Source organism: Rhodococcus sp. UYP9 (assembly GCF_040547235.1).
In the GTDB taxonomy this organism is placed as follows: Bacteria; Actinomycetota; Actinomycetes; order Mycobacteriales; family Mycobacteriaceae; genus Rhodococcoides.
Genome location: NZ_JBEPPH010000008.1, coordinates 114,860 through 172,530, shown reverse-complemented (window position 1 = coordinate 172,530; position 57,671 = coordinate 114,860). Strand labels below are relative to the sequence as shown.

Here is a 57,671-nt window from a genome sequence, read left to right as displayed (position 1 = left end):
CGTACCAACCGATTTGGGTGCCACCGAGCAACAACGAGGCCAGCTTGGACCCGCGAGAGCCGAAGCTATAGCGCGCCATGACGACGGTCGTCAGGCCGGTGCGAGCACCGGCGTACCCCATCATGGCGACGTACGCGCCCAAGATCGCCGATCCGGCCGCGATCACCATCATCAACTTCCAGAACGAGAATGCGGTGCCGAGTGCAGCACCGGCGAGCATCGTCGGTGTGAAGATGGTGAACCCCAGCAGCACCACTGCGAGCGAGAAGAACGGCTTACGGGCACTGAGCGGCACCGGTGTGACGGGATAATCCAGGTCGATGGGGGTGCCAGTGTCCGTGCAGTCGGCTTCGACCGGCACGGGTTCAGCTGTGCTGCTCATGCTTGCTCGCCAATGTCTTCGAGCCACAGGCTCGGTCGCTCGGCCAGCATGCGTTCCATCAGCGTCATGCACTCGGCGTCGTCGACCACGTCGACCTGCACCCCGTGCTCACGCAACCAGGATTCCGACGACTCGAACGAGCTGTTTTCACCGACTACGATTCTTGGAATCTCGTACAGCACAGCAGTACCCGCGCACATGAAGCATGGCGACAAAGTTGTATAGAGGACACACTTACGGTAAACCGAAGCCTGGAGCCGCCCCGCTTGTTCGATGCAATCGGTTTCTCCGTGGCGGATGGCGCTGTTCATTTGAACTCTGCGGTTGCGGCCCACAGCGAGAACTTCGCCCTCGTGAACCAACGCCGCACCGATCGGCACGCCACCTTCCTCCCAGCCGATCCTCGCCTGTTCGATGGCGAGTCCGAGAAAGTACTCATCTGTGCGGACTGAATTGTTCAAGTGTCCTCCTTGACGAAGATGAAGCGTCCTTGTGGCGCGTATCACAATTCGACCAGGCTTGAAATGGGTTGCCAAGGGACAAGGTGTCAATTGGGCAGAAGGCACTCTATGACGAACTGTCCCTGTGGCCGAGTATTGACCGATGCTGCCCACTCTGCGAGAAGTTCTCGCTCTGCCTTCGTTCAAGGCTGCCGCCGTCGAGGTGCTCGCGGGCTCTCCTGATACTGCGGTGATCCGCTGGGTCCATTCGTCCGAGGTGTACGAGATGGGCGGACTGCTCGCCGGCGGAGAGCTTCTTCTCACAACGGGACTCGGTCTCCAGGGGCGGTCCGCCGAGCAGCTGACCGCCTACCTTGACCAGGTGGCGGACGCCGGTTGCGTTGCACTCGCGATAGAGGTCGGACGCTCGTTCCTCACCGCCCCGCCCGAGCTCATCGAGGCTTCTCGACGTCGGGGCGTGGCGTTCCTTACCCTGCATGCGGTGGTTCCGTTCGAGCGGATGGTCGAAGACTTTCACGACCTGATAGTCCGTCGCAGGCTCGGTTCGCCGCGGGCCGGTGATCCTGTCTGGCAGGAACTTCTGGATCTCGTCGTGGCGGGGCAGGGGATGACCGCGCTGCTCAACGGGATCGCGCGCCTCGCCGGGTGCGGGGTCGATCTTGTCGACGCGGAGGGCCGAGTCGTCGAACGCAACGCCACCGCCGCGGAGCGGTCGGAGAGTGAGCGGACGATCCTCGATGTGCGCGGTCCAACCGGCTCGCTCGGGCGACTCGTCCTGAGCGGACGGGCGACCGCGCGGCGTTCCGCTGTCGCAAAGTGCGCGGCTGTCGCGGTGGCCCTGGAAATGGGTCGCCACCCTGACCTCAGCCCCCGTCAATCGCTCGCTCAGTCGGTGATCACCGACCTGGTGGGAGGCGTGCTCACCTCCCACGGTGACCTGTCCGAGCGATTGAGTACTGCAGGCTGGACACCACTGGACGGTCAGCATGTACTCGTTGTTGCCGTTGATGTCGATCATCGAACACCGGTTCGCGAGCTCGCCGCCCCTGTCCGGGAGGCGGTCGAGGCAGTACTCGGTCGATGCCTGATCGGGGTGACCGCGAACCACATAGTCGTGCTCGCTCAGGGATGGTTACACGCCTCGCCGGCGCGCGTTCGGGCCGCCTTCATCGAAGTCGACGCGCTACTGCGCCGGGGACCCGGCGGATCGGCGATACGCACGCTGGGGGTGGCAGCGCCGGTCCAGCAACTATCCGACATCTCGACGGCGCTCGGTCAGGCACGAGAGATCGTCCAGATCGCCCGGCGTTTCGGAACCCGAACCGGGGTTATCCTCGCGAGGGATGTCGGTATCCAACGGTTGCTCGCCGCCGGGGTACCGGCGACCATGCTCAACGCATTCATCGCCGAGCAGCTCGGCCCCGTGATCGCCTACGACACACAGCATTCCGCAGACCTTGTCAGGACTCTAGATGCGTTCATCGCAAACCGGGGCAGCAAGGCCCAGACCGCTGTCCTTCTGGGGATTCGACGTCAGTCTCTCTATGGCCGCTTGGCCCGTCTCGAGAAGCTGCTGGGCGCACCCCTCGATGATCCGATGCAGTTGGTGTGCTTGGGTCTGGCACTGACCGCATGGCGCATGAAGACCGGTCTCGACCCGCAGGCCGCTTTCGCGCGTTCCTCGAACGGCCAGCCGTAATCCGCTGCATCTGTTTCGGCGGATGGGGTGCGGCGCCCACTTCCTCGTTTCGGTGGTTGTGTCACTCACTGCTCGCCGTTGGACTCGGTTCTGGTCGAATCCGTGCACCGGAAGCTTGGCCGATATCACCCGTCGTGTGGCTGGAATCGACCGCTCCTTACCGCCCCGACTCGTCCAGCCTCGACGAGTGGCGAACGAAAACTCTGGAGAGCGAATTACGGTTTCGGGACCATCGGTCTGCCTATCCCGAAAGCAGGCTGTCCGGTGAATGGTGGTCCACACCGGTCTCCGGTAACACGCTCACCACCACCCGAACTCGAAACGGGATCGGCGCACTGGAACTGCTGATGGAAGAAGACTCGGACGGTGGCGGAGAAGCAAGAGTCCGGCCCGTCCACGTCCGCAACTCACCCCGCGTGTACGAGATTTCCACGCCGCAGGAATGGGCCAATCTGGTCGAAAGATACCCATTGGCCGTGCCGGAGTCGAGGCGCTCCGACTGGTTCGAGACCACCGGGAAGTACCGTAACTGGTTCATCCCCGACTGGGCCGCAGTAGCTGAAGATTACGACCCGGCGCACCTCGGTTTGCACGGTTATTTGACTACACTCGGTATCGCAATCTCCTTGTCCGACAACAAACGATCGACGTTGCTCGGTGGGTGGGATCCTGACGCGACCTTTTGGCTCGATCCCAATGTCATCGAGATCGATGACGAACCGACGCTGTGGCGTCACACCGACGAGCGTTGGGAACGAACATGACAATCCATTTTTCATGGTCGCAGTTTCTATGGATCACCTTCATCTTCGTTGGCGTGCCTTCGATGTTCGGTGCACTTCTCCTATGGAGTAGGTCCTCGAAGCGTAACGAAAGTATGGGCACCGGCTGTCTGGGGTTGTGGGCCACCGGACTCCTCGCGTTCGTCTTCGGATTCGCCTCGTGCGCAGGTTGGCTGAGCTGGTCTGCCGAGCAGAGAGGTGAGTTCCGAGGGCCCGGACTTCCCGCGCCGATTCAGTTCAATACCTCTGGTGTGGCGTCGACTGCGGAATCGGGCTTACCTATGTTCTCGACAAGGTCGACGGACACTGGACGGTCACCGGAACGACCGGGCAGATCAGCATTTCCTGATCTGCTTAGATTCGTCGCGCTTATTGTGTGCACTGCGGCGGATAGACTTCGATGATGCCCCGCTCCGTTCCTGCGGTCTCACATCCGATCGGATTGTGGGGCGTTGTAGCCATCGGCGTCGGAGGCATGGTCGGCGGCGGGATCTTCGCCGTCCTCGGACTATCGGTGCAGATCACCAAAGGCGCCGCACCGATCGCGTTTCTCCTGGCCGGGCTGGTAGCGTTGCTGACTGCGAGATCGTATGCGCTGCTCTCGAAGTCGTATCCGAGCCGCGGAGGCACGGTGACGTTCGTCAATCGTGCGTTCGGCACGGGATTGTTTTCCGGTGGCATCAATGTGCTGCTGTGGATGAGCTACATCGTTATGTTGGCGCTGTATTCACAGGCGTTCGGGAGCTACGCGTCCAGTTTCCTGCCACCGGAGTTTCGCAGCCTTGGCAAGCATCTCCTTCTCACAGCGGCGATCGTCCTCATCACCGTTCTCAACATCGCCGGTGCATCTACGATCGCTCGCACCGAGCGCTATGTCGTGGCGATCAAGATCGCTATCTTGGTGTTGTTCGTGGTGGTCGGGCTGGCTGGGGTCTCCGCAGAACGGCTCGAACCGTCACAGTGGAGCTCCCCGATCTCCATCGTGGCAGGCGGCATGATCATCTTCTTGGCCTACGAAGGATTCGAACTGATCGCCAACACCGCCGAGGACGTCGACGATCCCGGCCGCACCCTCACGAGGGCCTACTACATTTCGGTGCTCTTCGTGATCGTGTTGTACGTGCTCGTCGCTGTTGTCTCCGTGGGGGCCGTGCCGTTAGCGAGCCTGATCGACGCGCGTGACTACGCGCTGGCCGAGGCCGCCCGCCCCGCCCTCGGAGCAGTCGGGTTCACGATGATCGGTATTGCGGCGATGCTCTCGACTGCGTCGGCGATCAACGCCACTTTGTACGGATCGGCTCGGATGATCTACGTCATCTCCAAGTCGCGAGAACTACCTGCCCAGCTCCAACGTCCAATCTGGAACCACCCGATCGAAGGGCTGCTGATCACCTCCGGATCGACCATCGTGCTCGCGAATGCACTGGACCTGAACAGCATCTCCACCATGGGTAGCGCGGGCTTTCTCATCATCTTCGCCGTGGTGAACGCCGCTGAAGCTCGCACAGCGCGCCAGCGTGGATCGACGCCGTGGATCGCTGTCCTGTCAGCTACGGCGTGTGCCGGCGCGCTGGCAGCTCTACTTGCCGAGAGCACCGTCGGCCCCGCGACCGTCCTGGCAGTTATGGTGGCGCTGTCCTTCGGTATCGAAGCAGCCTTTCGGCACTTTCGTGGCCCGGCACCAAAGTTGTAGGACCTCATGGCCGTTCAGTCCCCGTCCCGGCCAGCGTCGCGGCAAGATGGCTGTCGGGGGCGGGTTGGGGCCGAGCTGTTCTGGAATAGTTCCTACGCATGGAATCAGTTGTGACCTTGTCGGCGAAGGACGCGGGTGAGCTATTCACGCTCCAGCGTGCCGCTTACGTGACCGAGGCCCAGGCCCACGAGGATCTGAACCTTCCTCCGTTGGTCGAATCGCTGACCGAGGTGACGAATGAACTCGACAAGCCTGAAGTGGATTCGTTCGGGTTGCGTGATGGCGCACAACGCCTCGTCGGGGCGGTACGTGTGCGTGTCCTTCCTTCAAATGCGCGGTGTGCAGAGGTGGGCAGGCTGGTCGTAGCCCCTGATGTACAGGGTCGTGGATTGGGAAGTCGGTTGCTCGAACTCGTGGAAGAGCGAGTTTCTGAGGACATCACCGAGCTGAAGCTGTTCACCGGCGAACGCAGTGTCGGTAATCTGCGGCTCTACTCGAGGTTCGGGTACCAGGAAACACATCGTGTACCGACTTCGAGCGGCTATGCACTTGTCTATCTGAGCAAGCGACTGCGATAGAAATAGTCCTCGATATGGCCGGTACGATTCCGGCTCCGCATCTGCACCGCCAAAAACTCTGGTCTGCTCTTTTTCCTGTTGCACGGTTCACAAGAACCGAACTCGGTTGATAATCATACAAAGCAAGCTCGCGACCTGACCGCAGTTCACCCGCTCAGGTGACCTGCGGGGCGCGGATCGCGGGTTGGTGTCATGCCTCAGCACCCCGATCCGTCTACCGCCGCAACCGGAGCAGTCTCCGCTCACTCGTACCGACTGAGCGGAGACTGGCGGCAAGTGGATTCAGCCGGGGTTGTCGAGAACGAGCAGCCCAGGGGGAGTCCTATGTTGCGGGAACGACTGGAGGCATCGTGAAGGTGCCGGCCAGCACGTCTGCACCGGGGATGTAGGACCTGGCGAAGAGGATGAACTTCTTTCCGTCGGCCGGGCTGGGTAGCCAGTTCGCGGCCGCTTCGGCCGAGGGCGCTGTTGGTTGAATGTGGAGATCGATGCTGCCATCAGGGTTGGAGATCAACCCTTCGGTCTCACTGCTGATGACATAACGGTCGATCGGGTTCGGCGATGGGTATTGGCCATTCTCCCGAACCTCGTACAGCGTGACCGACCAGAATGCCTCTGCGGGAATTCCACCCTCGGGTAGGCGAAGCACGTAGCCCTCGGTGCCGAGCAGCGGGGCATTGTCGGCGTCGGTGAAGGTGATCCAGTAGTTCGCCTCCTTGCGGTCCATCCCCAACATGCCGCCGCCGGCCGACAATGCAAAGGCCCGTCGGGTGTAGTCCCTTTGCTCCGTGGTGCCGAGAACCGATCCGGGCGGGTTGTAGTTGGTCCAGCCCTGCGATGGGCGGTTCGCGAACTCTTGCATGTAGCGACCGAACTCGGGATATTTCGCGTTCCACGCTGCCTTGATGTCATCGGGCAGGGGTCCCCAGCCGCAGTCGGCCCCACAGATGCCGACCTCACGGAACCGGTCGACAGCCGACTGGTCATGCGCTGGCGGTGGGTTCAGCTCGAGCATCTGATTGACGACATCGAGGTAGTTCTCGGGGTCATCGTCGGTGGGCTGAACCCGCTTCGTCGAGCTTTCCGACACAGGTTGAGTGGGGGTGAAGCGGAATCCATCCTGTACAGCATTCGCCGCAACTTGGTCGGCGGTCCCGGTCGTCTGAACGCGCAGGTTGACATAGACGTCGTTCGTGGGCGCTCTGACCACAGTGGCGTCGGCGGGGGCCTCACCCTGCCAGTCCGGCCCCACGACCAGATGCTTCTGCGCTTGCGTGCCGGTGGTGCGCTCGCCGGCGTAGAAGAAGCTGTTGGAGTAGAAGTCGATCAAGACCAGCGAGTAGTAGCGTGACTGCACTTCCGGAATATCAAGGTAGACAGGTCCGTCCGCCAAATTCAACCAGGCAGTGGAGTAGAGAACGTCCTGGCTCGGCCCGTTCGCCCAAGTGTCGTCGGGCCCTGCCAGTGACCGTGAGTGCACGAAGTTGTTCAGCGTGGTGCTCGTCCGTGAGTCGGTCGTCTCCAACGCCGTCCATCGATAACGTGAAAGGTCGTAGAGCGGAAACGCGAAACTGTAGGCTTCCTTGATTGTTGCGTCGAGATCCGTCGCCGTCACTGCTGGTTCCGATTCTGGTTCCGATTCCGTGGCGCCCGATGAGCAGCTCGACGCGGCGAATACAGCCAAGCAAAGTCCTGCTATGAGCGCGGCCTTTCGGGTCCCTACGCGGCATATTTTCTGATGCATCGTCAAATTCCTTTTCTTGTCTACCAAGTACCGTCGCCGCGAAGGACAGCGTCGGCGCCGCCGTCCAGGAATACGACTTGGCCGGTGATATGAGAGTTTTCTTTGGACACCAGCCAGGAAATCAATTGCGCCACCTGTTGTGGCTGGGCATGACCGTTCAACGGCATCGGCACGCTGCCATCGATAGCCTTTAGACCTGCATCGGTGTCGAGCATGGCCTGGATCATCGGTGTGACGATGGTGCCGGGGGCGATGGCGTTGAGCGGAATGCCCATGCCTGCCCACTCAGCCGTGATGGCGTTGCGACGCACCCAGCGTGCGATCGCAGCTTTCGACGACGAATAGATCTGTGCACCGTGGCCGCCTTCCACGGCGGACCGGGCTGCTGCTGTTGCCGCGGCTTCGTCGCCGGCAAGTGCGGCTTCGACGATGGAAGGATCAGTGGGGTGTAGTGACGCTACAGACGAGATCACCACGGCCCTCGGATCGGTGCCTTCGACGAGTAGAGGCCGCAGGCCTTCGAGGGTAGCCACAGCACCGAAGTAGTTGACACCAATGGTGATCGGGTCGAACAGTGCGACGCCCGCGCAGGCTACAACCCCGTCCAACCTTCCGCCTGTCAACTGGCGAGCCCGTTCGACGAGCTCGCGTCGTCCGTCTGCCGTCGCGAGGTCAACGGTGATATCGCTGTCTCGCAGATCTGCGCCGACGACGTGAGCACCCTGGTTGCGCAGATGCGCGGCAGCGGCAGCACCGATACCGGAAGCACTACCGGTCACTAAGTACGTTCTGGGCATGTCCCGCCTTGTCATGGTTCGAGGAAGCGTGATCGCAATGTGCGCATATGAGACAAGGTGCCAATCTATGCCATCATGCTAATGTGTGTCAAAGGCCTCCGGAGGAACTATGACTCGACCGCAGCAGTCGTTGATGGACCGTCGTCGGGCGGCAGTGCGGATGGACATCGCCGCGAGTGCTGCACGACTCTTTGCTGAGCGCGGATTCGACGCGACCTCGGTGGAGGACATTGCGCGCGGAGCCGGGATGTCGGTTCGAACCTTCTACCGGCACTGCGATGCGAAAGAAGACACCTTGACCCCAGTGGTTGTGTCAGGGATTCGCCACTTCGTCGAATGCCTGCGCACCAGACCAGAACAAGAATTGGTGTCCACATCCGTACAGCAAGCATTTCTGCAGGTATTCGAACGTTACAAGAACGCAGAAGGTATTTCGTCGAGCGAACTTTTCGTCATCCTCACTTCAGTGCCCGGTATTCACGCACGATGGATGGTTGCGGCACATGGACTAGCAGAGGAAATGCGACCGCTTCTCGCGCGGCGTGCCGGATTGGAACCTGATGGTCTCGAGGCGCGCATGTTGTCGCATACGCTTATCGGCGCGCTCACAGTCACTTTGGAGTACTGGGCAGCCCAGGAACAGGGCGATCCCAACGAGATCGGACGACTCGCAGCATCAGCGCTATCAGTGCTCCGGATCATTACCGTCGAACAAGAACACTGAACTCACTCCAGATTCGACAGATTAGGAAAAATGATGATTCGATCTATCACACGTAACGTGATTGTTCCCGTGCTACCGGATCTCGCGTGGGAGTACGTGGGGGACTTCGATGCTCTTGCGTCTTGGCATCCCGGTGTTCCTCCCGTAGAGATGGAAAACAATGCAGACCCGAAAGAGATAGGTTCTGTCCGAACCTTTTCAGTAGACGGACGAGTAGTGGCCCGTGAGCAATTACGCGCCCGCGATGCTGAGAAGCGCAGCTACAGTTATGAAGTACTCGACCCGATGCTGCCCGTCCGTGACTACGTCGCGACGATCGCGGTCGTCCCCCACGATCAGGGCTCACAAATCCAATGGAGCGCTACCTATCGATCCGGCGACGAGACTGTAGCCATGATCGAGCAGGCATATGGCGACAACGTCTACCGCACTGGACTCAAAGCTTTTGGAGAACATTTTGGCGCATAGCGGCTCGCAGATCGGTTGCATACTGCACGAACATCTGCCCGCATGACTCGTTCACAATAGCTGCGCTGACACAACGTCGGCATCTGAACTTTCAAACCTCGATGCAACGGTCGGTGGTGTCACGCGCTGTCGAGTTCCTGCGGGGTTTCGAGTGAGGCCATCCCCCCCGCTCACCTCTGCCAAACATGCCGATCGTGATGCGGCGACGGCGAGGTGGCGTCTTGCCGTGATTGTGCGCAAGGGTAGAGGATAACCCTCACGCCTGTTCGGGCCTGTACTGGAGGTTGCTGTGAAGAAAGTTGTTCGTACGCTGCTTGTCTGCGCATCCGTCGTCATAGGTTCGACGCTGGCGACGGTGGGCACTGCGTCCGCGGCTGTGACCGTTCCGTTCCAAGTCGACCCGGCACCGTTCGGAAATCCGAACGGCAGTTTCGACGCTCCCGCTGTGCGCTGTGTGGCGGTGCTCGGCGAACAGCCTGGCACGGTGACCATTACCGGTGGCAAGGAAGGCAGGTGGGGGTGCTTGATCTCGTCCGACGTGCATTGGTTGAATCTGTCGACCGGAGCGTCTGGCTCCGCGCGAATGTCTGACGGACTCTATGGATTTCCGTCCGAAGCGACGCTGATGAGTGGGTCTGGGCATGTTGTGGTCACCATCGTTTCCACCCTTGGGACGATCACTCCAGGAATCGCAAGCTTCTTCGTTCCATAGAAGCCGTGGTACGAAAATCGGCGTGGGGTCATTCGGACAGTTGAATTTTTGGACCGAAATCTGCATTTCAGCTGTTCAGGGCCAATCGGTTGAGTCTTTGATTCCGCTGGAGTTCGGAGCAGGTGGTATCAATTTGAAGTACATAACCCTTCTGCGACCCAATGAGACGGCGCAGAAGAAGATCTGTGCTGATGGTCTCGAAGAATTCTGATGTGACAGTGCAGCCGTGGAGGATACATGCGCGGACGCAAACTCAGCGGATCTGAATGACAAGCAGTAACGGGCGACCACCCGACGAGTAAGGAACAACCATGACGACACCTCCTGGATGGCACGCGGACCCGGAAGGCTCGGCACAGCTACGGTGGTGGGACGGCCAACAGTGGACGACCGCTCTTCAGCCAGATCCAATGAAACCGACTGCTTCAGAACACTTGTCAGGCCTCCCTGCTGATCCGGCTTCCGGTGGATCCAGCCGTAAGAAGTGGCCATGGTTCGTGGCCGCCGGCGTGGTGCTTCTCGTCGTTATCGGTGCGGTCAATTCAGCCAACAAGACATCGGACGACGTAGCGGACGCGCAGGCGGCCACAACGACACAATCGAGTGCGGTCGAAAAGGCTCCCATCATTCCGAAAGCCACGATCACTACTGTCCTTCCGCCCCCGCCCCCGCCACCGGCTCCGGTCGTGCCGATGGCAACTACCGAACCTGTGACGCCAAGACCTACCGCGCCTGCCGCACCGAAGACGACTGAGCGGGCCAGCGGGCAGACGGGGATGACCGGCGGACAGCGCAATGCTGTGCGTGCGGCCAACAGCTATCTCGACGTGACCGCCTTTTCGCGAGAGGGTCTTATCGAGCAGTTGGAGTTCGAGGACTATTCGAGCGAGGATGCGGCATTCGCTGTGGACTATATAGCGCCTGACTGGAACGAACAGGCTTCGCTTGCCGCGGAAGACTATCTCGACGTGATGGCATTTTCGAGACAGGGACTAATCGACCAACTGGTATTCGGAGGGTTCACCCCTGAACAGGCTCAGTACGGAGTGGATCAGACAGGGCTCTAGCCTCCCGGCTGACCAAGAGTGGCAGACCCCCAAGGAAGTTGTTTCACCGCCTCTCGACGGATGGCGGATCCGGTCCAGCAACTTCCCAGCGTTTCGGAACCCGGGTTGGGCGAGGGATGTCGAAATTTGACCTCAGCTGTCTGATCGCGTAACTCGACTCTCGATCGAGCTCCGGGCCGAATCCGATCGACCATTAGAGTCGAGCGATGACTCCCGTGAGCTGGACACTCGACGCATCAGGTGGAGGCCACCTGACGATCAAGACGGACGTCACCGGCAAGGCGTCCAAACTGGGCCACCGCCTCACCATTGCAATGAAGTCGTGGACGGCCGCCATCGACTGGTCTGGGCACACTCCCACCTCGGTCACCTTCACCGCCGAAGTCGATTCACTCGACGTGGTAGGCGGTGAAGGTGGTGTCACGCCGCTGATCGGTCCGGAGAAGATGCTCGCAAAATCCAACGCGCTGAAGACCTTCGACGCAAAACGGTACCCCCAGATTCGCTTCCGCTCAGACGATATCGCCGCGAAAGAGAACGGATTCGCCCTGCGCGGCACGATGGAGATCCATGGTGTCACCCGTGAGATGACTGTGATCGTAATCGTCGCCGACGACGGTACGAAATGGCACTGTGCATCCGAAAGTACAGTGCGCCAGTCAGATTACGGAATCAAGCCGTACTCACAGATGCTGGGTGCTATGAAGGTGGTCGATGAGGTGACCGTGTCCTTCGAGGCCGAGCGCACGAAGCCAAGCTTGAATCCACCGAAACGGTAATCGACGAAGGATCTCAGGTGCGACGGTAGGCGTTGTGAAGTGCGACCGGGTACTTCGCGTTCGCTGCGTGGATAACCGCGACTTGACACTTGAGGTCTTTCGAGTTCGACCGAAACCGTGCACACTACGTCGATGACTCGAAAACGAGGGGTAGAGAAAGCAATCGGTTCAGCAGTACTAGTCGCGGCACTCGCTATGACCGCGGGGTGCGGGAGCGATACATCGTCTGCCGATGGACCGCCCGGTGTCAGCGTCAACGGCGTCGGTGAAGTCGAAGGCACACCTGACACCCTGACGGCGCAGATCGGCGTCGAGACAATAGCCGACGACGTCACCACCGCCATCGATCAGGCGAACACCGCGGTCGGCACAGTGACCGATGCGGTAGCCGCCGCAGGCGTCGATCGAGAAGACATTCAGACTCAACAGGTGTCGATCAACCCCCAGTACTCGGGTGGGATGCCCGGCGGAACCCCAGAGATTTCCGGCTACCAGGCAACCAACACCTTGCGAGTCACGGTTCGGGACCTGTCGAAGGCGTCGACGGTCCTCGGCGACGCCACGTCCGCCGGTGGCAACGCAACCCGGATCTCCGGAGTGTCATTCCGCATCGACGACGATTCGGAACTGATATCCGACGCGCGGGCCCGGGCATTCGCCGACGCCCGCGATCGCGCTGAACAGTACGCGACGCTCTCGGGTAGCGACCTCGGGCAAGTTCTGTCCATTACCGAGAACATCACCGGGCAGGACCAACTGTCGAGATTCCCAGATGGCGCGAGTATGGCCGACTCATCGGTCCCCATCGAACCCGGGCAGCAGACTGTCAGCGTGTCCGTGGCCGTCAAATGGGCTTTGGACTGATCCGCACCAATTTCCTCGGTGTCTAGACCAACTTGTTGTCTCGGTTCTCCCAGTATGGTTTGCGGAGGTCGCGTTTGAGGATCTTTCCGGTGGGGTTGCGGGGGAGGACTTCGACGACGTCGATACTCGTGGGGCATTTGAACTTTGCGAGACGGCCGCGGGTATAGGTGATCAATTCGGATTCATCGACGATCGCGTCGGGCACGAGAACGACAACGGCTTTGATCGTTTCACCCCAACGGTCGTCGGGGACGCCGATGACCGCGACCTCGGCTATTGCGGGATGCTCCACGAGGATCCGTTCGATCTCAGGTGAGTAGACGTTCTCACCACCGGTAATGATCATGTCCTTGAGGCGGTCTTCGATGAATACGAAGCCGCCATCATCGGCTCGACCCATGTCCCCGCTGCGTAACCACCCTTCGGCGGTGATGGTTTCGGCTGTAGCCTCGGGTTTACCCAGATAGCCCGGGGTGCATTGTTCCGACCGCCACCACAGCTCACCAGTAATGCCGGTTGGTGCATCCTCGAGTGTCACGGGATCGACGATCCGGACTTCCATACCGGGGATCGGCGTCCCAGCCGAGGCCATGCGTTCGGTCTGGGCTTCATCGCGATGAACGTCGGACATCAACGCGGTAACCACCCCCGCCAACTCCGTCATGCCGTAGACCTGTACGAACTCGGTGTCCGGCCAGGCAGCAAGCGCAGCGCGTAACAGTGGCAGCGGCATCGGTGCAGCGCCGTAGATGATGCGCTTGAATGCCTTGAACGCGTTGATCGCTTGTTCTCCCGCAGCCAACACCCCGGAGATCACCGGGGGAACGAGGAAGGCGATGTTGGCGCCGGCCGCGAGTCCGGCAAAGATAGACGGGCCGTCAGCTTCCCGGGTGAAGTAGCAGTGCTTACCAGCATGAATTCCCATAATGGCGTAGCAGGTTCCACCGACGTGGAACATAGGCATGGCGATCAAGAATCGGTGGTCTTCCTCCGCCGGCATGATTTCGAGCATGCTGTCGCTGTGTGCGAAGAGGTTTCGATGTGTCAGCCGAATACCTTTGGGACGACCGGTAGTCCCCGAGCTGTAGAGAATCAGTGCAGTTGCATCCGGGCTTACATGTGGGCGGGGGTATAAAGGCGAGACTCCGTCGATCCAAGGCTCGAACTCATCGTGTTCACCGCCTACCGATAAGATCCTTTCGACGGCGGTCAGACGGTCGCGGATCGCAAGAATCTGTGGATGGAGTTCGCTGCCGACGAACAGGATGCGGGCACCTGAGTCGGCGAGCACGTAATCGAGTTCTTCACCTGCAAGCCGCCAGTTCGGAACGACGTTCGCCGCACCGAGAAGCGAAGCGGCATAGGTGACTTCGATACATGACAAATGATTTTTGTCGACAAAGGCGACCGTATCGCCGGCTACGATACCCGCGTCGGCGAGTGCGGACGCGACGCGAAGGATGCGGTCATACCACTGTGACCAGGTGTATTCCGACCCTTGGAAGGCCATCGCAAGCTCGTCCGGTTTGACCGTCGACCAATGCTCGACGCGATCGGAGATGATTGCTGCGGTGGAATCGGACATCGAACCATCCTTATATCGGTTTGGCGTACGGATTACGTAAGTCCGGTTGCCTCGCAATCGTGAATCGAACATTAACTTGGGCCTCGGTTCGGCGGACGACTTCCATCCAAATCGAAGTCTCCGAGTTCGCGACGGCGAGAGTGCAATACCTGCCGTCAGCGAAGGGGCCCGAGGTCCCGCGTGAGGATCTAGGTCGGTCATCGACTCCATCGGCGAAATGTAGGTGTCGCATGGGCTCATCAGTAGACACCGGCGCCCCTGGTCATCGAGCCGCCGCACCCACGCACAGGGCGGGATTCGTTCGATCGACGCGCTGTTCGCACGTTGGAGACGCTACGGATGGCGTGGAATCTCCGGGGGTTGTCAAGGCGATGACCGACTGCGCGACGATCCGAGGTCGACCGAGGTGTTCGACGCGAGTTCGTCACGGAGTGCTGTGATCTGGATGGTGAGTTCGGCGATCTGCTTCTCGGTTGCAGCTTGGTTGACGTCGTCCTGTTCGGCCACTTTCTGCACAAGCCAGGACGCCAAAGTCGCTGTCACCACTCCCAACAGGGCGATGCCGGCGATCATCAGCGCAACCGCGATGCACCGACCTGTTGCAGTGCTGGGGCTGTAATCCCCATATCCGACAGTTGTCACCGTCGCAACGGACCACCAGAGGGCGTCTGGAAACGTTTTTATGTTCCCGGTCGGTGCGGCTCGCTCGACGTCGAGCATCGCCAGTGAGGCCACGAAGACCAGCAGGACTGTTCCGGTGACTGCGTAGGTAACGACGCGCCCTCGCAACGCACCTCCGATCGAACGTTGCAGAAAGCTCACCAAGGTGAGCAGTCGAAGCAATCGGAGTGGTCGCAGTACCGGAAGGACGACAATCGCTAGTTCATGCAGGTGCAGCGCGAACCATCGAGTTCGCTGATCGGCGAGCGTGAGCCGTACGAGATAGTCGACGCCGAACAAAACCCAAATCACCAGTACGGCGTTTTCTGCGACTCGTTGGCCGAAACCAGCCGGCTGGGTCAGCACCGTCCAGGCGTAGATCGCAAGGAATGTCAAAGCTGCACCTGCCAGAGGCCATTCAGTTGACCGTTCCCATCGCTCGTAGTCCATGGGGTGGCACTGTACCGATCAGCTGAGTCGAACGAAGATCCGCTTCGCTCCCGTTTCGGCATCCATGATGTCCAACAAGCAAAGACGCATCCAGAATGAGCATGGGACCGTTGTTCACATAATTTTTCGAAGTGGATTCGGTGCGTTGGGTGCGTTGGATACTCTGACAGGTCGAGATTATTTTCTTCCGATAGGAGCGTGCTTCGAGTGACTTCACCATTCCTGACCAAGGGCCAGAATGTTGCCCTACCGGACGGAGTGACCGAATTGGATGTGATCGTCTCTTGGGTCGATCCGGACCGAGATCTCGATGCGTCTGCTTTGCTGGTGGATTCGAACTCTCGTGTCCGATCGGACGCAGACTTCGTCTTCTACAATCAACCAGAGTCCGCTGAAGCAGCTGTGAGATATCTCGGCAGCAGCAGCACCGACGAGGGTAAGCAGGAGAGAATCTCGATTCATCTGGCGACACTTCCTTTGGATGTGGCAAAGGTCGTCATCGCAGGCAGTGCCGATGACCACGTGTTGGGTGATTTCGGGAAGCTGTCCCTGCAGGTACGCGATCAGTCGGGTTCAGTTATAGGTGAATTCTTCACGGCCGACGCCACATCCGAGCGTGCGTTCGTCTTCGGTGAGGTGTACCGGCGAGATGGCTCGTGGAAGCTGCGCGCAGTCGGGCAAGGATGGGAGTCGGGTCTTGCCGGTCTGGCAAAGGATTTCGGCGTCGACGTCGATGACAGCGATATCGAGTCGGTAGTCGACGACGTCGTGATCGAGGTCCCCGACTCGCACACTCAGAGCGCTGCATCCACGGGCGAGGTCGTCGAGATATCCGTTATCGATGTCGAACGCCCGAAACGTGGTGTGCGAACCAAGAAGCCGGCGCCCAAGAGGGTAGCAGTACCTCAGTTCACCCTCGCGGGAGGGGAGAGTTGGCATACTGCTCGATTGTTCTCGGTCGCCGGTGTCGGGTCCGGTGAGGAGCAAGAGAAGAGAGCAACATCTGCCCTTATCGCGACGATGCAGGCTGTGCGTCCGTTCGCACGAGTGATCTGCTCTCGCGCTGGGGCACCGGCTGGACCATTCGAGGGCTACCTGGAAGTGCCCTTCGTCAAAGGCGAGGGAAAGGTAATCCCAGATGGGGTATTCCGGGTCTCGCGGGCCGGGCACATCTGGACCGCCTTGCTCGAAGTCAAGACCGGCGCAGGCAAGTTGTACAAGGAACAGGTGGAAAACTACCTCGACGTCGCCAGGCGTCACAAGTACGAGGTAGTGCTGACACTGTCGAACGACATACCAGCTTCGGTGGGTGAGCTCCCGGTCGAAGTGAACAAGACCAAACTCAGCAAGGTGTCGTTGCGTCATATTTCGTGGTCCGAGGTGATCCATGAAGCTCGAATGTTGTTGTCGCACGGTGACCTCACTGATTCCTTGCAGGTGTGGATTCTGAGTGAGTTCGTCAGGTATCTGACTCACCCGAAATCAGGTGCGACGGAATTCGTGGACATGGGTCGTCACTGGGTAGCCGTGCGTGATTCGGTTACCGATGGCACGCTCCGCAGTAGTGATGTCAAGGCGCTTGCGGTCGCGAATACTTGGGCATCCTTGTCGAGGCATCTCGCGTTGCGGATGACCGCTGACCTCGGGGTACTAGTGAAGCACCATCTCCCCAGAAAGCTCAATGGCGACCCGCAGGCTCGGAACGAATATCTGGTCGATCAACTTGCGACTTCTGGATACCTGTCTGCCACGTTGCGAATCCCGGACGCTGCCGGCGATCTCACGGTCCAAGCAGATCTGCGTACGAACAAGATTCAGTGCAGCACGACTCTCGACGCACCGACGGAGGGGACGGCGCTTCGGCGGACGTCGTGGTTGCTCAAGCAACTCAAGAACGCCCCGGCAGACATTCTCGTCGAAGCGGTGTTCGCCGATGTCGGCGAAACTTCGTGTGAGAACTTGGCGACTGTGCGAGCCGACGCAAAGTCGTTGACATCCGGGCGGGTCAGCGAGCTGCAGCGTTTTACACTTACGTCACCGTTGAAGATGGGCAGCAAGCGCTCTGGATCCGCAGCGAGTTTCATCGGCAGCGTCACCGATGGGGTCGATGGCTTCTACCGCGATGTGGTGCAACCACTCAAGCAGTGGGTACCGTCTGCGCCCGAGTCGTCTCCGGCCGAAGCGTCCGGTGTATAGCTCCATACCGATATCGAGTAGCTTACGACCCGGTTGTCCGCGGATCCGGTGCCCATTTCAGCGGGCACCGGATCCGCGGGCGGTTGTGACCGCTCCTCAGCCAGTGGCGTACATCGAGTCACCGGCGGAACGGGTCGATTCGAGTACCGATACCAGCGTGCGACTCGACTGGGCCGGTCGAGTCACATGAAGTACTCGGCGCGGCTGACGTAGGTTTCGGACACGAAAAGCACTCCTGGTGAGGCGTCGAGAAATGGTCTGAGACCGGCGAGGAGCGCTTCGACCTTGGCTTCTGGAACTACAGTGATCAGTAACTCCAGTGCTGCCTGCTGATTGAAGAGCAATCGGCCCTGGCGATAGCCATGATGGCCGAGGCCGGAAACCCCGGACACGGCGGTGAAGCCGGTGACGTCGGCACTGCGAAAGAGTTCGCGTACTGCAGGTGCGTCGTCTCCGGTGACGACGATTTCGATCTTGGTCATTTTTGTCAGGCCTGTGTATGTCATCTGGTTGTCTCCTGCTCGTGGGGGATAGGTGTTGTCGAATGTTCGTCCCAGCGTCGCCACCCCGTGCGGGTGTGGCGTTGCCAGGGTTGTCGAGTGTGTTCGCGTGCGGCCAGTGCTATCCACTCGTTGTCGACGAGATCCTGGAGCATGGGGTTTCGAGCGATGATCGTGGTGATGTTTGCCAGGGGTGCCTCGACTATGGCCATCAGTCGCATAGGTTCATGAACGAGCAGGCCTTCGTGGGTGAGGGATTGTTGCGGCAGTCCGAGTTGCAGATCTCCGCCATGTCCGGCAAGTACTCCAACACCGGCAATGACATTGTGGATGGTCTTCGTACCGGCGCCGAATGCGCGGGGCGCGACAGTTGAAAAATAGTATTGGGAGTTGATCCACTGCGCTACGACAAGGGGAGCGGTGAGGATCGTCTCGAGGGCTGTGCCGTCGGGATCGGTTGCAGCATCGTAGGAGTGGAGGAATGCGCGACGGTGGAGGTCGATACCCCTGGTGCTCGTGCGTGGCCCGATGATGAAGGCGGCATTGGATGCGAGGCCCCATTCGGGGTAGACCTGTGCCCAGTCGGCGGCTCTGGTTCGGACGTGGCGGGCCGCTTCGGTTGGCGACGGAGTCTTCGGTGCGCCGGGCAGGGCCGTGCACCGCTCGACGGCTAGTGCACTACTGACGATGTCGAGGTCCGCGGTCAGCCGTGCAAGGTCGTCCCTGTGACTGTTGGGCACCAAGTGGGTGTCGAGAACCACGACGCGGTCGGTGGTGGTGTTGTGCTGTGCTGCAATGAAATAGGTGTCATCACCGATGTCGATTCCGTAGTTGTGCAATTCGTTTCGGACGGCATGCGAGTTGAGAATGGCTGCAGCAGTGCGGGCTGTCGGAGCACCGGGTTGTCCTCCGCAGGCGCCGCAGTCGAGTGCCGCTTGGTAGGGGTTGTTCTCGGTCTGGCTGCCGTGTGCGCACATCACGACGAGACGCGCAAACCCTGTCGTGAAGCCCATTGTGGCCAACGCTGCGTGCGCGATACCTACTTGCTGATCCAACGCGATCGTATCGTCGACACTGATCACAGTGGATGCCCTTGGTGCAATGAGGTGGCGCACTCGCCGCCTGACCGCGGCGCTGGCAGTGGGTGCCAGCGTCTTGGTCGCGGCCCAGGGACCCGCCACCCATCCGGCTATTTCTGCGAGGGTGAACGGTGCGACTGCAGAGTCTTTCGCACTATGGAACGATGCGTCGGCGGCCGTGAGCGTCGAGAGCCCCGCGACACGGCGGGCGGCCGCGGGAAGCGCGTGCGTCGCGGGATGTTCGCCGACATCGTGGTTCGGAGAAATCAGCACCGGGCAGAGGTCTCTACTGGCTCCACCAGCGAGATCGGTGAAACGGATTGCGGCGGCGAAGAATCCCGCGAAACCGAGAGTTCGATACCCATCGAGTTCTTCGAGGTGGCGACGCAGGCCTTCGGATCGGGTGTCGATGCAGCACACCATCTGGACGTGTACAGGATCGGACGCAGGAGCTTCGGGAGTGTTCTGCAAGTCGTCGAGGAGCGCGTCGCGGTAATGCGCTTCGTAGGCGTCTTGCCATATGGCGGTACGCGCGGTGAGCGGCAGGACAGTGAGAATTCGACCTGCGGCAGCTAACTGAGCGTCCGTAACGTTGGCGATGCCCCAGGCCTGCACGAGAGTTTCCGACCGTTGCCGGGCTGACGGAGTCTCCGATTCCGTGGCGATCGTCGAGTCGTGTGTGACCCCCTGTCCGCTACCGCCAAGCAGTATTGCCTCGTAGGACAGTCTCATAGCTAGATAGTCGACTACGTCGATTCCAACTCCGCGCTCCGAGCACCACCGCACGTGGGCAGCCCACCCAGGCAGACGAGTCAAGTGTGCTTGCATATAAAGGGCCCGAGAATCGTCATCGACACCAAGCATGTCCAGTGCTGACAGCGCAGCGTCGTCGGCTCGGAAAGGCAGCTTGCGCAACGTAGCCCTGACGTGGCGGGGCAGAGTGTGGTCGCGGTGTGCGAGCTCATGCCAGGCTGCGAAGAATCCATTCTCACGTCCCGGCATCGGCCAACCAGCTGTGGTCGAACCCAGGAAGGCCGAGCACCATTTTGCCGTTTGAGTGTCGACGGTGTCAGCGACGGCGGGCTTATGCATCTCACTGCGAGTCCGGTTACTGCGCAATGGATCTGGGGATGGAATACCGTAAAGTAGGTCGTCCCTCAGGAGCTGTCCCGGTGTCGGGAACTCAGGGCCGAGTTGCACCCGGGGGCCGTCCATCACGCCGGGAAAGCGTCGTTGCAAGACCCCCTCGATGTCGGCATCGGTGATTCGACCGTCCCGATACAGCACCCGAAATGTCTGCTCGGGCAGGGTTGCCTGCGCACCGTAGAGATCACCGGCGCGGTGAGTGGCTTGTTCGAACGGCATCTTCGCGAGGCCTGCCAAGGGATTGACTGCGATGAAGGTTTCGACGGGGTAGTGCGTCGGCAGTACCCGGGCAGCCAAGGCCACCTCCGCACGCAACTTGGCTCGACGGATTCGGCTCGATGAGTGATCGACTGCTGCGGTCATCGGTGTGCTCCTGTCATAGGTGAAGTCGAGGCTGGTTTTGCGCGATTCGACAGCGGGTCAGGCATGCTGACGTGCCCTGCACTGAGCGCTCGCACGTAGAGCGTGCGATGCAGAAACTTCCAAGGTCCTGCGGCATCCGCATACCGCACCACCGTGACGCCAACGAGGACGCCGGCGATCGCTGTGAGGAGCCAACTAGCCGCAACAGGGGGCGCGTAATCGGGCAAGTCCGTGGTCATCCATCCGGCGACGGCACCGACGAGCCATACATAGCCCGCCGACGCCACTGCGAGCGTCGACACTGCTGTCAAAGCGCGGCCGACGTCGAATCCTCGTTCGAGCCACCCCATGGTGGCCGCGGTTGCAGTGGCCCACGCAAAGATCAACAGTGCGTACCCGGACTGGTGTTCGCCCGCGGGGAGAGGGAACAGCAGCACTGCGATACCCAACGTCATGGCCGTTACCGCTATCGAAGCGAGTGCAACTATCGCGTGCCGAGTCCGAGTGCTCCGCATCTTGGGCGGTGCGAAGGCAATTCGACGGTGGTGATCGACAGCCGACCCGGAGGAGAGGAACAAAGTCGCTTTGTACAGACCGTGGGCCACCAGATGGAATACCGCCGCAGCGTAGAGACCAAGACCACAGGTCAAGGTCATGAAACCCATCTGCGCCATGGTCGAATGGGTCAGGGCACCCTTGATGTCGGGTTTGGTCAGCATCAGTAGCGTTCCGTAGACCATGGTGACTGCACCCGCGAGCACCACCAGCCCCATTGCGACGGCAGAGTCGTTGACCAGGGATCCCAATCGGATCAGTAGTATTCCGCCGGCATTGACCACCCCTGCGTGCAGCAACGCAGACACAGGTGTCGGCGCAGTCAGTGTGGTGGGTAGCCAGCGATGAAACGGAATCTGTGCGGACCGCGACAGTGCCGCCAGGGCGAAGAGGCAGGCGATCGCTCCTGCGCTCAGGGTCGAAGCGTCGAAGTCCATTCCGTTCGTCGTCGCCAGTTCGAGGTTGCCCGCGTGGACGGTCACCAATACGACCGCCAGCCAGAGTGCGAGGTCCCCGATCAAAAAAGTGAGTGTCGTTCGTCTTATCCCGTCTCGTGCCGCGCTCAGGTGGGAGTAGGTAGCGAGCAGGAGACATAAGGCGATCCCTGCCATCGTCCAGAACACTGCGAGGCCTATCAGAGTCGCGGAGACCATCAAGCCGATCGAAGCGGTGGTGAGCAGACCTGCCGAGGCCGAGAACCACCGTGCACGAGAATCACCCGCCAGATAACGAACAGCAAAGCTCTGCGCGACGGCGCTCACTCCGAATACCAACAGCATCAAGAGCACGCCCAGCCGATTTGCCGCCACCCCGGCAAGAACGTTCCCGTCGTCACCTCTGATCAACATCGACACATCGCGGTGCGCGATGACGGCTATGCCCAATCCTCCCGTGGCGAGGAAACACCCGGACGCGACCCAGCCTCCCAGTTGTCGGGTTACGCAGGGGTAACGAGTATCCAGGGCTAACGCTGCCGCAGAGGCGAGTAGAGGCAGCACCACCACGCCGACCAGCACAGCAGCGAACACATTCTCTATTCTCATAGGTAGATAGATACATGTATTACAATTCAGGTGTCAAATCACCTGCATTGAGGTTGATGTTTTAGCTCGATTGATCAACGAGGATGGGAAGCTGAGGTGCGTTTCCGGTGACAGAGTTCCTGTGAGCCGCGGACCCGTCTAGGCTTGGGATATGGCGGAATGGACGTTTTTCACCAACCACGCCCACGCGCTGTTCTGTATCGCCCGCGACCCGGACATCCGAGTACGCGATGTGGCCCAGAACGTCGGCATCACCGAGCGCGCAGCCCAGGGCATAGTGAGTGATTTGGTGGATGCCGGCTACCTTGACCGGATCCGGGACGGTAGGCGCAACTCCTACCGTGTCCGTGATGATCGTCCGATGCGACATCCCGTCGAACGCGGACACAACATCGGAGAGATATTGAACGTGCTCCTCAGCCCTTCGGGAACCGATGTGCCTGCCCCATCAGAGTCCCCGTCTTCATGACACGCAGCGGGGTGCCACCGCGAGGTCAGCGCGCGTAGTACTCCCGCATCGGTTCTTCCGCCAGCACTTCGCCGCCGGAGACGATGGTCAGCGAGGATCGGTCGAGTCGATACTGGGTTCCGTCGGCGGGGTTGATGGCGAGGAATCCGCCGGCGGAGGGCCGAGGGTCGTCGAGTTCGATCCCGGCAGCGTCGGTGATTCGAACGCCTTTGTAGTAGTAGCGTCCGACACCGGTTTCGCACACCACGATTTTGGAATCGGTGGTGCGTCCGATGGCGACGGCGAGGTTGTCGGCGTTGCAACGGGGGCCGGAAGAACCGAGGAAGCCTTGGCTGTCCGCGCCGGAGACAGGAATCGACCGAGCGCGGGTGGGTACAACCGGAGTGGGCGTCAGGGCAAGCGTTGTCGGCGTCTCTGCCTCCACGTTCGGTGCGCTTTGGGAAGGCGGAGCAACAGCCGAAGGTAGTGCAGCCGTTGTGGATTCGGTGTCCGGCGCGAATGTCAGCCATGCAACAGCCCCGCCGAGTCCGAGTACCAGGACGACGAGAAGGGTGATCGCAACTGGAAGGAACGTCGAGCGGTGCGGGACTGCATTCGGTGGAGGTGGCGGGGGAGGAGATGCTGCTGTCGCCCAGGCCTGGGGTCGGGGATGGACAGTATCGCTAATTTTGGTTTGTCGATACTCTCCGACGTTGTCGACCGTCGTACCTTCCGGTGTGCGATCGACGATCGCAGTGGCCTCGGCACGGTCTGGCAGAGTAAGGGCAAGATGGGCGGCCCGCGCGAAATCGCCTGTACTGGCGAATCGTTCACCAGGATCCTTGGCCAGTCCGCGGACGATGACCGCATCGAGTGCGCGGGGAAGCCCCGGCCGCGTGAGGCTGGCTTCGGGTGGCGCGGTCATGAGATGCGCTTTGATCAGTTGACTGACGCTTCTCGAGGGATAGGGCGCTGTTCCGGTGAGGCATTCGTACAGCACGCAGGCCAGCGAATACGTGTCGGCGCGATCGGTGACCACACCGGCGTCGAATCGTTCGGGTGCCATATACGAGTACGATCCGATAGCGGAGCCCTGGGTGGTGAGCTGTACGTCCGAACTCGACCGGGCAATGCCGAAGTCCACCAGATATGCGAAGTCGTCCCGCGTGAGGAGGATATTCTCCGGTTTGATGTCGCGGTGAATCAGATTATCGGCATGCGCGGCGTCCAACGCTGAGGCGATCTGAGCAACGATCGCGACGGCGCGGCTCGGCGACATCGGACCCTGAACCCTGAGCGTGGTTCGAAGATCATCACCTGCGACCAATCGCATATCGATGAAGAGGACCCCGTCGATCTCGCCCCAGTCGTGAATGGGAATGATGTGTGGCTCTCGAAGACGCGCGGCAGCTCGCGATTCGCGACGGAATCGTTCCTGGTACGTCGGATCGTGCGCAAGGTCGGGTGAAAGCAGTTTGAGCGCGACAGTGCGGTCCTTGACCGTGTCGTACGCCTCGTACACCTCACCCATACCGCCCTTGCCGAGCAGAGATCTGAGCTCGTATGGGCCGAACCGGCTTCCCTCGCGGGAGACTGTCGGGATCTGATTCATCGAACCTGCTTCGTGTGTGCCGAGAAGAATACAAAACGATGATCCAGTCAGGTTTCGCTGAATACTGTAACTTCGTTACGTCGTGCTGCCTCGATCGTGCCCGACTCCATCGGGTCCGAAGGAGCGAACACCATGTCGGACATTTTGTTGATATCGGGTAGCTTGCGCGCAAAGTCGAGCAATTCGGCGTTGCTTCGCACCGCCGCCACTTTGACTCCTGACGGTTTCCGCGGCGTGACATACGACGGGATGGGCGAGCTGCCGCACTTCAATCCCGATGCCGATCACGATCCTCTCCCGCAAGCGGTGCTCGATCTACGGCAACAGATCGACACCGCAGCGGCCTTGCTGATCTGCACTCCCGAGTATGCGGGGGCACTGCCAGGTTCGTTCAAGAACCTGCTGGACTGGACTGTGGGTGGCGTCGAGATCGGCGACAAGCCCACGGCGTGGATCAACGTCTCTGCCAACGCAACGAACGCGGCCAACGCCCATGCGTCGCTGCGCCTCGTGCTCGACTACACCGATGCGGCGATCGTCGACGAGGCATGTGCGCACTTCCCGGTGACTCCGGCAATGATCGACGAGAACGGCTTCATTACCGATGGTGTGGTTCGTGAGGGGATTCTTACTTCGCTTGTGGCACTGTCTAATCGGGCGCAGGCTGTACGCTGACAGAGGCTCAGCATCCCAACCGTCAGCCGACAAGGTCGCGTCGGAGATAGGCGGGGAACGCGCAGGCGCACAACACGATCGCGGCAGCAAGAAGAATTGTCAAATCAGTGTAGTTGGCCCCGTTGATCAGCGGGTTGCTACCTGCGAAGTAGTACCAGGGACTGACCTTCGTGAAGCCGACGAGTGAGTCCGACAACGGTAGGAAAGCGTCGATCGCGAATGCCAGTACGGCAAGTGCGGCCGGGATGGTCGAGGCGAGCCGGCCGTCGCCGGTAAGTGCGGCGATCAGTACCGCGACCGCGCCGAATACCATCGCCAACAGTGCGCTGTGGGCGCACGTGCCGAACACGCCGGATGCGTCGATTCCGAGTCCGCCGATCACATTCCCGATTAGTAAGCCGGCTGCGACGCCGAGTGTCGCAAGCAGTACGTGCACGATCATGGCGGCGGTCTTAGCGGCAAGAAAAGCGCTGCGGCTCAATGGAAGCGACATAAGTACACCTACGGTTTTTGTCTGCTCCTCCCCACAAATCGCCTTGGATGCGGAGAGAATCGCAACCGCGATCAATCCTCCAGGCACGACAAGCGAAACCATTTCGGCATTCATCCACCCCGCCGGAGTCGTCATGTCCGCACCGGTGAGTACCTTGCCGATCGCGTCCGTGAAATCAGCGGGCAGGCCTACCAGTGCGTCCTGCAGCGGTGGCCATAGCGCCCCCGTCAGAGCACCCATCGCGACCATCGCCGTAGCCACGATACCCACCAAGGTCAACCGGTCGTGCAGAGCCAGCGCGGTCACCGCTCGGATCTGGCGGAGACCGCTGGAGCGTGCCGATCCGACGGCAGCGTGGTCTGAGATCGTTGTCATCGCGTTCATCCCTTCAGATCACGGCGGTCGAATGCAACGGCAGCGATTGTCAACGCGGCGAGGGTGAGTACGGCGAGGACGATGACGTGCGGCAGGTCGACGCCATGACTCAGAGGCTCGCTGGAAACGTAGTAGTACCACGGGCTGATCCGAGCCCACGCATCCAGATGTGCGATCGGAAGCATCGAGTTCGACACCCACGCCGCCACCGCGAGACCGCCTCCGACGCCGGCGGCTACACCGGGATCGCCGGCCACTGCGCCCGCGGCCAGCGTGATCGCCCCGAACAGCAATGCGAGCAGAAACAGATGCAGACACGCCGCCGCAATGTGACGGGGAGTGAGCTCGTCGACGCCGAACAGTATTGCCGACAGAACCGTAGCGGCGCCGAACACGACCGTTACCGCAGCGAGCGCCGCGCCCACTCCCAGAGCTTTCTGTGCCAGGATCGACCGTCTGGCGACCGGCTGGGCTGAGAGCAACGCCATCGTCCCGACTTTCTCCTCCCCGGCGGTTGCCGCCGCCGCGGTGATCGCCGCGTACGCGATCAGGGCCAGCGGGGCGATCAGGTTGAACAGCTCTCCGATCGCATAGCCACCCGGTCCGGCCGGGATGAACGCAGTGACTGCCTTGGGCATCGCGTCCGTCAGATCGGTCATCACGTTCTCGAGCCCGGAGCTGATTCCGGTCACGAAGAATGCGAAGAGTGCCAGCACGACGCCCAGTGCGGCGACGGGCATCCGGCGGTCGGTCAGTTCGCGAGTGAAGATGTCAGCGGACATCTGATGGATCCTTCTTCGCACCGTCTTCTGAGTCTCCGTCTTCGGAACTGCCGCGGTAGTAGGCCAGGAAAATCTCCTCGAGGTCGGCATCACGGGTATGTAGATCGACCAGCTCGTGCGCCATCGCCGCCGCCAATATGCCGTTGATCGGGCCGTCGAACGCCACGGTGGCGTGGGTGCCATCTACGGTGACCTCACGGACGGTGTCCACTTGCGCGAACAGTCCCGGCGACACTGGCTCTGCGAACTCGATGTCGAGACGACGGATCGCTTTCGCTTGCAGGTCTGCAATACGCTCGACAGCGACAAGCCGGCCTTCCCGGATGATGCCGACCCGTCCGGCGACGCGTTCGACCTCGGACAGGGTGTGCGAGGACAGGAACACGGTGCGTCCCTCCTCGCGTACCTCGTGCAGCATCGTGTTGAACTCGCGCTGCACCAGGGGGTCCAGACCCGCGGTTGGCTCGTCGAGGATCAGTAGATCCGGTTTGTGCATGAACGCCTGAATCAACCCGATTTTCTGCCGATTGCCGGTGGAGTAGTCACCGACCTTCTTCGACAGGTCTGCTTGCAGCCGCTCCGCGAGCTGATCGACATACTTCTGGTCGACCCCGCCGCGAAGTCGGGCGAAGTACCGCAGCGTTTCCGCCCCGGTCAGTTTGGGGTACAGGGCCAGGTCCCCAGGCACGTACCCGATCGCGGACCGGATTTTCAACGAGTCCTTGTGCGAGTCCATCCCGAGGATCCGTGCGCGGCCCGAGGTGGGCCGGATCTGGTCCAGGAGTGTGCGGATCGTGGTCGACTTGCCAGCACCGTTGGGGCCGAGGAAGCCGAAGACCTCACCGCGGTCGACCTCCAGGTCGAGATCGCGCACCGCAGTGAAGGCACCGAACTGCTTCGTAAGTCGATCGGTCTTTATCGCAGGCTGCTCAGGCATCCTCGGCATCGTGTCCCTCGCAGTAGCGGTGGGTGATCGTTGTTGCGGCCGTTCCGTCGGATAGTCAGTGTACGAAGAATCCGGTACCGGATTCTTCGATTCCGATCACACTCGTACTCGACGCGGCGCGGGTGTTTCCGCCTCGATCCGCGACGCATGTAGCCTGAAACTACTCACCATGTAGTAGTTCGGTGCTGATGCGGGAGGACTCCGTGCTCGAAGACTCATTACCCTTGAGTTCGACTCAAGCTGATATTTGGTATGCCCAACAGCTCATGCCGGATATTCCGTTCACCATCGCCTACTACGTGGATATCACCGGAAATGTCGACGTGGATGCGCTACTCGACAGTGGATCGAGAGCGCACCTCGAATTCTCGTCGTCGAGCATGCGCATCATCGACATCGAGGGACGGCCTGCTCAGATATTCACGACACAGATCCATGACGTCGCGGAGATTGTCGACCTCCGCGCTCACGAGAGCGCACTGAGCTCGGCGCTCCAATGGATGGACAATGATTGTCGATCCCCACTATCGATGGATGGACCACTTGTCCGGTTGCGACTCTTCCGTCTCGCCGATGACCATGTGCTCTGGTACACCCGTGCCCACCACATCGCGCTCGACGGGTTCGCATCGATGAAAGTACTCGAGCGGGCCGCCGCGATCTACTCGGCCTCCCGGGCGGGGAAGGAACCGGAACCTCTCCACCTGTCTTCCCCGGCCGCCCTGGTCGAGGAGGACGAACGATATCGAATATCTTCCCGATTCGAGCGTGATGGACGGTTTTGGGAAACCGCGAATGCTGATGCACCCGAATCGATTCCGGTCACTCTGCGTCGGGCGATGCAGCCTGAACCGATATCCATCACGGTCGGGGCGGACACCGACGCGCACCGGACGTCTTCGGCCGTTTCGTGGTCGGTCGGCGATCGCGCCACATCGAGTGTGGTGATCGCTGCGTTCGCCGCTTTCCTGGCGCGCATGACCGGTTTCGATGACGTCCACCTGTCGTTGCCGGTGTCGGCGAGGCCGACCGCATTGCTACGCCGTGCTGGATCCTCGGTGTCGAATGTGGTCCCTCTGCGATTGTCCGGGGTCGGATCGGCCACGGTCGACAGCGTCGTCAAATCGACCGAAGTAGCGTTGAGCGGAGTGTTGCGCCATCAGCGCAGCAGGCCCACCGCATCCGTGAGCGGATCTCCACTTCGCGTCGGCCAATTCGGCCCCACCATCAACGTGATGATGTTCACCAACAACATCGCGGTCGGTGATTTGGACGGACAGATCCACATCGTGACGACGGGTCCGGTCGCTGATCTCGCGGTCAACATCTACCCGAGTAGGACGGCCACGCAACCGCGCATCGATTTCGAGGCGAACCCGGGTGTGTACACACCCGGTGATCTATCCCGATATCACCGCCGCTTCTTGCACTTTCTCGACGGCTTCACCGAACCTGGCTGCGGAGACACCGCTGTGACGGATCTCGAGCTCTTCCTTCCCGACGAAACACGAACCTCGCCCGCGTCCGTCGGCGCCGTTGCCGAGGGCTCGACTTCGCTGATCGAAGTATTCGACGAGGCGGTCCGTCGCTACGGTGATCGGATTGCTGTCCGCGACAGCGGTGTCGTCACGTATGCCGAATTGTCCATTCAGGTCGATCGCCTTGCCCGCGCATTGATCGACCACCGGGTCGGCCCCGAGGACATGGTTGTGGTGCGCGCGTCTCGATCGATCGCCGCAGTGGCGGCGTTCTGGGCAGTAGCGCGAGTGGGTGCGGTGTACGTCCCCATCGACCCGAACTACCCGCGGCAACGAGCGGATTTCATCCTCGGTGACTGCGCAGCAAAGGTCGGCCTGAGTACATTCGAGCACCTCGAATCCGAACTGGGGGAGGTGCAGTGGATCGACATCGACAATCCTCCCGAACCGACACAATCCGCCGCTGCTGTCGTATCGGCCGAGTACAGGGCACATAGCGCCGCATACGTCATCTACACCTCTGGCTCGACCGGCAAGCCGAAGGGAGTGATCGTCACTCATGACGGGATCGGGGCACTCACACAACACATTCGAGCCAGTTACCACCTCGACTCCTCCTCGCGCGTCTGTCATCTCGCCTCACCGGGGTTCGATACCGCAGTCGTCGAACTGCTGGCCGCCGCGATCTCCGGCGTCACGGTCGTGATCGCGCCACCCGGTGTGTACGGCGGACTCGAACTCGCTGAACTACTTTCCCGCGAATCGATCACCCATCTGTTGATCACACCTTCGGCTCTGGCCACTCTCGATCCATCGGAGTCGAACGGCATCGAGACCATCATCATCGGTGGTGAGGCGGCCCACCGGGACATCGTCGATTGCTGGTCTCAGAACCGGCGGTTGCTCAACGCATACGGGCCGACCGAAACAACATGCAGTGTCACCATGACCGACCCGCTACACGCAGGTGAGGCGATCGGGATCGGCGCGGCCATGACGGGGGCGGAGATCTATCTCCTCGACCGCACCCTGCACCCGGTGCCCGCCGGTGCCACCGGTGAGATCTTCATCGAGACACGTGGTCTGGCCCGTGGATACCTGCGCCGCAGTGCCGACACTGCTACCCGCTTCATCGCAAACCCGTTCGGTGGCGATGGTTCACGACTCTTCCGTAGTGGCGACCTGGCACGACTCCTGGAGGATGGAAACCTCGAATTTCTCGGCAGATCCGACGATCAGATCAAGATCCGGGGCAATCGCGTCGAACTCGGAGAAATCGATGCCGCTCTGCGCGCGCATCCACAGGTCATCGCAGCGTCCTCGACCGTGCGTCACGGTCTCGATGGTGGGCTGCGCATCGACGGATATATCGTGCCCGTCGAGCAGGCCGTCGATACACAGCAGATTCGACTGGATATTGCGCAGCGGTTGCCCGCACACATGGTGCCTTCGACAATGTCGATTCTCGACGCGCTCCCACTGACGGTCAACGGGAAGCTCGACCGCGCAGCACTGCCCGTGCCGATGCCGCAGATTCAGCCGAAGACACGCAGTGTCGAGCCATCGGGTGCCACCGAAGTTGCGATCGAGGCGGCGTATGCGCGCATTCTCGGTGCGGACCACGTCGACGTCGAGACGTCCTTCTTCGACCTGGGGGGCGATTCGCTGGCAGCCACCAGAGTTCTCGCTCTCGTCCGCGCCGACACCACCGTGGAGATCGGCGTCCGGGACTTCACCGACGCACCCTCGGTCCGTGCTCTGTCCGCGCTGGTGGACGCCCGGGCCACCGACCTTGATCCGGTGCACCGGTCTCGTCCTGAGCGTGGTCTCTCGGATAGTGCGGTCGTCATCCCGCTCGCTCCGGCGCAGCGCCACATCGATCGCAGCGCACGCCTTCCGTTGTACAACTTGCCGTTCACCATCGACATCACGGGCTCGTTCGACGCGGACGCAGCGGAAGCAGCGCTCGCAGATCTGACGGTCCGACATCGAAGCCTGCGGACCGTGTATCCGGATTCGGATTGGGGCCCAAGGCAAGTCATCGAACAGGCTGTCCATCTCGACGGACCAGCGCTCGGTGCGACTGCATTCGATGCTGACGCGGTGAATACCGTACTTGCGGAGCCTTTCGATGTTCGGTCCGAGCGCCCCATCCGGGTGCAGCTGTTCTCGCTCGCTTTCGATCATCATCTGCTCGCGTGCGTTGTGCACCATATTGCCGCAGATGGTTGGTCACTGGGCATGTTGGCGTCGGACTTCGTTCGCGCATATAGCGCCCGGGCCGCTGGCAAGACTGTTGATTGGACAGAGCTGACGCTGGAGTACTCGGACTTCAGCGTATGGGCCGCAGCTCGATCCATCGCCGCCGATATCGCATTCTGGCGCAAGGAGTTGCATGGAGCACCAGTCGATATCGGTTTACCCCTGGATAGGCCGAGGCCGGACCTGTGGGATTTCTCCGGTGCTCGAGTTTCGTTGGAATTCGACTCCGCGGTCGTGGACGGACTGGATGAGGTCGCCCACCGTGCCCGGACAGGGCGATTCACCGTGCTGCGTTCAGCACTGCTGATCCTTCTGGCGCGGCTCAGTGCGACCACCGATATCGTCATCGGCACTCCGGTAGCGGCTCGAGACGATCCGAAGTTGGAACAGCTCGTAGGCATGTTCACCAACACGGTTGCGATCCGCTCGAACATCTCGTCTGCGCGAACGTTCGACGATGTTCTTGCCCTGGCGCGCACCAGCGAACTGAGAGCACTCGACCACGCAGTCGCCCCCTTCGTCGACGTCGCAGATGATCTCGTCGAGAATCCCGTCGATTCTGTGCATCCGCTCTTTCAGGTCGTCTTGTCCCTCGATATCTTCACCACCTCGAAGTTCGACGTCGAGGACGCCCATTTCGAGGTAACTCCACGTCCACTGGATATCGCCAAATGCGATATGCACGTCCATATCATCGAACGCCGGGACGCAGCGGGACTTGTCGTCGCGGTCGGGGTGGAGATCGTCTATCCGACGGCCTTGTTCGACGTGGCAACAGTCGAAGAGTTCGGGCGGGCATACGAGAAGATCGTGCGCGACATCATCGCCGATTCGACTGCGAAGTGGAACCGTGTACTCGACTGAGAAGCAATGCAATTCGTGTAAAACGTGGTGCATTTGCGCCTGCAACCGGAAGTAGGAAAACCAGTGTCCACGATCAACGGCCTACCAGCCCACATTCTGCTGATTCACTTCATCGTGGTCCTCGCGCCTCTGACTGCACTTCTCGCCGTCGCGGCCAGTGTGTGGGCGGGGGTGCGTAGAAGATTCGTCTGGCTCATTGCGGCCCTGTCGGTATTGATTCTGGTGCTGACACCGCTCACCACGGATGCCGGTGAGTGGTTGGAAAAGCGCGTTCCCAAGTCCGCAGCAGTAGAGACACATGCTGGGCTCGGCGATACCATGCTCTACTTTGCAATCGGTGCTGTGGTGGTTGCGGCATTGCTGGTACTCCAACAATTACGTGAACGCCGCGAGAAGCCACCGGTGCGGTGGCTATCGGTTGCCGTCGCGATTGTGGCTGTTGTCGTCGGGGTGGCGACGATCGTCCAGGTGTATCGCATCGGAGATTCCGGTGCGCGTGCGGCGTGGGATGACGCCTTCACTTCTGCCCCCGCGATAGATGGCCCCAGCGAGTGACGGGAAGTCAGCGCGAGTACGAAGTACTCATCGGTGGAGCTGAATGCCAGAGTTATTGGAAAACAGACGAAGGTGCTTCCCCGGCCTCCGGCACGATGACGTCCTGCGCCACGTCGAACAGCGCTATCGAGATCGACGCGCATGCGGCTATCACCACAAGGCCTGCGACGAGGACTGCGTAACGCTGGCGCTCTGGCGGGGGCTCGGTCAAAGCGCGCACTCGACGGACGACATCGCCACCTGTACTTGCAAGTTTCCGAGATTGCGTATCCCTCTCGAGATGAGTGCGGAGCAAAGCCGTTCGCGCGAGCGCAGACACAGTCACATTCCGGCCGAAGGTTGCAGAGTACTCATCTGCTTGACGTTCCGCGGCGTGTCTTACCCGAACTACCAACGGGCGCAGTACCGGATCGAACTGGGACGCGATCTCGCACATCTGAATCCATAGAGCATGGCGAAATCGCAGATGTGCACGTTCGTGTTCGATGACCGCACGCAATTCGGCATCGGACAGAGCCTCGGCGAGGCCCGTGGTCACCACAACAGCACCGCCACCGGATGGCACGGCAAAAGCGTCGGGCTCAGCGGAATCGACGAGAACTGTTCCCCCTGGCGTGCGGGCTTCGGCTCCGAAACGTGACGCCATGGAGGAGCTGACGGCAACCCGTCGAAGATGGCGTGACACCTCGATGAACCGCCAGAGAACCCACCCGAGAAGTGCAACACCCAACGCAATCAGGAAGGGCTTGGTCGAAGAAACCAGGACTGCAGCAATTGCCACCATCGAGGCGGCAATCGAGAATGCGGTGACGACGGCGAGCATCGGAAACAGCACTACCGCAGTCGACGGAGTGAACCGGCGATCGATATGTTCGATGTTCAGGCGAATCGCCAGTGACACCACCCAGGGGAGCGCGGCAACGAACACGAGTAGCGTCACTGCCCGCGCTCATCCAGATCGCCTGCAGCAGGTGAGAGCAGACTGCGCAGCGTTGCCTCGTCCTCGGGGTCCAACGATGCGACGAAACTTGCCAGCACATCCGCACGCTTGTCCCGCTCGCCGAGTTCGGTTCTCATTCGCATCGCGGCACGAAGCGCGGGAATCTCGCTTACCGGTGCTTTGAGGGTGTAGACGAACGAGCGGCCTCGTCGGTCCCGCTCGACCAGACCTTTGCCATGGAGCCGAACCAGCGCAGTCATCACGGTGGTGTGGGCGAGTTCGGCGTCCAGATGCGCGCGAGCCTCCGATACGGACAGCTCTCGATGCTCACCGAGCAACTGCACGATGGACTCTTCCAGCTGACCGGACGCTCTACGCACAGGATTCACCTCACTCACTGATATGCCCCAAGGATAGGGCACTATCGCGTCACCCGACTGACGTGCCGGGTCGGTGTGGATTCGTCCGTAGTCGCGGTGTCGAGTCGGTGCAACGCGTAGCCCCCGAGGGTGACCATGCCGGCGGCGATGAGAGCGCCGGCGCAGACGTCGGTGAGCCAGTGGACCCCGAGATACATGCGTGTGCAGGCGACAACGACGGTGAGGGCCAATGCGATACCGAGCAGCAGGACGCGTACCACCGCTGGGCGTCGCGCGCTGACGATCAGCGCGATCATCAACAGCAGCGCTCCGCTGCCGGTGACGTGCCCTGACGGGAATGAATGATCGGTTTCGAGCATCAGCTGCATCGACAGCGGTGGGCGCTCACGGCCGACGATCAATTTCAGTGCAGTGCACAGAATCGATGCTGCGGCGACCGTCGCAAGCAATACCACCGCTGGGCCGTAGCGCTTCGTTCGCCAGATCAGCACTACCGCGACGAGGATGCCCAATGCTGCTGTTTCGGGCGGGCCACCTGCGGTGGTGATGGCTATTGCCAGGTGATCGAGGGTGGAACTTCGGTGATCGACGAACCATTGGGCGACGGGTGCATCTGCGCCGGTCAGAGCGCCGTTGCTGTGTACTGCGACGGCCAGGACCAGCACAGCGAAGGCACAGCCCAGCGCGGAGAAGAGCGCCGCGCGGACTCCATTCTCGCGTGTCATGAGCACTATCCCGAGTACGACGAGACCGAGGCCGATCGCGAGGCCGACGGCTTCGACGTCGGTGGAGGCGGCTTCGGTGAATACTTCGGTGACCGTGGAATGCACGGCGGACATCGATGAGGAGAGGAGCACGGTCATCAGTGTGCAGAGGTGATCCTGAAGAACCGCTGAAAGCGAATCCCCGGTCACCTGTTGGTTCTGGTGTACTTCTTGGGACGTACAGAGATGGAGTTGTCGATGCGGGTACTGGTGGTCGAGGACGAAGTGCGTCTTGCGGAGATGGTGCGACGCGGTCTGGTAGCCGAGGGTTTCGCTGTCGAGGTCGAGCACGACGGTGACGACGGGTTCCACACCGCGGTCTCCGGCGAATTCGACGCACTCGTGCTCGACATCATGTTGCCGGGCAAGCATGGCTACGACATCGTGCGGGATCTGCGGGCGCAGGGTGTGTGGACGCCGATCCTGATGCTCTCGGCCAAGGACGGTGAATACGATTTGGCCGATGCGTTCGATCTCGGTGCGGATGACTATCTGATCAAACCATTTTCGTTCGTGGTGTTGGTGGCCAGGTTGCGGGCTCTGGTGCGGCGAGGTGCTCCGGAGCGTCCTGCAGTGTTGACCGTCGGCGATTTGGAATTGGATCCGGCGCGGCACCGCGTCATGCGGGCGGGATCGGAACTATCGCTCACCCCACGGGAGTACAGCGTGCTCGAGTTCCTGATGCGGCGCAGTGGGGTTGTGGTCACCAAGTCCGAGATCGTCCGGTCGGTGTGGGATGCGCACTACGACGGGGACGAGAACATCGTCGAGGTCTATATCGGCTACCTCCGTAAGAAGGTGGATCAGCCGTTCGGCCGCAAGAGTATCGAGACAATACGGGGAGTCGGATACCGACTCGCAACAGGCACCAGCGACTGAGAGATGCGCTCCGCGGATCAGCGCACCCTCGACGTGATCGACACAGTCTGCGCATCTGCTTGAATCGTTGCGGAGGCGTTGGCGGAGGCGTTGGCGGAGGCCCAGCGCTGGTTCGGTGTCTGCGATGCCAACGTGAGATAGAAGAAGTCGCGTTGGTCCGGTGCCAGGTAGCGGTCGGGCTTGTGCTGGACTGAGGGGAGCACTGCCGTCGGTGTCAGCGTTCCGGCGTGATCGACTGCCCAGGAATTGAATTCGGTCAGTCCGCCATGGATGTCGAGTTCCATCCCGGTCACGGCTCCGGCGTCGAGGAGAGCCTGCGCGAGCGTGGGAAGGTCGACTTTCGAAGCCGCGACATAGACGAGATCACCCCCGGCTGTGGTGCCCAGAGCCGAACGTTCGGTGTACTGCAGTTGATTCTTCGCACTACCCCAACGGCTGTCGCCGTTGGAGTGCAGACCGTCCGCAACCGCTCCGCGATCGACGATCAACGCCAGATTCTGTCGCACGGCCACGATGTGCGGGTTCACCGCAGCACCGCTCGTCCAGTCGATGACACGCAGGTGTCCTGCGTCGTCGATCACGGCGGAGGCCTGTCCGTTCTGCAATCCGTGCAGCGCGGTTCCGTTCGAGAAGTAGCCACCGGCAACATCTTTCATTTTCCATCCGGAATTGAACGCTGCCACCAGGTTGGGTATCTGTGCGCTGGGTATCGCGGCGGCAGCGTTGCTGTCGATGAGTGGCTGGGACTTTCCTTCGACGAGATGAGCGATCGTCCCCGAACCCGAGACGATGGCAACTCCGGCCACAGCACTGCGATGAGCCGGATCCGGCTGAAACACTGAGGTATAGACGAGTGGTACTCCGTCGGCTCCAGCGCGTCCAGGTATCCAGGTCGGAGCAGGTGCGCCGGCAACAGCCGGCAGAACCGGCAGTGTCCCGATCGAGGTGACACTGCCGCCCGATTGTGCTCTCGCCGAGTCGTGTCGGGTCAGATCGGGTTGGGTGTCCGGGGGTGGGCTCGCGTAGCGCCAGTTCTCGTAGAGGTTCAGGGCCGGGGTGCCGCCGTGGTCACGGATCCACGACGAGGTCTTGTCGTTCCACGTCGCGTAGCCCGGTGCCATCAGCGCCCGTACATACGACACCGACGCAAGCGAGAGTACGACCAACGCAGCGACCGAGAGCATCTTCCAGATCTTTACCTCACGTCGCGCGATTCCCGAAGGTGCAGCGTCATCCGGTGGTGTCGGCAGGGTCGGTGCGAGCATGAGCATCTCCTGACAGGAAAGTGATCCGGTACTCCCGATCATGCATGGGAGGAGCTGAAGGGAAACTGAAAGATCCTGGTATACAGCAGGATCGTGCGGTGGGAGCGAATTGGGTAGCGCCCGAAGGCGGTAAGCCTTCGGGCGCTACGGGTCGGGTCGAACTGGGAGTTACTGTCCCGGTGCGTCCGCGACGTCGCCGGGCTCGGGCAGGTCCACCGAGCCCGGTGCATCCGGGGTATCTCCGGCCTCGGGTGTGTCGGCTGCGACTGGTGCGTCCGGGGTGTCTGCGGCCTCGGGAACATCGACTGCGCCTGGCGCATCGGGAGTGTCCCCTGCTTCCGGTGTGTCGACGACGCTGCTGCTGCCCGGTGTTGCTGCGTGATCGAGGGTGTGAGCGGCGGCGATGCCGCCGCCGATGGATCCGCTTGCCAGCGCTACGGCAGCGACGGCAACAATCTTGTTCTTGATGTCCACGAGGTTCCTTCGGTCGTCGGTGTGCACATATCGTTCGTGCGGTACAGGACCGAATATCGCAGTCGGCTCCTGAAGGATCCCTGTGGAGAGCTGAAAGGGTCCGTGGCTTTCGTGAGCGTGCGGTGATCGACCCGATCCTTCTGGTATGTCGCGTTCGACAATGCCGGCCAGTCGGAGCCGAACCAGCGCCGGAATGCCTCACGTACCGAGAATTCGACGATGCGCGCGAGAGTCACCAGGGTTTCAGTGACGTGAGGATGCTCGCAACACCTCTCACGCGGACGCCGACCCATCTTCAGTGTGGATCTACGCCCTCGCTGCGTCTTCAGCGTCGGAATTGTCCGCGGCGGTGTCGAGGACGTCGGCTTTGGTGATGCTCAGGTATGCAACGGAACCAACGATGGCAATCACGAACACGGTGGTGACGATGGTTGATCCGAGTCCGAGCCCGCCGGCAGTCTTGTCCTGGGTCAGGTAGTCACCGATGGACGCGCCGAGTGGGCGGGTGACGATGTATGCGATCCAGAATGCGAGGACGGCGTTGAGGTGTAGGCCGTAATGCGCGGCGGTGACCAGGGCGATGATGGCGGCAAAGATGAGCGCCGACGTCAGATATCCCAGTTCGATCTGCTCCGCAACCAGATCGCCCGCAGCGGTACCGAGTGCGAAAGTGAACAGGATTGCGAGCCAGTAGAACCCTTCTCGGCGGCGGGTTCGGATGCTGTGTATCGAGAGTGTTCCCTCGGAGATATACCAGGTTGCGAAGGTCAGGATCAGTCCGGCGGTGAAGAACCCGGTGCTTGTTGCAAGGGGCACGCCGAATTTGTCGGTGAGATTATCGGTGATCAATGTGCCCGCGACGCTGATCAGGATAACCACCAACCAGTACGCCCACGGCACGTAGCGCCGAAGGGTGAACTGGTAGAGCAGCGCAGCGACCAACATGATGCCGACGACGACAGTGGTCCCGGCAAGACCGAAGCCGAGATCCATGTTGAGAGCGTCGGCGGCCGTCTCTCCAACCGTGGTTCCCAGGATCTTGATGATCCAGAAGTAGAGCGTCACCTCGGGGACTTTGCTCGCCAACGTGCGTGTGGTGGTCATGGAATGGGACTGTGGCAGAGCGGTCCTGAAGGGATGCTGAAGATGGTCATTGTCTTCGGCGCTGCAGGTAGGAGACTGGTGGCGTGATGTCCTACATCGATGTACTGCGGCCACGACGTTGGACCGTGCGGGTGCGCTCGGCGGTTGCCTCGACCCTGGTTGTCGCCGTGTGCCTGATCGTGGCGGGCGGCGCGTTGTTGGGTGTTCTCTACAACTCCCTCGAATCCTCCAGCCGTACTGCCGCAGCGGCGCGAGCTGTGCAGGTGTCCGAGCAGCTCGAGTCCGATTCGCCGTCGCAGATCGACGATTCGCTGTTGGCTACCGACGGTCAGATCGGGATCGTGCAGATCGTCGACGCGTCCGGAGTAGTACTCGCCTCCTCTAGTGGAGATGGAGACACACCGTTGTCCACAGTCGACGTTGAACCTTCGACCACGCAGGATCTCGGCCGTGTCGAACGCGACGAGAGTGGCGATTTCTGGGTGACGGGCCGCGGTGCGACGACGCGAGAGGGGCCGGTGACGGTGGTGGTGGGTGCCGATCGTGAACCGGTCGAAGACGTCGTCACCACGGTCGCAGTTCTACTGGCCATCGTCGGCCCCATTGTGATCGCGCTCGTCGCGTTGGCGACGTACCGACTCGTCGGTGCGGCGTTGAGCCCCGTCGAACGGATCCGGACTCGCGTGGCATCGATCTCCAATGGTCAACTTGGGGAGCATATCCCGGTTCCAGAAGCACACGACGAGATCGCCCGACTTGCGGTGACCATGAACGAGATGTTGGAGCGGCTCCACGCTGGGCAGCGTGCGCAGCAGCGATTCGTCAGTGATGCCTCCCACGAACTCCGAAGCCCACTCGCCACCATTACTGCTGCTCTCGAACTCGCTGCAGCACGACCGGAGCTGATCGACGAAACATTGATAGACGAGTCGCTACTTCCCGAAGCGCGCCGGATGCGGGGATTGATCGAAGATCTTCTGCTGCTTGCTCGTTCGGACGAAAAGCAGACTGCTATCAGCGCAGTCGACGTCGACCTCGACGATCTTCTGTACGAGGAAGGTAAGCGGGTCGAATCGATGGCGGACGTGACTATTCGGACGTCGATCGTTCCTGTTCGTGTGACAGGGGATCAGCAGGCGCTGGCGCGGATGGTGCGCAATCTCGTCGACAACGCGATCCGGCATGCGCACAGCCGAGTGGAATTGTCCTGCGCAGAGTCGGGCGGGTCCGCTCTGATCACCGTAGATGACGATGGTCCGGGTATTGCTGAGTCGGAGCGAGAGCGAGTGTTCGACCGATTCGTGCGACTCGACGCGTCCCGAACGCGAGATGAAGGCGGTGCGGGACTGGGTTTGGCCATTGTTGCCGGCACGGTTGCCGCACATGCTGGTTCGGTGACTGTTCTCCAATCGCCACTGGGCGGCGCTCGTTTCGAGATCAGATTACGCATGGGGTCGGACTGTGAACTCGCGAGCGATAGGACCTGATCCGTCACCGAGGTTGCCACCGGCAGTAACGGGGGTGGCTCACCTAAGGTGGTGTGATGATCGACATTCGGTTGCGTAGAACGATTCGCTTTGCACCGATGGCGTTGGTTCCGATCCTGCTGATCGCCAGCACCTTTCCTGGGGAGTTCCACGTCCCGTTGAGTTACTGGCTCCTAGGATGCGCGTCGGCGGCGATCTTCGCCGTAGGCGACAGGGCACCGCTCGCCGCGTCCATCACGCTGTCGGCGTTGTCGGTGCCGATGTTCGCCGCGCAGGCATGGGGCGTCTCGGAGCTTGTGCCCTACCTTGGTGCTGTAGCCCTGGGCGAGGTGGCTTTACGCTCGTCCAGGGCATCTCGGATTTTCGCAGCCGTGGTCTGGGCAGGTGCGTTGGTGCTCGGGTCGTGGCTCGACCACCCCGATATCTTGTGGCGCTGGGCAACAGTTGTCTCGACTGCACTTTTCGTCGGACTCCCTCTGCTGCTTGGTCTGTACGTTCGTTCGCAGCGCGAGCTTGCGGCGACCTATGGACAACGCGCCGCGGACGCAGAAGCCCGGACGGCCACAGCTGAAACAAGTGCACGATCAGCGGAGCGAACAGCTGTGGCAAGAGAATTGCATGACCTCGTCGCGCACCACATGGCTGCGATCGTGTTGCGGATAGGGGTAGCGCGACACGTAATCGGAGGGGTCGATCCACGAGTGGATGAAGTGTTCGATGATGTACACCTCACAGCATCGGATGCATTGGCCGACATTCGCCGACTCCTTGCCGCGTTGCGCGATCCGTCCCTGGACGAAGTCCCTCTTGTGGATCCCGACGCCGTACGGTCCGAAATTTTCGACGCCATAGATCGCACTCGACGTGCCGGATACGAAGTGAAGGCCCATGTGGATGCAGATATCAGCGAACTGGATGCAATCAGCAGGCTCTCGTTGCTCAGGGTTGTGCAGGAGGCGTTGACGAATGTCATGAAACACGCGGCCACCGCGTCGGCTGTGAATCTGTCGATAGTTCGCAAGGGTGCGGGGTTCTCGGTTCAAATCACCAATATTGGAGTCAAAAATAGCCCGCCTAGCGGCGAAGGATACGGAGTCGTCGGCATGAGAGAACGCATAGCCCTTCTGGGCGGACAACTAGCGACAGCAGCAACCGTCGACGGATGGGAACTCGATGCGTGGATCCCCGCCGCAGCAGACGCTGCCCCTGCAACACCTGGACACACGCTGTGATCCGGTTGACGATCATCGACGATCAACGCTTGATACGGGCCGGCCTTCGGATGTTGTGCGAGTCGACACCGGATTTGGCCGTTGTCGGCGAAGGATCCAACGGCGTAGAGGCAATTCGGTTAGCCGCCGAACTCTCACCCGATGTGACCTTGATGGATCTCGGGATGCCCGGTCTCGGCGGTATCGAGGCAACGAGACAGATCGTGGCATCCCACCCTGGATCGAAGGTGCTGGTGCTGACAACCTTCGATGACGACGATCACCTTTACCCCGCGTTGGCCGCCGGCGCTGCCGGGTTTCTGGTGAAGGACACCGCGCCGGTGGACCTGCTGAACGCAATCCGGCGAACGGCAGACGGCGACTTTTTGTTCTCACCACAGCTCATGCGTCGAATCGTAGATCGCGCCCTCACTGCCGCCCCGCACGGTCCGGACGGTCCAGAAGCCGAGATCCCAACAGCCTCGTTGACTGCGCGAGAACAGGACGTGCTGAAGCTGGTCAGCGAAGGTTTGAGCAATCAAGAGATCGGGAGTCGACTGCACATCGGTGTAACCACGGTGAAATCGCACATTTCGAACCTTATGGAGAAAACGGGGTGCGACAACCGAGTCCGTCTTGCGATATTCGCCAATCGCACTTGTCAATGATGCTTTTCATGTTGTGCCGGTATCGAATTCATGCCCGAAGTATCGAGTGGAGGGCTGAGCGTCTGCGCTGATCGATCACCCGACTCGACCACCACGAACTGCCCCATCATTCCCTGATCTTCATGCATCAACATGTGGCAGTGGTACATGTATGGCTGCGCTGTATCGGTGTACTCGTCGAACCTCAGTGCCAGCCGTATCCGCTGACCCGGAGGTGTGTACACAGTGTCCTTCCATCCAGCGAGCTCGGGCGGCGGTGGAGCCCCGTCGATGTCGACGATCTGAAACTGTGCATCGTGTACGTGAAAGTTGTGTGGCCAATTGTCCACGTTCTTCACCGTCCATACCTCGGTGGTATCGACAATCGACGCAAAGTCGATGCGGTTCATATCCATGCGTTGGCCGTTGATCATGAACCATCGCATTTCAAATGTTCGCTCTACCACGGGCCTCCCGATATCCAGTTTCGGTAGAACCGAAAGTACAGCAGGGAGCTCCGGCGACGCTCTGAGACGTTGCTTTCCGCGCAGTTCGAGAATATCGAAGGTATCCGCAAAGCCGAAGGTGTCGGCGGATTCCCGACCCACACCGCCGTGATCGTCGATCGGAAATGATTTCAGTATCGAATCCGTTCCCGATTCGATACTGACGATCACCTCGACGCGTTCACCCGGGCTGATCTGAATCCTACTCAACAACAAGGGCTTTCCCAGCAAGCCACCGTCTGTCGCTACGAGCTGGAACTCGCGGAAGTCTTCGAACCCGAGGTTGTACAAGCGTCCTGACGATCCGTTGAGGATGCGGCGTCGAATGCGTTCGGTAACGACAGGCAGGAACGCTCCGGCGATACCGTTGGTGACAATAGTGTCGCCCAGCAGCCCGATATCGGTGGAATCCGATTCGTCGAGACTCCCGTCCTCCTTGAATCGACGATCTTGAATGATGAGCGGTACGTCGTCCACTCCGTAGTCACCGGGCAGTCCGAGGGAATCGGAAACAGCATCGTCGACGAGGAAAACCCCCGCGAGTCCGCGGTACACGTGCTTTTCCGACGAACCGTGTGGGTGCGGGTGGTACCACAGTGTTGCGCTCGGCTGGTCGATGGTCCATGTCGGTTCCCACTTGTCACCGGGGTCGATACTCTGAAGGGGCCCGCCATCGAAGCGGGCTGGAACGTGCATTCCATGCCAATGCACGGTCGTTGGCTCGGGCAGCGAATTTTCGACAGTGAAAGCCACAGTCTCGCCGCGACGAGCACGCAACGTCGGCCCCAGCTGCGAACCGTTGTATCCCCAAGTGGCCGTCGTCTTCCCAGCGACCAGCTCTGCGGCGCCGGCTGCTGCGATCAGCTCGAAATGACGGGTGCCGTTGGCATCGATCCGGGACTCGGCAATGGGCGGTATCGGCAACTGCCGCAACGGCGACGCTCGAACCGGTTCGTTCCCGCCGCCGCTGCATCCGGCGAATATCACGATCGGTGTCGCGGCAAGGCCTGTCAAGAAGTGCCTTCTGGATAGTTGTTTCACGATGCTCCTCGTTCGGGCGGGACAGTGCGATGCCCCGCACCTTCCCGACCAGTCTTCCTAGTTGGAACGGTCGAATCTTCGGTCCGATGGGCCCCCCACTGCGGTAAGCCCTCCTACCCAGGTACCTGGTCGTAGAAGCGTTTCCCGTGCTGGGTAGTCGGTTGCGTTCGTACCGCAGCGAGTTCTCCGAAGGGCTGCGTCGAGCATCGTCGGATGAAAGGGGTCCGGATTCACCGCAGCCCGGGGGCCTGGACAGAGCGGGTGTCGAGAAACGGACATATTCGGCCTTCGCAACATTAAGCTGACGAAACGCAGATCATGAGGAGGCCCCATGACGCAGCTCGGTCCAGATGAACAGACCGGTCGCCAGTCCGATGTGGACGGGTTCGAAGAGGTCGATCAGCAGTCGGCCGGTGAACGGGCCGAAGAGGTTAAGCCGGGCCGGCGGAAGCGTCAATGGATCGGACTCGCGGCCGGCGTACTGCTGGCCGTGGTCGTCTACGCGATCATGCCGGCAGATGTCGATCATGCTGCGCGGTTGACCGCCGGGACCGCGGTTCTGATGGGTATCTGGTGGATGACGGAGGCCATCCCGATTCCCGCAACTGCACTGTTGCCCCTCATAATTTTCCCGATCTTCGATCCCGACGTCGCCGTCAACGACGTGGGAGCGTCCTATGGCAACAACATCATTTTCTTGTTCATGGGTGGCTTCCTACTGGCTCTTGCGATGCAACGGTGGAACCTTCACCGTCGGATTGCATTGCTGACTGTCAACGCCATGGGCACCAAGCCGACGATGGTGATCGCCGGATTCATGATCGCGACGGGTTTTCTGTCTATGTGGGTCTCGAATACCGCCACTGCGGTCATGATGATCCCCATTGGTGTCTCGGTTCTGGTTCTGGTGCTCGACATCGGAAAGAAGGCCGGGGTGGAGCACGCCACCGAAGAAGCTGGCACGGACCCTTCCGCGCAGGCACATTCGGCGTCGCCCGATGACCTGCCGACCGACGTGACGGTCACCGAGGCGGTGATCAAAAGCAATTTCGGGACCGCCCTGATGTTGGGCATCGCCTACGCCGCTTCGATCGGCTCTTTGGGGACCATCATCGGTACACCCCCTAATACCTTGCTCGTGGGATATTTGGAGGGCGAGGGGATCACCATCGGATTCTTCGAATGGATGGTTGCCGGAGTTCCACTCGCCGTCGTTCTACTGCTAGTCGCATGGTTTTTGCTCACCCACGTCTTGTTCAAGCCCGAGATCGACGACATCCCCGGCGGTAAGGGCCTCATCAGGGGAGAACTCGATGCTCTGGGGAAGATGTCACAGGGTGAGATCCGGGTGGCAGTCATCTTCTGTCTAGCGGCTACATCCTGGGTCGCGGTTCCGCTGATCTTCGATGACCCCCCGATCTCCGATACCGGCATCGCCATGACCGCGGCCATTCTGTTGTTCTTACTCCCCAGCGGAGGTAAGGCCGGAGTGCGTCTTATCGACTGGGACACGGCAATCAAACTGCCGTGGGGGGTATTGCTGCTGTTCGGCGGTGGACTCGCCCTATCGGCCCAGTTTCAGTCCAGCGGCCTGACCGATTGGATCGGTAGCGTGGCAGCGGGTCTCGACACGATCCCCGTGATCCTGTTGGTCGTCGTGACAACGACCGCGACCATCTTCCTGACCGAGCTCACCAGCAATACTGCGACAGCGGCGACATTTCTTCCGTTGGCAGGCGGTGTGGCGATGGGCATGGATCTCGATGTGCTGCTTCTGACGATTCCGGTCGCGCTCGCGGCAACATGCGCGTTCATGCTGCCGGTGGCGACACCACCGAACGCCGTCTCGTACGCGAGTGGCTACATCACGATCGGTCAGATGATGCGAGGTGGCCTATGGCTCAACCTCATCGCGATAGCTCTGATCACCGTCGCCAGCTATACCGTCTTTGCCTGGTCCTTGGGAATCGCGTCGTGACGATCTGCTCGGTCTGAAGAGGCATGCTGGGAATTTGTAAGAGAAACAGCGCAAGAGAAACAGCTCTGCCAGGAACACGAATTCGACTCGACGAAAAAGGTATGAGTGATGTCAGGGGACTCGGCACACCGACTCGAGCGGTGGCAACGATATTGGAACAAGCAATCGGCCAACTACGACAAACATATGACATTCCTCGATCGAGTTCTCTTTCGAGACACCAGATCGTGGGTCTGCGCCCGAGCCGAAGGTCGGGTGCTCGAGATTGCCATCGGTACTGGCCTCAATCTGGACCACTACCCAGCTGGCGTCGAATTGACCGGCATCGAACTCAGCCCGGAGATGCTTGCTCGCGCAGGCAGCAAGTCCAGGGAAGCCATGCCCGGAGCGCAACTGATGCTCGGTGACGCGCAGGCCCTGACCTTCGACGACGAGTCCTTCGATACGGTCGTCTGCACGTTCTCGCTCTGCGCAATACCCGATCCCGATGCGGCACTGGCAGAGATGACGCGTGTCCTTCGGCCCGGAGGGATATTGCTGCTGGCCGACCATGTGGCTTCGTCCATTCGGGTCGTTCGATGGCTTCAACGAGTCATCGAGTTGATCAGCGTCCCGATGGGGGGTGAGCACTTCCTCCGACGACCCTCCGACTCCGTCAGCCGCAACCGAAATTTCACCGTCGAAGAAATCGACCGGTTCACACTCGGGCTGGTCGAACGATTGCGGGCACAGCGGATATGAGTGCCGATGTCGTAGCCGAGGGCACGCATCGAACGTCCGACCATCGACTGTTTATGACAGCTTGATTCGAGACCGCTGTGACGGCTTGATCCAGGCCTATCTGCGACTCGCCGCAGCGGTGGTGACGGTTTGAGCTGAGACCACCTCGGTGTTGGTGGCATCTTGTTGTCTGGACGCCAGTAGCTGGTGGAGTGCAGTGATGGAAACTCGGACGGAGTTGTTTGCTCGAATTCGGAGAGATGCCCGGGTCGAGGGCTATTCGATTCGGCAGTTGGCTCACCGGCATCAGGTCGACCGGGCTACGGTACGGATGGCGTTGGCGCACGCGCAGCGCCGCCGAGAAGAGTTGCGGTGCGTTGTTCACCAAAGCTCGATCCGTTCAAAAACGCGATCGACGCCATGCTCACCGTAGATATCGACGCACCACGCAAGCAGCGTTACCGGCCCGCCGAATCCTCGCGAGACTTGCCGACGAGCATGGGGCAAGAGTTGTCGTATTCGACGGTGCGTGACTACGTCAGGGTCCGGCGAGCGCAGATCGACGTCGAAGCCGGACTCCACATCGAAGTGTTCATTCCGCAAGAACACGCTCCCGGAGCTGAGGCGGCGTCCGATTTGAAGGCCGGTCATCATCTGACGAAAGGGTCTCCCTCGGCGGAGAATCCAGCCACAGACGTTCTCTGGGCTGGCCAGGTCGATCTCGGTCTCGATCATCACCCAGAGTCGGCGGTGAACTTTTGTGTGCTTCTCAGGAACCCTGTCCGCGCTCTTTCCCGCTAACTCAGGGTCAAGCAAGCTGATTGCCTCGACCACCGCGGCGGCAACATCATCGAAACCGGCACGGACTCCTGCCGACTCGCTCATACCCGAGCTCAGCAATCTGCCTGATCCGTGCATCAGGGTGGGTTCGGATCAAGCCGCCCTGCTGGACCTGAATGGGATTGACATATTCGTCCACCGTATTACCTGAACATCTCGGGTCGTTTCGCATACTCTGACCTGACAATTAGTGTTCCCACCGTGATAGCGAACGTGCACTCTGAAAGGCTAGGTCGCATCAGTGCTGATCATAGGAATTATTCTCTTCGGTCTTCTGATAGGTGGCGGCGCTCAGTTGATCTTGGGCAGGTCCAAGACCGGCATGGACTGGACGCTGGCGTTCACCGCCGGCATCGTGGGCTCCTTCGTCGGTGGCTTGGTGGTGAGTTTGATTGCCGGCGACGGAATATCGCTGCGGCCGAGCGGAATCATAGGATCACTATTCGGAGCATTGCTTGTCACGGCACTGTGGCAGCGGTTCAGCCCGGCCAGATCGAACTCCCAGTAGCGGGAGCGAGTCACCCCAGGTATGCAGCACGTGACTTACGCAGTTCGTCCAAGATTTCGTCCGTAGCATTGCCGAGCGGCGGCGCCACGTCGAGTTTGTTCAACGGTGAATCGCTCAGCTGCAGGGCGCACCCTGGAACCGGTGTGCGTCCCTTCACCGGATGCTCGACGTATCGGATCATCCCGCGGGCAATCAGATGCTCGTCGGTGTCTACTTCCTCGAGCGACTTCACTGGCGCGCAGGGGACGCCGACAGCCTGAAGCTCGGCAATCAGGACGTCACGGGGCAAGGTGGCGGTCCAGGCGGCAACCATTTCATCGACCTCGTCCATATTTTCCACACGGTCCGCTTCGGTGACGAACCTCGGATCGACACCCAGCTCCGGTTGCCTCATGCTGGCGATGACGCCATGCCAGTGCCTTTCGGCCATACAGATCAGTGCGATCCAACCATCGCTCGACGGGTAGACATTGTAGGGGGCTATCGCGAGCCCAGAGTGCCTGTTTCCGGTGCGTTCAGGGATCTTACGATCCGGAGAATTATGTAGTCCTCCTAAGCCCGAGGCGAGCATGGGGTAGATGGTGTCGTGCATCGACACCTCCACAATCTGGCCCTTCTGAGTGTGTTCCCGTTGGTAGAGCGCCGCGGCGATCGCGGCGAACAGGTGAACTCCACCGGAGAAGTCGACGAACGCCAGCCCTGACTTCGTGGGAGGTCCGTCGGGTGTGCCGGTGCTGGAGATGCTGCCGGACATGGCTTGGACAGTAATATCCATCGCAGACATGTGCGCGTACGGCCCGGTGGACCCGTAACCCTTGCCGGACGCAACTATTAGTCGAGGATTCAGCTCTCGGAGCTTGTCGAAATTAAGCTCCAGACGGTCCATCGTGCCAGGTGCGTAGTTCTCGATGAGCACGTCTGCAGTGCGGATCAACTCGAGCATGTTCTCGTGCCCTTCAGACGACTTCAGATCGAGCACCACGCTGCGCTTGTTGGAGTTGAGCATGAGGAACTCGTGCGACTCGGTCTCTTGATGTGAACGGAACCGCAGCATCTCACCGTTCGGCGGTTCGATCTTGACAACGTCGGCACCCAACTGCGCCAACAAGAGCCCGCAATAGGGGCCGTTGTAGATCTGCCCTAGCTCCAGAACTCGGATACCTGCGAATGCCGAGGACATGGCGTACTCCTTCTGTGTTTGTTCGGTAGTGACACGTTCGTTGTGCTCGGGCCGGACATGTATGTGCAGCTTCCGCGTCATTGCAGCGGTCACCGGGTCGAATGCCGCGGATAGATTCATTTCGGCTGCTTTTCGGGTACGACGCTGACCTTGGCTGCGACCGACGCCCTGACGAATTCGGGGACCGGGTGCCAGCGCAACGACGTGGCAGTAGAAGCGGCGGCTGCGACGGTCAGGGCGCCGGCGATGAGGAACACGCTGCCAGGCCCGGCCACCCCTGCTATCGCACCGGCCCCCAATGGAATGGCCAGTTGCGCGGCACGGTTTCCGGTGAGCCGCAACGCAAGTGCAGCGACACGGTCACCACTCGGTGCGGCGACCGTCACCCAGTTCATCGTGACTGGCTGGTTCATACCCCACAAGAACCCAATTACCATGAGGGACAAGCCCAAGACGACGACGTTGCTCGAGATCCCCAAGACGAACACTGCCGGTGCCGTAATGATGGGGGAGGCGATCAGGATTGCGGTCTGCGACCGATGCTGTAACAACCATGGCATGGCGGCACGCGAGATCATCGAAAAGATCGAGCGGGTTGAGACCAGCGCACTCACCACCATCGGACTCAATCCGATCGATTCGCCGACAACCGGCATATACGCGGTAATGAGATCCACTCCGGTGACCACGATCAGGCCGGCGAAAATAGCGGGCACAATTCCGGTGCGACGTACCAACGTGTGCAATGGCACCGGCCGCGATCTGTCACCGTTTCTGGCGACGGGTTTTGTGCGCGGCAGTGAGAGAACGAATGGGATAGCGGCCGCGGCGACGACCGTCATCACTGTCAGCGCCATGTCGGTGTCGACTACATCACCGTGACGTCCATTGGTCAGCAGCACACCGACGATGGGAGTGCCAATGGACTGTCCTACCGAGACAGCCAGAGTGAACATAGCGAAACCGTTGACGTGCTTCTTGCGTTCGGTCAGAGCCATGATGAAGCCTTGAGCACCAATCATCGTCATAACCTGCCCCAGACCAAGGGCGGTGTTTGCGACGGCCAGCGCAACAATCGTCGACGACATTGCCGCCAGGCCAACTGCCGCTGTCGATAGGACGGTGCCGGCGGTGAGAATTCCCCAACTTCCACGGCGGTCTCCATAACGCCCGATCTGCAACGCCAGCACCATTGGAAGTAGCGCAAAGGTTGCAGCAACTATGCCTACGGAGACCGCATCTCCACCCAGGGCGAGCACACGGTAGGACATCGCCACACGCACGGCATCGAACGCGGCGTTGACCAGCAACGCTGCGAGGAAGAGTCGTGCAATTGGGGTAGTCACATCGGTCCTTGGGTCAGCGATCAGGAGACTCTGGCGTGGCGAACTCGGTCAGCCGTGAGCAAGTCGCGTATCAGCCTCCGATGACCGCTCTGAGCCAGGCTTCGGGCACACCCTCGAGGTGGGCGCCGTCCACCACTATCGGCCAGACCGTCTCGCTACCCCCGTCCAAAGCAATTCGAGCCAATCGCGACTCCCAGAATGCAGCCGACCCGAACTCGCCGCGCCACTGCAGCGCAGGCAGTGTGAGCCAATGCAAAGAATGCTCGTGTGTGGTGCCGATCGCCCCGTGCACCTGATGTGTGTTGCGAATGGCAACTCCCAAGGCCCGTGAGACGACGCTGCGTGCAACCGCGACTCGAAACTGCGTGTAGGCGCCGGGAAAACCATGGGCGACAACCTCAGCCAGTGCGGTGTCCACGGCAGCACGCGCCAGGGCCGTCTCTGCGGCGATATCCACTACCAAGTTCTGCACCGATTGAAATTTCGCCAGCGCACGCCCGAACTGATCGCGTGAGGTGGTGTGCGCTATGGAGGAAATGAGCATCCCCTCCATAGCGCCGACGCACTGCACAGCGCGGGCCAGTGCCCCGCACAGGACGTATGCCTCGACAGCGGACGCTTCGACACCCGACCAAGTGACCTCGAACGAATCGGGAATAGAGACCGTGCCCAACGGGGTAGCGGAGATCCCGGGGGTGGATGTGATGGACAGTCGCTCCGTCGGAACTATTGCCAGCTCGTACAGACCGGGTGCCGATGCCGAGCGAACAAGGGTGACTGTAGTGGTGGCGCCTGCCCAAGGTACGTTACGTGCAAGCCCACTCATGTCGAGGACGGCCACAGTAGTGGTTGCTCCGGCTGGTTGGGTATCGATTCCAGCGGCTTGATGTAGGGGGCCGGCGAGCAGGTCGGTCTCCGCGTACGGCACCGCAACACCCGCGGTGGCGGCGGTGCGTAGCAAGGCTGCCGCCTCGATCCAACCGGCGCCGGACCCACCGGTGCTCTCTGGTGTGGTCAGGCGCGCCAACCCGACATCGATGAGAGTGGCCCACACGGCATCGGGCGGGGGCGCAGAACCCGGGGTGTGGAATCGTGCAAACAAGTCCGTCATCAACTCTTGCAACGCATCGTCCACTGCTAAGTCTTGGCCGTTACCAGCCTGATTCGTGGTGGCATTCATCAGCGCATTCCTAATCCCCGCGCGATCACGCCGCGCAGAATTTCGTTGGTTCCACCGCGGAGTGAGAATCCCGGGCGCTGGTGCAATCCGGCGCGGAGGAGGCCGACAATGTCGTTCCCCGCTGACACGGTTTCGTCACCCAACCGGGAGGAAACGGTGTCCACGATGTCGCCTTCAGTGGTGGTGCCCAGTAACTTGACCAGGGCAGCCGGAATGTCAGATGGTTCACCGCGGTGCAATGAGCTGGCGACGTTCTGGCTCAGTGCGTGGAGGCCTGCCATGCGGGCAAGTGATGCGCCCAGGTCGCTACGCTCCGGAAGTACGCCCGTATGCATCGCCCCGACCTCGGCTGCAAGCAGATAGAACGACGACAGGAACCGCTCGGGGCCACTGCGCTCGAAGGCCAGCTCCGAGTTGACTTGCTCCCAGCCCTTCCCCGGGGTGCCGAATACCTTCGAATCCGGGACAAAGACCTCGTCCAGAACTACCTCGTTGAAGTGATGGTCACCGCTGAGTGAGATGACCGGCTTGGTCAAAACACCTTCACTGCTCAAGTCCACAATGAATTGGCTGAGACCTGTATGTCGGTTGGAAGTGTTCAGCGGTTCTGTTCGAGCAAGGACGATGAAGGCCTCTGCGCGGTGGGCGCCCGATGTCCATACCTTGGTACCGGTTACATGCCAACCACCATCGACTCGCACACCCCTCGTGCGCACGCTGGCCAAGTCGGATCCGGAGTCAGGCTCGCTCATACCGATGGCAAAGCAGCATTCTCCAGCAGCAATGCGCGGTAGATACTCGCGTTTTTGCTCCTCGGTCCCGTAGCGCAGCAGTGAAGGAGCGATCTGCCGATCCGCTACCCACTGCGCTGCCACGGGTGCGCCGACAGCGAGTAGTTCTTCGGTCACCACGAAACGCTCCATATGGCTGCGGCTGTGACCGCCGTACTCGCAAGGAATGGTCATTCCAACCCAACCGCGTGCGGCAAGGCGTCGGGTGAAGCCTTCGTCCCAGCGCGTCAGCCACGTATCCACGGAGGGAGCGAGACGGCCTGCAGCGATTTCCTCGGCGAGGAACGAGCGGACCTCAGCGCGTAGCGACGTCATCTTCTCCGTCGGCCCGGTGAAGGGTGGCGCGAAGGATGTGGTCATTTGAACTCCTTGCAGGTTGGTGGCCGAGACCTTGAGGCGACGGTAGTACAGATTTAGACCTTTACGCAATAGAGGATCACGTTACGTAAACAAGTAAACACGGTTGAGATGTTGTTAATGTGATCTCATGACTGACGTGACTTCGAGCGCATCGAGTGGACTGAATGCCACCAGCAGTGACCTGGCTTCCACTACCAGCGAATCCGCGAAAGGGATCGGAGAGGACAGGCGGCTCGAACTAGGCAAAGTGCCCGAGCGTCCGCGGCATCGCATGATCGACCGCGTCGCAACGATCATGGAGATGGTTGCGCGATCCGGCACGGGTATGACCCTGACCGAAGTGTCGAAAGAGCTCATGGCGCCGGTGAGCTCCACTCAAGGACTTATGAACGGCCTTGTGTCCGTTGGGTATCTGGAAGAACGCGACCGCGTTTACACACTTGGAGCCGCGCTTTACCTTCTCAATGTCGTTGCGGGACGTCCTCCGGTTGCGGCGATTCGGCATGAGCAACTCGAACAGGTCCACGCGGAAACTGGGTTGACAACTGTCCTTTCCACCGCGGTGGGTGACGAACTCTTCTACAGTGACCACGTCTCGTCCGACCCTCGCTACGCCTATCTTGCCGAGGGGCACCTGCGCAGATCGTTGCTGCGCACCTCGGCCGGCTGGTTGCTTCTCGCAGACAAAGAGCAACGTGATATTTGGGCGTACCTCAATTCGCGGCCTGCCGAGGACGCCGAGCGAGTGGACGCCTTCCTCCGAACCTTGACCGAACTCCGCGAGACCCGTGTGTGCATGGCCCCCTCGATCGGAGAGGACGATGCCGACGGTGTTTCTATCGCCCTTCGCGAAAGCGGTCGCACTATCGCCGTCCTCGGCGCCGTCGGTTCGGTGTCGGACATTGCGGATCGGCGTGAGGAGCTGCTCGAAATATGCCTGCGCCACGCGGCCAGTTGGGGTCTGCGCTGACCGCGCGTGGTTGAACCGGGGGTAGTGAAACCACGCGGGCGGCTTCATCGTGAACGTTCAGGCTCCGCGATACTGGCCTGGCCTCTTCTCGACGAAAGCGGTGATGGCCTCCTGGTGGTCCTCCGTGTGATGAGCCATGGCCTGCATGGCCGCAGATAGCTGCAATAGTGACTCCAGCGACTGGTGTTCCGACTCCCGCAACAGCTGTTTCGTCATTCGCACCGAGTGTGGTGGGTTCTTGGCCACACGCGCGGCCAACTCCATCGCCTTCTCTACCAGCTCGTCTGGCTCGACCACGTAGTTGACCAACCCCCATTCGAGCGCCGTCGCCGCAGGGACCCGGTCGCCGGTGAGCGCCATTTCCGCTGTCCGTGCACGGCCGATCGTCTTGGTCAGCAACCATGCACCACCGTCGCCTGGGATGATGCCGAGTTGGACGAAGCTCTCCGCAAAGAAAGCTTTGGTCGAGGCGACCCGCAGGTCGCACATCAATGCCAGATCGCACCCTGCACCGACGGCGGGCCCGTTGACAGCCGCGATCACGGGAACCTCGCAGTGGTAGAGCGCAATTGGTATGCGCTGGATTCCGGACCGATATCCGTTGTAGATGGTGTGCGGGCTGCCCCCGAAAATACTGGTGCGATTGACCATGTCCTTGACGTTGCCTCCAGCAGAAAAGGCGGTTCCCGTACCGGTGAGCACGACGGCTCTGACATCGGGGTCTGCGTTGACCGCGGCGACACGCTCACACAGCGCATCGATCATCGATGCGTCGGAGATGGCGTTGCGAGTCTCGGGCATATTCAACGTCCACGTTTCGACGTGGTCGGAGCGGCTGATGAGAAGTGGAGAAGAGCCGGACATACGGAGTCCATTCTGTAGAGGGGTTATGCAGGCGATCAAGGCACGAATTACTGCATGGAGTTGGGAAGCCACAGGACCAGTGCCGGGAAGATGAGGAACACCAGCGCTATCAGCAGCATGGCGCCCACATAGGGTGCGGCACCGCGGAATACGTCTTCGACGCGCTGACCGGAAGACTTGGCCACCACGAAGACGTTCAGACCCATCGGTGGGGTGACCAGACCGATCTCGGCGAGAAGCACCACGAATATACCGAACCACACAGGGTCGTACCCAAGTTCGACCGCCAGTGGCAGGACCACGGGGACAGTCAGTGCGATGATCGCGATCTGGTCCATGAAGAAGCCCAGAATCAGATAGAGCATCGCGATGAACAACATGATGACTACCGCCGGTAGCGCCAGTCCGCCGACCCACGCAACAATCGTCGGTGTCACACGAGTCTCGGTGAGAAAATGTCCGAAGACATGGGCCCCGACAATGATTGCGAAGATCATCGCCGTGGTCTTGGTGGATTCGACGAGCGTCTTGCCGATCGCGGACAGAGAGAACTTGCCCATCGCGGTGACCAGAATCAATGCGGCCACGCAACCGAGTGCTGCGGCTTCGGTGGCTGTAGCGACGCCCAAATAGATCGAGCCGACCACGGCCAGGAAGACGAACACCAGTGGAAACGCCGAGACGATAGCCCGGCCCTTGTCGGCCCAGGATGCCTTCTCCCCGTGCGGGACATTCTGCGGATTGCGAATCATCGAGATATACATGGTGGCGATGAGCGACAGCGCGATGATCAGGCCTGGAACGAAGCCGGCTACGAGCTGGTCACCGACACTGACCTCGGCGGTGATTGCATAGAAGACCAGAATGATCGAAGGTGGGATCATCGCGGCAAGAGTGCCGACCACTGCGACGCTTCCGCCCGCCATTTTGGGGCTGTACCCCTCATCGATCATTTTGACCGTAGAGGTCTGGGCGAGCGTCGCGGCCGCAGCGGTGGAGGAACCGGACACCGACGCGAACGCGGTGCCCGCTGCGATGGATGCCACCGCAGTGCCGCCCCGGATGCGGCCGACCACAGCACGAGTTGCGTCGAACAACGAGTCCAACAGCCCGGACAGCATTATCAGGTGCGCCATAAGTATGAACAGGGGAACTGCGGACAAAGAGAAGCTCATCACCGAGGTCGCCGGCGCGGTCTGCATCACGCCGTCGAGCACACTAGGCCCACTGACGAACGCAATACCGACTATGCCTGCACCCAAGATGGCGAACGAGACCGGCACACGGACGAGGATCAGTACGAGCAACAGCAAGACGATCAGTAAGGCAGTCATGTCAGCTTCCTTCCGTCGTGCCGTTGGTCTCGTAGTCGGTGGAAACCCGATCCACCGACGAGGTCAGTTCGCGGTACAGGTCGATTGCGACGACTGCGGCGCCAAGGATTGCGGCGACGGGAATGATCGACTTCCACCACCAGGTCGGCCAGGGGAGGTCTGCCATACCAGGGGGCGGCGCCTGCCCGGTGACGAAAGCGAAGTGAGCCGCCTGCGTGCTCGAATAGACCAGCAGGACAAGTGAACCGAGAATAAGTAGGTAGGTCAGGATCAGTAGGATCTTGCGTGCGAGAACTGGAACTCTTTCGAATATCGTCGCCACCGCCACATGTGCACCCGAGCGATACGCAGTCACGGTGCCGAAGAATGCAATCGACATCATCAAATATTGCTCTACCAGCCCGACGTTCCAGCCCAGGGGCGAGTCGAAGGCCATGCGGGAGACGACCTCTACCGTGGTGAGAACAGCGATCACCGCGATGGCAGTTGATGAAATCACTGCGCATACCGCCGAGATCCCATTCTGGACCGCGTCCAGTCGCGGATGGTCGGTGGTTAGGTACCCGAAAGTCGTACGCTGTGCAGGAGACTCCCCGTGCTGGTAAAAGATAGTCTCGGGTTGGACGGAGGGGCTCGCGCTGCCGATCACTTCGTCTCACCGGCTTCCTGTGCCTCTGCGTCTTCGAATGCGGCAGTCGCTTCATCGAGAATTCGCTGCGCTGGTAGGCCGATGGCAGTCAGGTCGTCGACCCAATTACGGCGCACGTCCTCCGCGATCGAATCCCACGCACGGCGGTTTTCATCGGTGACCAGATCCATTTGTACGCCTGCGTCGCGCATCGCCTGCTTGGATTCGGCCACGGACTTCTGAACCTCTATGCACGCCGCTTCCTGGGCGACATCGGATGCCTCGGTGAGCACGGCACGCTGCTGTCCCGACAGGTCTTGCCACACGCTCTCGGAAATCGAGTAGGTCGCTGTGAACCCGCCCAATTCCGCGCCGACGGTGGAGTAGTGCAGAACTTCTTCCAGTTTGTATGGAGTGACGCTGACGGGGCTCGCTAACGTCCCCTCGACTGTTCCACGAGAAATCGCCTCGTACAGGTCCCCGATCGGCATCGAGACACCGGCTGCGCCTGCCACATCGACCACTCGATCTGCGACTCCGCCAGTCGATCGCATGATCTTGCCATCCAGATCCGCAGCCGAGTTGATCGGAAAGTTACCGCTCATGGCCTCGTATCCGGAAACGTATGCGACCCACAGGGGATGCACATCTTGCTGCCGGAGTTCGTGCTCGAAGAGTGTCGTTCCGGGTTGCATCATCGCCCGCATCGCGTTGGCACCAACGCATGAGTTTTCGGTGAGTCCAGGGAGATCGCCGACGTTCGACAATGGCAGCTGGGTGCCGACGTAGGCGGGAGAGACCGCTGCGATTTGCGTGACACCGGTGCGGAGCAATGCAGGCGTATCGCTCTGCTTGCCGAGCTGACCCGATGCGAAGTACTCGACCTGCAGCCCCACATCTGGACCGTCCGCCCGCAGGATGTCGAGGAAGGTCTTTGTTCCACTTCGGCCGATTGGGTGGGTGGCAGAGAAACTGTCTGCAATCTTGAGGATCACGTCGCCGTTGTCGTCGTGCGGGGCTCCTGGGGCTGCGCAGGCCGCCAACGTCAGGAGTGAGACTAGGGCACCCGCGGTCTGTTTGCGGCGCCTGCCTGGACGAATACTTCGGTAGCGACGGACTGTATGCGGTGACGCGGCGCTGGCAAAAGCGTTCAAAGCGACCACAACTTCCGTATTGAAGGAATCGGATATGTATATACGTACCCGATGCGAGAAAGGTTACCGAGTGATTGGGGTCACTGTCAATGTCCGGGTCGAGTATTGGAGGACCCGGTCCGCCAGAGGTGCGTCGTGAAGCGTGGGTGGAATGGCTACACGCGCTTCAACATTCGGACGAGGTTTCGGGGAGTGGCCCAGTACACTCAGCGGCCACGGAATTGCGGTACGCGTCGCTGGCCGAACGCGGAGACTGCCTCCTGCGAATCAGCGGTGCCCAGGAGTCTGATCTGTCGGTGCTTC

52 protein-coding genes and 1 pseudogene (2 of these 53 running past the window's edge) are annotated in these 57,671 nt (G+C 60.8%); 24 read left to right on the top strand and 29 right to left on the bottom strand.

All coding sequences use genetic code 11. The features are described 5' to 3' along the window. Together codB and ABIB36_RS20045 are read right to left on the bottom strand one after the other, a co-directional pair. Positions 1 to 382: the 5' end (the start) of a cytosine permease gene (gene codB, locus ABIB36_RS20050; RefSeq protein ID WP_084345274.1), read on the bottom strand. It extends 953 nt beyond the left edge of the window; only the first 382 of its 1,335 coding nucleotides appear in the window; its start codon is at positions 380 to 382; its stop codon lies beyond the left edge, outside the window. Further along, a complete protein-coding gene (locus ABIB36_RS20045; RefSeq protein WP_084345275.1) occupies positions 379 to 843 on the bottom strand; it encodes a nucleoside deaminase in 465 nt (154 codons plus the stop codon). The genes codB and ABIB36_RS20045 overlap by 4 nt, the downstream gene beginning before the upstream one ends. A gap of 142 nt (positions 844 to 985) precedes the next feature. On the opposite strand from ABIB36_RS20045, the gene ABIB36_RS20040 reads away from it, so the two are divergent. The 4 genes from ABIB36_RS20040 (at position 986) to ABIB36_RS20025 (ending at position 5,595) form a co-directional block, all read left to right on the top strand. After that, positions 986 to 2,542: a helix-turn-helix domain-containing protein gene (locus tag ABIB36_RS20040; RefSeq protein ID WP_354562631.1), complete on the top strand. Its 1,557-nt coding sequence runs from the start codon at positions 986 to 988 to the stop codon at positions 2,540 to 2,542. A 134-nt stretch (positions 2,543 to 2,676) separates the two neighbouring features. Next, positions 2,677 to 3,306 carry a hypothetical protein gene (locus tag ABIB36_RS20035; protein WP_084345277.1) on the top strand — a complete coding sequence of 210 codons (630 nt, stop codon included), beginning with the start codon at positions 2,677 to 2,679 and terminating at the stop codon, positions 3,304 to 3,306. Between the two features lie 421 nt (positions 3,307 to 3,727). Further along, positions 3,728 to 5,017: an APC family permease gene (locus ABIB36_RS20030; protein ID WP_256895411.1), complete on the top strand. Its 1,290-nt coding sequence runs from the start codon at positions 3,728 to 3,730 to the stop codon at positions 5,015 to 5,017. Between the two features lie 98 nt (positions 5,018 to 5,115). Further along, complete coding sequence (locus ABIB36_RS20025) at positions 5,116 to 5,595, top strand: GNAT family N-acetyltransferase (RefSeq protein WP_084345279.1); 480 nt, start codon at positions 5,116 to 5,118, stop codon at positions 5,593 to 5,595. Positions 5,596 to 5,917: 322 nt separating this feature from the next. Here the strand turns inward: ABIB36_RS20025 and ABIB36_RS20020 are convergent, their stop codons facing one another. Beyond that, positions 5,918 to 7,210: a DUF1254 domain-containing protein gene (locus ABIB36_RS20020; protein ID WP_354562634.1), complete on the bottom strand. Its 1,293-nt coding sequence runs from the start codon at positions 7,208 to 7,210 to the stop codon at positions 5,918 to 5,920. Positions 7,211 to 7,359: 149 nt separating this feature from the next. Beyond that, positions 7,360 to 8,118 carry an SDR family oxidoreductase gene (locus ABIB36_RS20015; RefSeq protein WP_256895413.1) on the bottom strand — a complete coding sequence of 253 codons (759 nt, stop codon included), beginning with the start codon at positions 8,116 to 8,118 and terminating at the stop codon, positions 7,360 to 7,362. Positions 8,119 to 8,245: 127 nt separating this feature from the next. Here ABIB36_RS20015 and ABIB36_RS20010 point away from each other — a divergent pair, with 127 nt between their 5' ends. From ABIB36_RS20010 to ABIB36_RS19985, 6 genes are all read left to right on the top strand, one after another. Beyond that, positions 8,246 to 8,860 (top strand): TetR family transcriptional regulator, encoded by a 615-nt coding sequence (locus ABIB36_RS20010; protein WP_084345282.1) that lies wholly within the window; start codon positions 8,246 to 8,248, stop codon positions 8,858 to 8,860. A 30-nt stretch (positions 8,861 to 8,890) separates the two neighbouring features. Beyond that, positions 8,891 to 9,328: an SRPBCC family protein gene (locus ABIB36_RS20005; RefSeq protein WP_354571665.1), complete on the top strand. Its 438-nt coding sequence runs from the start codon at positions 8,891 to 8,893 to the stop codon at positions 9,326 to 9,328. Between the two features lie 289 nt (positions 9,329 to 9,617). Beyond that, complete coding sequence (locus ABIB36_RS20000) at positions 9,618 to 10,040, top strand: hypothetical protein (RefSeq protein ID WP_256895415.1); 423 nt, start codon at positions 9,618 to 9,620, stop codon at positions 10,038 to 10,040. Between the two features lie 311 nt (positions 10,041 to 10,351). Continuing rightward, positions 10,352 to 11,107 carry an Ltp family lipoprotein gene (locus ABIB36_RS19995; RefSeq protein WP_084345284.1) on the top strand — a complete coding sequence of 252 codons (756 nt, stop codon included), beginning with the start codon at positions 10,352 to 10,354 and terminating at the stop codon, positions 11,105 to 11,107. Positions 11,108 to 11,313: 206 nt separating this feature from the next. Beyond that, positions 11,314 to 11,886, top strand: coding sequence for a YceI family protein (locus tag ABIB36_RS19990; RefSeq protein WP_084345285.1), 573 nt, complete (start codon positions 11,314 to 11,316; stop codon positions 11,884 to 11,886). A 132-nt stretch (positions 11,887 to 12,018) separates the two neighbouring features. Continuing rightward, the gene (locus ABIB36_RS19985; RefSeq protein WP_084345286.1) at positions 12,019 to 12,750 is read left to right on the top strand and encodes an SIMPL domain-containing protein; all 732 of its coding nucleotides are present in this window, start codon (positions 12,019 to 12,021) and stop codon (positions 12,748 to 12,750) included. 22 nt (positions 12,751 to 12,772) lie between these two features. Here the strand turns inward: ABIB36_RS19985 and ABIB36_RS19980 are convergent, their stop codons facing one another. Together ABIB36_RS19980 and ABIB36_RS19975 are read right to left on the bottom strand one after the other, a co-directional pair. Further along, positions 12,773 to 14,335, bottom strand: coding sequence for a long-chain-fatty-acid--CoA ligase (locus ABIB36_RS19980; protein WP_354562640.1), 1,563 nt, complete (start codon positions 14,333 to 14,335; stop codon positions 12,773 to 12,775). Between the two features lie 363 nt (positions 14,336 to 14,698). Further along, positions 14,699 to 15,445 (bottom strand): potassium channel family protein, encoded by a 747-nt coding sequence (locus ABIB36_RS19975; protein ID WP_084345288.1) that lies wholly within the window; start codon positions 15,443 to 15,445, stop codon positions 14,699 to 14,701. Positions 15,446 to 15,652: 207 nt separating this feature from the next. On the opposite strand from ABIB36_RS19975, the gene ABIB36_RS19970 reads away from it, so the two are divergent. Further along, positions 15,653 to 17,641, top strand: a complete 1,989-nt coding sequence (locus tag ABIB36_RS19970; protein WP_354562643.1) for a TerD family protein — start codon at positions 15,653 to 15,655, stop codon at positions 17,639 to 17,641. Between the two features lie 182 nt (positions 17,642 to 17,823). On the opposite strand, the gene ABIB36_RS19965 is transcribed toward ABIB36_RS19970, so the two are convergent. Genes ABIB36_RS19965 through ABIB36_RS19955 form a run of 3 tightly spaced genes read right to left on the bottom strand, consistent with a single transcriptional unit; the run spans position 17,824 to position 22,327 of the window. Next, positions 17,824 to 18,147 (bottom strand): P-II family nitrogen regulator, encoded by a 324-nt coding sequence (locus ABIB36_RS19965; RefSeq protein ID WP_084345290.1) that lies wholly within the window; start codon positions 18,145 to 18,147, stop codon positions 17,824 to 17,826. After that, positions 18,144 to 20,729 carry a DUF2309 domain-containing protein gene (locus tag ABIB36_RS19960; RefSeq protein WP_084345291.1) on the bottom strand — a complete coding sequence of 862 codons (2,586 nt, stop codon included), beginning with the start codon at positions 20,727 to 20,729 and terminating at the stop codon, positions 18,144 to 18,146. Before ABIB36_RS19960 ends, ABIB36_RS19965 begins: the two co-directional genes overlap by 4 nt. Next, positions 20,726 to 22,327, bottom strand: a complete 1,602-nt coding sequence (locus ABIB36_RS19955) for a proton-conducting transporter transmembrane domain-containing protein (protein ID WP_354562646.1) — start codon at positions 22,325 to 22,327, stop codon at positions 20,726 to 20,728. Before ABIB36_RS19955 ends, ABIB36_RS19960 begins: the two co-directional genes overlap by 4 nt. A gap of 151 nt (positions 22,328 to 22,478) precedes the next feature. On the opposite strand from ABIB36_RS19955, the gene ABIB36_RS19950 reads away from it, so the two are divergent. Beyond that, on the top strand, positions 22,479 to 22,796 hold the full coding sequence (locus tag ABIB36_RS19950; protein ID WP_084345293.1) for a winged helix-turn-helix domain-containing protein: 318 nt from the start codon (positions 22,479 to 22,481) through the stop codon (positions 22,794 to 22,796). Between the two features lie 25 nt (positions 22,797 to 22,821). Here the strand turns inward: ABIB36_RS19950 and ABIB36_RS19945 are convergent, their stop codons facing one another. Continuing rightward, the gene (locus ABIB36_RS19945; RefSeq protein ID WP_354562649.1) at positions 22,822 to 24,387 is read right to left on the bottom strand and encodes a serine/threonine-protein kinase; all 1,566 of its coding nucleotides are present in this window, start codon (positions 24,385 to 24,387) and stop codon (positions 22,822 to 22,824) included. A 132-nt stretch (positions 24,388 to 24,519) separates the two neighbouring features. Here ABIB36_RS19945 and ABIB36_RS19940 point away from each other — a divergent pair, with 132 nt between their 5' ends. Further along, a complete protein-coding gene (locus tag ABIB36_RS19940; RefSeq protein ID WP_084345385.1) occupies positions 24,520 to 25,062 on the top strand; it encodes an NADPH-dependent FMN reductase in 543 nt (180 codons plus the stop codon). A gap of 22 nt (positions 25,063 to 25,084) precedes the next feature. Here the strand turns inward: ABIB36_RS19940 and ABIB36_RS19935 are convergent, their stop codons facing one another. The 3 genes from ABIB36_RS19935 to ABIB36_RS19925 are packed head-to-tail and all read right to left on the bottom strand — an operon-like array spanning position 25,085 to position 27,649. Beyond that, the gene (locus tag ABIB36_RS19935) at positions 25,085 to 25,930 is read right to left on the bottom strand and encodes an ABC transporter permease subunit (protein WP_354562651.1); all 846 of its coding nucleotides are present in this window, start codon (positions 25,928 to 25,930) and stop codon (positions 25,085 to 25,087) included. 5 nt (positions 25,931 to 25,935) lie between these two features. Further along, positions 25,936 to 26,712, bottom strand: coding sequence for an ABC transporter permease subunit (locus tag ABIB36_RS19930; protein ID WP_179142163.1), 777 nt, complete (start codon positions 26,710 to 26,712; stop codon positions 25,936 to 25,938). Further along, positions 26,702 to 27,649 (bottom strand): ABC transporter ATP-binding protein, encoded by a 948-nt coding sequence (locus ABIB36_RS19925; protein WP_354562654.1) that lies wholly within the window; start codon positions 27,647 to 27,649, stop codon positions 26,702 to 26,704. Before ABIB36_RS19925 ends, ABIB36_RS19930 begins: the two co-directional genes overlap by 11 nt. Positions 27,650 to 27,846: 197 nt before the next feature. On the opposite strand from ABIB36_RS19925, the gene ABIB36_RS19920 reads away from it, so the two are divergent. Then, positions 27,847 to 32,262, top strand: a complete 4,416-nt coding sequence (locus ABIB36_RS19920; RefSeq protein WP_354562656.1) for a non-ribosomal peptide synthetase — start codon at positions 27,847 to 27,849, stop codon at positions 32,260 to 32,262. 63 nt (positions 32,263 to 32,325) lie between these two features. Then, on the top strand, positions 32,326 to 32,817 hold the full coding sequence (locus tag ABIB36_RS19915) for a DUF2231 domain-containing protein (protein WP_354562658.1): 492 nt from the start codon (positions 32,326 to 32,328) through the stop codon (positions 32,815 to 32,817). 52 nt (positions 32,818 to 32,869) lie between these two features. Here the strand turns inward: ABIB36_RS19915 and ABIB36_RS19910 are convergent, their stop codons facing one another. Genes ABIB36_RS19910 through ABIB36_RS19900 form a run of 3 tightly spaced genes read right to left on the bottom strand, consistent with a single transcriptional unit; the run spans position 32,870 to position 34,994 of the window. Beyond that, on the bottom strand, positions 32,870 to 33,757 hold the full coding sequence (locus ABIB36_RS19910; protein WP_354562660.1) for a M56 family metallopeptidase: 888 nt from the start codon (positions 33,755 to 33,757) through the stop codon (positions 32,870 to 32,872). After that, positions 33,754 to 34,137, bottom strand: coding sequence for a BlaI/MecI/CopY family transcriptional regulator (locus tag ABIB36_RS19905; RefSeq protein WP_354562662.1), 384 nt, complete (start codon positions 34,135 to 34,137; stop codon positions 33,754 to 33,756). Before ABIB36_RS19905 ends, ABIB36_RS19910 begins: the two co-directional genes overlap by 4 nt. A gap of 41 nt (positions 34,138 to 34,178) precedes the next feature. Then, the gene (locus ABIB36_RS19900) at positions 34,179 to 34,994 is read right to left on the bottom strand and encodes a phosphatase PAP2 family protein (RefSeq protein WP_354562664.1); all 816 of its coding nucleotides are present in this window, start codon (positions 34,992 to 34,994) and stop codon (positions 34,179 to 34,181) included. A 105-nt stretch (positions 34,995 to 35,099) separates the two neighbouring features. Between ABIB36_RS19900 and ABIB36_RS19895 the strand changes: the two genes are divergently transcribed. Next, entirely contained in the window at positions 35,100 to 35,780 is a 681-nt protein-coding gene (locus tag ABIB36_RS19895; RefSeq protein WP_088943897.1) for a response regulator transcription factor, read from the top strand. Positions 35,781 to 35,797: 17 nt separating this feature from the next. On the opposite strand, the gene ABIB36_RS19890 is transcribed toward ABIB36_RS19895, so the two are convergent. From ABIB36_RS19890 to ABIB36_RS19880, 3 genes are all read right to left on the bottom strand, one after another. Then, positions 35,798 to 37,045 carry a phosphodiester glycosidase family protein gene (locus ABIB36_RS19890; RefSeq protein ID WP_354562666.1) on the bottom strand — a complete coding sequence of 416 codons (1,248 nt, stop codon included), beginning with the start codon at positions 37,043 to 37,045 and terminating at the stop codon, positions 35,798 to 35,800. 168 nt (positions 37,046 to 37,213) lie between these two features. Beyond that, positions 37,214 to 37,519: a hypothetical protein gene (locus ABIB36_RS19885; protein WP_354562668.1), complete on the bottom strand. Its 306-nt coding sequence runs from the start codon at positions 37,517 to 37,519 to the stop codon at positions 37,214 to 37,216. 306 nt (positions 37,520 to 37,825) lie between these two features. Next, positions 37,826 to 38,623: a COG4705 family protein gene (locus tag ABIB36_RS19880; protein WP_354562670.1), complete on the bottom strand. Its 798-nt coding sequence runs from the start codon at positions 38,621 to 38,623 to the stop codon at positions 37,826 to 37,828. Positions 38,624 to 38,709: 86 nt separating this feature from the next. Here ABIB36_RS19880 and ABIB36_RS19875 point away from each other — a divergent pair, with 86 nt between their 5' ends. The 3 genes from ABIB36_RS19875 to ABIB36_RS19865 are packed head-to-tail and all read left to right on the top strand — an operon-like array spanning position 38,710 to position 41,989. Continuing rightward, positions 38,710 to 40,110, top strand: a complete 1,401-nt coding sequence (locus ABIB36_RS19875) for a sensor histidine kinase (RefSeq protein WP_354562826.1) — start codon at positions 38,710 to 38,712, stop codon at positions 40,108 to 40,110. A 56-nt stretch (positions 40,111 to 40,166) separates the two neighbouring features. Beyond that, a complete protein-coding gene (locus ABIB36_RS19870) occupies positions 40,167 to 41,342 on the top strand; it encodes a sensor histidine kinase (RefSeq protein WP_354562672.1) in 1,176 nt (391 codons plus the stop codon). After that, positions 41,339 to 41,989 (top strand): response regulator, encoded by a 651-nt coding sequence (locus ABIB36_RS19865; RefSeq protein ID WP_354562674.1) that lies wholly within the window; start codon positions 41,339 to 41,341, stop codon positions 41,987 to 41,989. The genes ABIB36_RS19870 and ABIB36_RS19865 overlap by 4 nt, the downstream gene beginning before the upstream one ends. On the opposite strand, the gene ABIB36_RS19860 is transcribed toward ABIB36_RS19865, so the two are convergent. Then, positions 41,983 to 43,515: a multicopper oxidase family protein gene (locus ABIB36_RS19860; protein ID WP_354562676.1), complete on the bottom strand. Its 1,533-nt coding sequence runs from the start codon at positions 43,513 to 43,515 to the stop codon at positions 41,983 to 41,985. The genes ABIB36_RS19865 and ABIB36_RS19860 overlap by 7 nt on opposite strands. Before the next feature lie 331 nt (positions 43,516 to 43,846). Here ABIB36_RS19860 and ABIB36_RS19855 point away from each other — a divergent pair, with 331 nt between their 5' ends. From ABIB36_RS19855 to ABIB36_RS19840, 4 genes and pseudogenes are all read left to right on the top strand, one after another. Then, positions 43,847 to 45,493: an SLC13 family permease gene (locus tag ABIB36_RS19855; RefSeq protein ID WP_084345319.1), complete on the top strand. Its 1,647-nt coding sequence runs from the start codon at positions 43,847 to 43,849 to the stop codon at positions 45,491 to 45,493. 108 nt (positions 45,494 to 45,601) lie between these two features. Beyond that, on the top strand, positions 45,602 to 46,234 hold the full coding sequence (locus tag ABIB36_RS19850) for a class I SAM-dependent methyltransferase (RefSeq protein WP_354562679.1): 633 nt from the start codon (positions 45,602 to 45,604) through the stop codon (positions 46,232 to 46,234). Between the two features lie 199 nt (positions 46,235 to 46,433). Continuing rightward, a pseudogene (locus ABIB36_RS19845) lies at positions 46,434 to 46,849 on the top strand (IS21 family transposase); the annotation flags it as partial. Between the two features lie 445 nt (positions 46,850 to 47,294). Continuing rightward, complete coding sequence (locus tag ABIB36_RS19840; RefSeq protein WP_354562681.1) at positions 47,295 to 47,561, top strand: GlsB/YeaQ/YmgE family stress response membrane protein; 267 nt, start codon at positions 47,295 to 47,297, stop codon at positions 47,559 to 47,561. Between the two features lie 10 nt (positions 47,562 to 47,571). On the opposite strand, the gene ABIB36_RS19835 is transcribed toward ABIB36_RS19840, so the two are convergent. The 4 genes from ABIB36_RS19835 to ABIB36_RS19820 all read right to left on the bottom strand — a co-directional run bounded on the left by ABIB36_RS19835 (position 47,572) and on the right by ABIB36_RS19820 (position 52,418). Next, on the bottom strand, positions 47,572 to 48,861 hold the full coding sequence (locus ABIB36_RS19835; RefSeq protein WP_354562683.1) for a CaiB/BaiF CoA transferase family protein: 1,290 nt from the start codon (positions 48,859 to 48,861) through the stop codon (positions 47,572 to 47,574). Continuing rightward, on the bottom strand, positions 48,858 to 50,087 hold the full coding sequence (locus ABIB36_RS19830) for an MFS transporter (RefSeq protein WP_354562685.1): 1,230 nt from the start codon (positions 50,085 to 50,087) through the stop codon (positions 48,858 to 48,860). The genes ABIB36_RS19835 and ABIB36_RS19830 overlap by 4 nt, the downstream gene beginning before the upstream one ends. Positions 50,088 to 50,157: 70 nt before the next feature. After that, a complete protein-coding gene (locus ABIB36_RS19825) occupies positions 50,158 to 51,267 on the bottom strand; it encodes an acyl-CoA dehydrogenase family protein (RefSeq protein WP_354562687.1) in 1,110 nt (369 codons plus the stop codon). Beyond that, on the bottom strand, positions 51,267 to 52,418 hold the full coding sequence (locus ABIB36_RS19820; RefSeq protein WP_354562689.1) for an acyl-CoA dehydrogenase family protein: 1,152 nt from the start codon (positions 52,416 to 52,418) through the stop codon (positions 51,267 to 51,269). Before ABIB36_RS19820 ends, ABIB36_RS19825 begins: the two co-directional genes overlap by 1 nt. A 271-nt stretch (positions 52,419 to 52,689) precedes the next feature. Between ABIB36_RS19820 and ABIB36_RS19815 the strand changes: the two genes are divergently transcribed. Then, positions 52,690 to 53,388: a helix-turn-helix domain-containing protein gene (locus tag ABIB36_RS19815; protein WP_354562828.1), complete on the top strand. Its 699-nt coding sequence runs from the start codon at positions 52,690 to 52,692 to the stop codon at positions 53,386 to 53,388. 57 nt (positions 53,389 to 53,445) lie between these two features. Here the strand turns inward: ABIB36_RS19815 and ABIB36_RS19810 are convergent, their stop codons facing one another. The 5 genes from ABIB36_RS19810 to ABIB36_RS19790 all read right to left on the bottom strand — a co-directional run. Further along, positions 53,446 to 54,252 carry a crotonase/enoyl-CoA hydratase family protein gene (locus ABIB36_RS19810; protein ID WP_354562692.1) on the bottom strand — a complete coding sequence of 269 codons (807 nt, stop codon included), beginning with the start codon at positions 54,250 to 54,252 and terminating at the stop codon, positions 53,446 to 53,448. Between the two features lie 47 nt (positions 54,253 to 54,299). Further along, on the bottom strand, positions 54,300 to 55,586 hold the full coding sequence (locus ABIB36_RS19805; RefSeq protein ID WP_354562694.1) for a TRAP transporter large permease: 1,287 nt from the start codon (positions 55,584 to 55,586) through the stop codon (positions 54,300 to 54,302). A gap of 1 nt (position 55,587) precedes the next feature. Further along, positions 55,588 to 56,085, bottom strand: a complete 498-nt coding sequence (locus ABIB36_RS19800; protein ID WP_354562696.1) for a TRAP transporter small permease — start codon at positions 56,083 to 56,085, stop codon at positions 55,588 to 55,590. Between the two features lie 146 nt (positions 56,086 to 56,231). Then, on the bottom strand, positions 56,232 to 57,377 hold the full coding sequence (gene dctP / locus ABIB36_RS19795) for a TRAP transporter substrate-binding protein DctP (protein WP_354562698.1): 1,146 nt from the start codon (positions 57,375 to 57,377) through the stop codon (positions 56,232 to 56,234). Between the two features lie 197 nt (positions 57,378 to 57,574). After that, on the bottom strand, positions 57,575 to 57,671 hold the 3' portion of the coding sequence (locus ABIB36_RS19790) for an enoyl-CoA hydratase/isomerase family protein (RefSeq protein ID WP_354571662.1). 836 nt of this gene lie beyond the right edge of the window; only the last 97 of its 933 coding nucleotides appear in the window; the start codon falls outside the window, past its right edge — the gene reads right to left on this strand; its stop codon occupies positions 57,575 to 57,577.

Excerpts from the sequence above, each read along its gene's own strand:
- ABIB36_RS19820 (WP_354562689.1), bottom strand. The coding sequence starts at position 52,418 with ATGACCACATCCTTCGCGCCACCCTTCACCGGGCCGACGGAGAAGATG.
- ABIB36_RS19985 (WP_084345286.1), top strand. The coding sequence starts at position 12,019 with ATGACTCGAAAACGAGGGGTAGAGAAAGCAATCGGTTCAGCAGTACTA.
- ABIB36_RS19935 (WP_354562651.1), bottom strand. The coding sequence starts at position 25,930 with ATGACAACGATCTCAGACCACGCTGCCGTCGGATCGGCACGCTCCAGC.
- ABIB36_RS19855 (WP_084345319.1), top strand. The coding sequence starts at position 43,847 with ATGACGCAGCTCGGTCCAGATGAACAGACCGGTCGCCAGTCCGATGTG.
- ABIB36_RS19980 (WP_354562640.1), bottom strand. The coding sequence starts at position 14,335 with ATGTCCGATTCCACCGCAGCAATCATCTCCGATCGCGTCGAGCATTGG.
- ABIB36_RS19965 (WP_084345290.1), bottom strand. The coding sequence starts at position 18,147 with ATGACATACACAGGCCTGACAAAAATGACCAAGATCGAAATCGTCGTC.
- ABIB36_RS19850 (WP_354562679.1), top strand. The coding sequence starts at position 45,602 with ATGTCAGGGGACTCGGCACACCGACTCGAGCGGTGGCAACGATATTGG.
- ABIB36_RS19870 (WP_354562672.1), top strand. The coding sequence starts at position 40,167 with ATGATCGACATTCGGTTGCGTAGAACGATTCGCTTTGCACCGATGGCG.
- ABIB36_RS19810 (WP_354562692.1), bottom strand. The coding sequence starts at position 54,252 with ATGTCCGGCTCTTCTCCACTTCTCATCAGCCGCTCCGACCACGTCGAA.
- ABIB36_RS19875 (WP_354562826.1), top strand. The coding sequence starts at position 38,710 with ATGTCCTACATCGATGTACTGCGGCCACGACGTTGGACCGTGCGGGTG.
- ABIB36_RS19930 (WP_179142163.1), bottom strand. The coding sequence starts at position 26,712 with ATGTCCGCTGACATCTTCACTCGCGAACTGACCGACCGCCGGATGCCC.
- ABIB36_RS19990 (WP_084345285.1), top strand. The coding sequence starts at position 11,314 with ATGACTCCCGTGAGCTGGACACTCGACGCATCAGGTGGAGGCCACCTG.
- ABIB36_RS19995 (WP_084345284.1), top strand. The coding sequence starts at position 10,352 with ATGACGACACCTCCTGGATGGCACGCGGACCCGGAAGGCTCGGCACAG.
- ABIB36_RS20030 (WP_256895411.1), top strand. The coding sequence starts at position 3,728 with ATGCCCCGCTCCGTTCCTGCGGTCTCACATCCGATCGGATTGTGGGGC.
- ABIB36_RS19955 (WP_354562646.1), bottom strand. The coding sequence starts at position 22,327 with ATGAGAATAGAGAATGTGTTCGCTGCTGTGCTGGTCGGCGTGGTGGTG.
- ABIB36_RS20040 (WP_354562631.1), top strand. The coding sequence starts at position 986 with ATGCTGCCCACTCTGCGAGAAGTTCTCGCTCTGCCTTCGTTCAAGGCT.
- ABIB36_RS19835 (WP_354562683.1), bottom strand. The coding sequence starts at position 48,861 with ATGAATCTATCCGCGGCATTCGACCCGGTGACCGCTGCAATGACGCGG.
- ABIB36_RS19805 (WP_354562694.1), bottom strand. The coding sequence starts at position 55,586 with ATGACTGCCTTACTGATCGTCTTGCTGTTGCTCGTACTGATCCTCGTC.
- ABIB36_RS19825 (WP_354562687.1), bottom strand. The coding sequence starts at position 51,267 with ATGAATGCCACCACGAATCAGGCTGGTAACGGCCAAGACTTAGCAGTG.
- ABIB36_RS19925 (WP_354562654.1), bottom strand. The coding sequence starts at position 27,649 with ATGCCTGAGCAGCCTGCGATAAAGACCGATCGACTTACGAAGCAGTTC.
- ABIB36_RS19815 (WP_354562828.1), top strand. The coding sequence starts at position 52,690 with ATGATCGACCGCGTCGCAACGATCATGGAGATGGTTGCGCGATCCGGC.
- ABIB36_RS20010 (WP_084345282.1), top strand. The coding sequence starts at position 8,246 with ATGACTCGACCGCAGCAGTCGTTGATGGACCGTCGTCGGGCGGCAGTG.
- ABIB36_RS19945 (WP_354562649.1), bottom strand. The coding sequence starts at position 24,387 with ATGAATCAGATCCCGACAGTCTCCCGCGAGGGAAGCCGGTTCGGCCCA.
- ABIB36_RS19975 (WP_084345288.1), bottom strand. The coding sequence starts at position 15,445 with ATGGACTACGAGCGATGGGAACGGTCAACTGAATGGCCTCTGGCAGGT.
- ABIB36_RS19890 (WP_354562666.1), bottom strand. The coding sequence starts at position 37,045 with ATGCTCGCACCGACCCTGCCGACACCACCGGATGACGCTGCACCTTCG.
- ABIB36_RS19895 (WP_088943897.1), top strand. The coding sequence starts at position 35,100 with ATGCGGGTACTGGTGGTCGAGGACGAAGTGCGTCTTGCGGAGATGGTG.
- ABIB36_RS19950 (WP_084345293.1), top strand. The coding sequence starts at position 22,479 with ATGGCGGAATGGACGTTTTTCACCAACCACGCCCACGCGCTGTTCTGT.
- ABIB36_RS19920 (WP_354562656.1), top strand. The coding sequence starts at position 27,847 with ATGCGGGAGGACTCCGTGCTCGAAGACTCATTACCCTTGAGTTCGACT.
- ABIB36_RS19960 (WP_084345291.1), bottom strand. The coding sequence starts at position 20,729 with ATGACCGCAGCAGTCGATCACTCATCGAGCCGAATCCGTCGAGCCAAG.
- ABIB36_RS19940 (WP_084345385.1), top strand. The coding sequence starts at position 24,520 with ATGTCGGACATTTTGTTGATATCGGGTAGCTTGCGCGCAAAGTCGAGC.
- ABIB36_RS20005 (WP_354571665.1), top strand. The coding sequence starts at position 8,891 with ATGATGATTCGATCTATCACACGTAACGTGATTGTTCCCGTGCTACCG.
- ABIB36_RS20025 (WP_084345279.1), top strand. The coding sequence starts at position 5,116 with ATGGAATCAGTTGTGACCTTGTCGGCGAAGGACGCGGGTGAGCTATTC.
- ABIB36_RS19880 (WP_354562670.1), bottom strand. The coding sequence starts at position 38,623 with ATGACCACCACACGCACGTTGGCGAGCAAAGTCCCCGAGGTGACGCTC.